49 protein-coding genes, 4 tRNA genes and 4 pseudogenes (2 of these 57 cut by a window edge) are annotated in these 56,337 nt (G+C 59.9%); 41 read left to right on the plus strand and 16 right to left on the minus strand.

What is annotated here, in order from left to right; translation table 11 throughout:
• Positions 1 to 418, plus strand: the 3' end of a protein-coding gene (locus tag PSH57_RS07565; protein ID WP_305388777.1) for a DUF808 domain-containing protein. It extends 497 nt beyond the left edge of the window; only the last 418 of its 915 coding nucleotides appear in the window; its start codon lies off the left edge, out of view; its stop codon occupies positions 416 to 418.
• A 134-nt stretch (positions 419 to 552) separates the two neighbouring features.
• Here the strand turns inward: PSH57_RS07565 and PSH57_RS07570 are convergent, their stop codons facing one another.
• Positions 553 to 1,341 carry an MlaA family lipoprotein gene (locus tag PSH57_RS07570; protein ID WP_076383809.1) on the minus strand — a complete coding sequence of 263 codons (789 nt, stop codon included), beginning with the start codon at positions 1,339 to 1,341 and terminating at the stop codon, positions 553 to 555.
• Positions 1,334 to 2,632, minus strand: coding sequence for an alpha/beta fold hydrolase (locus PSH57_RS07575; protein ID WP_305416463.1), 1,299 nt, complete (start codon positions 2,630 to 2,632; stop codon positions 1,334 to 1,336). Before PSH57_RS07575 ends, PSH57_RS07570 begins: the two co-directional genes overlap by 8 nt.
• A gap of 429 nt (positions 2,633 to 3,061) precedes the next feature.
• Between PSH57_RS07575 and PSH57_RS07580 the strand changes: the two genes are divergently transcribed.
• From PSH57_RS07580 to PSH57_RS07590, 3 genes are all read left to right on the plus strand, one after another.
• Positions 3,062 to 3,916, plus strand: a complete 855-nt coding sequence (locus tag PSH57_RS07580) for a glycine betaine ABC transporter substrate-binding protein (RefSeq protein ID WP_305388780.1) — start codon at positions 3,062 to 3,064, stop codon at positions 3,914 to 3,916.
• Between the two features lie 311 nt (positions 3,917 to 4,227).
• Positions 4,228 to 4,539: a DUF485 domain-containing protein gene (locus PSH57_RS07585; protein WP_256231576.1), complete on the plus strand. Its 312-nt coding sequence runs from the start codon at positions 4,228 to 4,230 to the stop codon at positions 4,537 to 4,539.
• Complete coding sequence (locus tag PSH57_RS07590) at positions 4,536 to 6,194, plus strand: cation acetate symporter (RefSeq protein WP_305388781.1); 1,659 nt, start codon at positions 4,536 to 4,538, stop codon at positions 6,192 to 6,194. The genes PSH57_RS07585 and PSH57_RS07590 overlap by 4 nt, the downstream gene beginning before the upstream one ends.
• Before the next feature lie 291 nt (positions 6,195 to 6,485).
• Here the strand turns inward: PSH57_RS07590 and gltA are convergent, their stop codons facing one another.
• Complete coding sequence (gene gltA, locus PSH57_RS07595; protein ID WP_003204440.1) at positions 6,486 to 7,775, minus strand: citrate synthase; 1,290 nt, start codon at positions 7,773 to 7,775, stop codon at positions 6,486 to 6,488.
• 364 nt (positions 7,776 to 8,139) lie between these two features.
• Here gltA and sdhC point away from each other — a divergent pair, with 364 nt between their 5' ends.
• The 11 genes and pseudogenes from sdhC to PSH57_RS07650 all read left to right on the plus strand — a co-directional run bounded on the left by sdhC (position 8,140) and on the right by PSH57_RS07650 (position 22,203).
• Positions 8,140 to 8,514 carry a succinate dehydrogenase, cytochrome b556 subunit gene (sdhC, locus tag PSH57_RS07600; protein WP_024780620.1) on the plus strand — a complete coding sequence of 125 codons (375 nt, stop codon included), beginning with the start codon at positions 8,140 to 8,142 and terminating at the stop codon, positions 8,512 to 8,514.
• A complete protein-coding gene (sdhD, locus tag PSH57_RS07605; RefSeq protein WP_047230490.1) occupies positions 8,508 to 8,876 on the plus strand; it encodes a succinate dehydrogenase, hydrophobic membrane anchor protein in 369 nt (122 codons plus the stop codon). The genes sdhC and sdhD overlap by 7 nt, the downstream gene beginning before the upstream one ends.
• Positions 8,877 to 8,879: 3 nt before the next feature.
• Positions 8,880 to 10,652, plus strand: coding sequence for a succinate dehydrogenase flavoprotein subunit (sdhA, locus tag PSH57_RS07610; RefSeq protein WP_305388784.1), 1,773 nt, complete (start codon positions 8,880 to 8,882; stop codon positions 10,650 to 10,652).
• 11 nt (positions 10,653 to 10,663) lie between these two features.
• Entirely contained in the window at positions 10,664 to 11,368 is a 705-nt protein-coding gene (locus PSH57_RS07615; RefSeq protein WP_305388785.1) for a succinate dehydrogenase iron-sulfur subunit, read from the plus strand.
• Between the two features lie 262 nt (positions 11,369 to 11,630).
• Positions 11,631 to 14,462, plus strand: a complete 2,832-nt coding sequence (locus tag PSH57_RS07620; RefSeq protein ID WP_305388786.1) for a 2-oxoglutarate dehydrogenase E1 component — start codon at positions 11,631 to 11,633, stop codon at positions 14,460 to 14,462.
• Positions 14,463 to 14,504: 42 nt separating this feature from the next.
• Positions 14,505 to 15,728, plus strand: a complete 1,224-nt coding sequence (gene odhB, locus PSH57_RS07625; protein ID WP_305388787.1) for a 2-oxoglutarate dehydrogenase complex dihydrolipoyllysine-residue succinyltransferase — start codon at positions 14,505 to 14,507, stop codon at positions 15,726 to 15,728.
• 109 nt (positions 15,729 to 15,837) lie between these two features.
• Positions 15,838 to 17,274 carry a dihydrolipoyl dehydrogenase gene (lpdA, locus tag PSH57_RS07630; RefSeq protein WP_305388788.1) on the plus strand — a complete coding sequence of 479 codons (1,437 nt, stop codon included), beginning with the start codon at positions 15,838 to 15,840 and terminating at the stop codon, positions 17,272 to 17,274.
• 196 nt (positions 17,275 to 17,470) lie between these two features.
• Positions 17,471 to 18,638, plus strand: a pseudogene (gene sucC, locus PSH57_RS07635) (ADP-forming succinate--CoA ligase subunit beta).
• Positions 18,638 to 19,522 carry a succinate--CoA ligase subunit alpha gene (gene sucD / locus PSH57_RS07640; RefSeq protein WP_014339581.1) on the plus strand — a complete coding sequence of 295 codons (885 nt, stop codon included), beginning with the start codon at positions 18,638 to 18,640 and terminating at the stop codon, positions 19,520 to 19,522. Before sucC ends, sucD begins: the two are co-directional and overlap by 1 nt.
• A 347-nt stretch (positions 19,523 to 19,869) precedes the next feature.
• Positions 19,870 to 21,178 (plus strand): annotated as a pseudogene (gene brnQ / locus PSH57_RS07645) (branched-chain amino acid transport system II carrier protein); the annotation flags it as partial.
• Between the two features lie 287 nt (positions 21,179 to 21,465).
• Positions 21,466 to 22,203 (plus strand): DUF599 domain-containing protein, encoded by a 738-nt coding sequence (locus PSH57_RS07650; RefSeq protein ID WP_305388790.1) that lies wholly within the window; start codon positions 21,466 to 21,468, stop codon positions 22,201 to 22,203.
• Positions 22,204 to 22,276: 73 nt separating this feature from the next.
• Here PSH57_RS07650 and PSH57_RS07655 read toward each other — a convergent pair whose 3' ends face one another.
• The gene (locus PSH57_RS07655; protein ID WP_305388791.1) at positions 22,277 to 22,540 is read right to left on the minus strand and encodes a hypothetical protein; all 264 of its coding nucleotides are present in this window, start codon (positions 22,538 to 22,540) and stop codon (positions 22,277 to 22,279) included.
• Positions 22,541 to 22,697: 157 nt separating this feature from the next.
• On the opposite strand from PSH57_RS07655, the gene PSH57_RS07660 reads away from it, so the two are divergent.
• The 4 genes from PSH57_RS07660 to PSH57_RS07675 all read left to right on the plus strand — a co-directional run bounded on the left by PSH57_RS07660 (position 22,698) and on the right by PSH57_RS07675 (position 26,423).
• Positions 22,698 to 23,174 (plus strand): PaaI family thioesterase, encoded by a 477-nt coding sequence (locus PSH57_RS07660; RefSeq protein WP_305388792.1) that lies wholly within the window; start codon positions 22,698 to 22,700, stop codon positions 23,172 to 23,174.
• Complete coding sequence (locus tag PSH57_RS07665; RefSeq protein ID WP_305388793.1) at positions 23,171 to 23,632, plus strand: PaaI family thioesterase; 462 nt, start codon at positions 23,171 to 23,173, stop codon at positions 23,630 to 23,632. Before PSH57_RS07660 ends, PSH57_RS07665 begins: the two co-directional genes overlap by 4 nt.
• Positions 23,633 to 23,719: 87 nt before the next feature.
• Positions 23,720 to 25,624 carry a molecular chaperone HtpG gene (gene htpG, locus PSH57_RS07670; protein WP_305388794.1) on the plus strand — a complete coding sequence of 635 codons (1,905 nt, stop codon included), beginning with the start codon at positions 23,720 to 23,722 and terminating at the stop codon, positions 25,622 to 25,624.
• 70 nt (positions 25,625 to 25,694) lie between these two features.
• The gene (locus PSH57_RS07675) at positions 25,695 to 26,423 is read left to right on the plus strand and encodes a dienelactone hydrolase family protein (protein WP_305388795.1); all 729 of its coding nucleotides are present in this window, start codon (positions 25,695 to 25,697) and stop codon (positions 26,421 to 26,423) included.
• A gap of 158 nt (positions 26,424 to 26,581) precedes the next feature.
• Here the strand turns inward: PSH57_RS07675 and PSH57_RS07680 are convergent, their stop codons facing one another.
• The gene (locus PSH57_RS07680; RefSeq protein ID WP_305388797.1) at positions 26,582 to 27,442 is read right to left on the minus strand and encodes a pirin family protein; all 861 of its coding nucleotides are present in this window, start codon (positions 27,440 to 27,442) and stop codon (positions 26,582 to 26,584) included.
• A 127-nt stretch (positions 27,443 to 27,569) separates the two neighbouring features.
• Between PSH57_RS07680 and PSH57_RS07685 the strand changes: the two genes are divergently transcribed.
• Positions 27,570 to 28,586 (plus strand): amidohydrolase family protein, encoded by a 1,017-nt coding sequence (locus PSH57_RS07685; protein ID WP_305388798.1) that lies wholly within the window; start codon positions 27,570 to 27,572, stop codon positions 28,584 to 28,586.
• A 150-nt stretch (positions 28,587 to 28,736) separates the two neighbouring features.
• Positions 28,737 to 29,201 carry a DUF3859 domain-containing protein gene (locus tag PSH57_RS07690; RefSeq protein ID WP_305388799.1) on the plus strand — a complete coding sequence of 155 codons (465 nt, stop codon included), beginning with the start codon at positions 28,737 to 28,739 and terminating at the stop codon, positions 29,199 to 29,201.
• A 192-nt stretch (positions 29,202 to 29,393) separates the two neighbouring features.
• Here PSH57_RS07690 and fabB read toward each other — a convergent pair whose 3' ends face one another.
• The 5 genes from fabB to PSH57_RS07715 form a co-directional block, all read right to left on the minus strand.
• Positions 29,394 to 30,614 carry a beta-ketoacyl-ACP synthase I gene (fabB, locus tag PSH57_RS07695; RefSeq protein ID WP_305388800.1) on the minus strand — a complete coding sequence of 407 codons (1,221 nt, stop codon included), beginning with the start codon at positions 30,612 to 30,614 and terminating at the stop codon, positions 29,394 to 29,396.
• A gap of 11 nt (positions 30,615 to 30,625) precedes the next feature.
• Complete coding sequence (gene fabA, locus PSH57_RS07700; protein ID WP_305388801.1) at positions 30,626 to 31,141, minus strand: 3-hydroxyacyl-[acyl-carrier-protein] dehydratase FabA; 516 nt, start codon at positions 31,139 to 31,141, stop codon at positions 30,626 to 30,628.
• A gap of 248 nt (positions 31,142 to 31,389) precedes the next feature.
• Entirely contained in the window at positions 31,390 to 33,297 is a 1,908-nt protein-coding gene (locus PSH57_RS07705; protein WP_305388802.1) for an ATP-binding protein, read from the minus strand.
• Positions 33,294 to 34,226: an ABC transporter substrate-binding protein gene (locus PSH57_RS07710; RefSeq protein WP_305388803.1), complete on the minus strand. Its 933-nt coding sequence runs from the start codon at positions 34,224 to 34,226 to the stop codon at positions 33,294 to 33,296. Before PSH57_RS07710 ends, PSH57_RS07705 begins: the two co-directional genes overlap by 4 nt.
• Positions 34,227 to 36,350, minus strand: a complete 2,124-nt coding sequence (locus tag PSH57_RS07715) for a TonB-dependent receptor plug domain-containing protein (protein ID WP_305388804.1) — start codon at positions 36,348 to 36,350, stop codon at positions 34,227 to 34,229.
• A 200-nt stretch (positions 36,351 to 36,550) separates the two neighbouring features.
• On the opposite strand from PSH57_RS07715, the gene PSH57_RS07720 reads away from it, so the two are divergent.
• From PSH57_RS07720 to PSH57_RS07755, 8 genes are all read left to right on the plus strand, one after another.
• A complete protein-coding gene (locus PSH57_RS07720; RefSeq protein ID WP_305388805.1) occupies positions 36,551 to 37,576 on the plus strand; it encodes an NAD(P)H-dependent glycerol-3-phosphate dehydrogenase in 1,026 nt (341 codons plus the stop codon).
• 30 nt (positions 37,577 to 37,606) lie between these two features.
• The gene (locus tag PSH57_RS07725) at positions 37,607 to 37,954 is read left to right on the plus strand and encodes a DUF4389 domain-containing protein (protein ID WP_214913404.1); all 348 of its coding nucleotides are present in this window, start codon (positions 37,607 to 37,609) and stop codon (positions 37,952 to 37,954) included.
• Complete coding sequence (sixA, locus tag PSH57_RS07730; protein WP_256231550.1) at positions 37,951 to 38,403, plus strand: phosphohistidine phosphatase SixA; 453 nt, start codon at positions 37,951 to 37,953, stop codon at positions 38,401 to 38,403. Before PSH57_RS07725 ends, sixA begins: the two co-directional genes overlap by 4 nt.
• A gap of 37 nt (positions 38,404 to 38,440) precedes the next feature.
• Entirely contained in the window at positions 38,441 to 38,884 is a 444-nt protein-coding gene (locus PSH57_RS07735; RefSeq protein WP_305388807.1) for a hotdog fold thioesterase, read from the plus strand.
• 280 nt (positions 38,885 to 39,164) lie between these two features.
• Positions 39,165 to 39,959, plus strand: coding sequence for an alpha/beta fold hydrolase (locus tag PSH57_RS07740; protein ID WP_305388808.1), 795 nt, complete (start codon positions 39,165 to 39,167; stop codon positions 39,957 to 39,959).
• Positions 39,956 to 40,807 carry an alpha/beta hydrolase gene (locus tag PSH57_RS07745; RefSeq protein WP_305388809.1) on the plus strand — a complete coding sequence of 284 codons (852 nt, stop codon included), beginning with the start codon at positions 39,956 to 39,958 and terminating at the stop codon, positions 40,805 to 40,807. The genes PSH57_RS07740 and PSH57_RS07745 overlap by 4 nt, the downstream gene beginning before the upstream one ends.
• Before the next feature lie 143 nt (positions 40,808 to 40,950).
• The gene (locus PSH57_RS07750) at positions 40,951 to 41,757 is read left to right on the plus strand and encodes a DUF4892 domain-containing protein (protein ID WP_305390323.1); all 807 of its coding nucleotides are present in this window, start codon (positions 40,951 to 40,953) and stop codon (positions 41,755 to 41,757) included.
• Positions 41,758 to 41,819: 62 nt separating this feature from the next.
• Complete coding sequence (locus PSH57_RS07755) at positions 41,820 to 42,869, plus strand: AI-2E family transporter (protein ID WP_305388810.1); 1,050 nt, start codon at positions 41,820 to 41,822, stop codon at positions 42,867 to 42,869.
• 104 nt (positions 42,870 to 42,973) lie between these two features.
• Here PSH57_RS07755 and xopAW read toward each other — a convergent pair whose 3' ends face one another.
• The 3 genes from xopAW to PSH57_RS07770 form a co-directional block, all read right to left on the minus strand.
• Positions 42,974 to 43,705 (minus strand): XopAW family type III secretion system calcium-binding effector, encoded by a 732-nt coding sequence (xopAW, locus tag PSH57_RS07760; RefSeq protein ID WP_305388812.1) that lies wholly within the window; start codon positions 43,703 to 43,705, stop codon positions 42,974 to 42,976.
• 146 nt (positions 43,706 to 43,851) lie between these two features.
• Positions 43,852 to 44,898 carry a sensor histidine kinase gene (locus PSH57_RS07765; protein WP_305388813.1) on the minus strand — a complete coding sequence of 349 codons (1,047 nt, stop codon included), beginning with the start codon at positions 44,896 to 44,898 and terminating at the stop codon, positions 43,852 to 43,854.
• Entirely contained in the window at positions 44,898 to 45,641 is a 744-nt protein-coding gene (locus PSH57_RS07770; RefSeq protein ID WP_305444858.1) for a response regulator, read from the minus strand. Before PSH57_RS07770 ends, PSH57_RS07765 begins: the two co-directional genes overlap by 1 nt.
• 306 nt (positions 45,642 to 45,947) lie before the next feature.
• Here PSH57_RS07770 and pyrF point away from each other — a divergent pair, with 306 nt between their 5' ends.
• Positions 45,948 to 46,646, plus strand: coding sequence for an orotidine-5'-phosphate decarboxylase (gene pyrF, locus PSH57_RS07775; protein ID WP_305388815.1), 699 nt, complete (start codon positions 45,948 to 45,950; stop codon positions 46,644 to 46,646).
• A gap of 122 nt (positions 46,647 to 46,768) precedes the next feature.
• Here the strand turns inward: pyrF and PSH57_RS07780 are convergent, their stop codons facing one another.
• Complete coding sequence (locus PSH57_RS07780) at positions 46,769 to 47,773, minus strand: NADP-dependent oxidoreductase (protein WP_305388817.1); 1,005 nt, start codon at positions 47,771 to 47,773, stop codon at positions 46,769 to 46,771.
• Positions 47,774 to 47,999: 226 nt separating this feature from the next.
• On the opposite strand from PSH57_RS07780, the gene PSH57_RS07785 reads away from it, so the two are divergent.
• The 4 genes and pseudogenes from PSH57_RS07785 (at position 48,000) to PSH57_RS29250 (ending at position 52,440) form a co-directional block, all read left to right on the plus strand.
• Positions 48,000 to 48,761, plus strand: coding sequence for an SDR family oxidoreductase (locus PSH57_RS07785; RefSeq protein ID WP_256231540.1), 762 nt, complete (start codon positions 48,000 to 48,002; stop codon positions 48,759 to 48,761).
• Positions 48,762 to 48,967: 206 nt separating this feature from the next.
• Positions 48,968 to 50,365 (plus strand): aminotransferase-like domain-containing protein, encoded by a 1,398-nt coding sequence (locus PSH57_RS07790; RefSeq protein WP_305388818.1) that lies wholly within the window; start codon positions 48,968 to 48,970, stop codon positions 50,363 to 50,365.
• 989 nt (positions 50,366 to 51,354) lie between these two features.
• Positions 51,355 to 51,579: pseudogene (locus tag PSH57_RS29245) on the plus strand (HAMP domain-containing protein); the annotation flags it as partial.
• Positions 51,577 to 52,440, plus strand: coding sequence for a methyl-accepting chemotaxis protein (locus tag PSH57_RS29250; protein ID WP_422766091.1), 864 nt, complete (start codon positions 51,577 to 51,579; stop codon positions 52,438 to 52,440). The pseudogene PSH57_RS29245 and the gene PSH57_RS29250, both read left to right, overlap by 3 nt.
• A 78-nt stretch (positions 52,441 to 52,518) precedes the next feature.
• Here the strand turns inward: PSH57_RS29250 and PSH57_RS07800 are convergent, their stop codons facing one another.
• Positions 52,519 to 53,277: a VHS/ENTH/ANTH domain-containing protein gene (locus PSH57_RS07800; RefSeq protein WP_305388820.1), complete on the minus strand. Its 759-nt coding sequence runs from the start codon at positions 53,275 to 53,277 to the stop codon at positions 52,519 to 52,521.
• Positions 53,278 to 53,648: 371 nt separating this feature from the next.
• Here PSH57_RS07800 and PSH57_RS07805 point away from each other — a divergent pair.
• The 4 genes from PSH57_RS07805 (at position 53,649) to PSH57_RS07820 (ending at position 54,062) form a co-directional block, all read left to right on the plus strand.
• Positions 53,649 to 53,724: transfer RNA gene (locus tag PSH57_RS07805), tRNA-Glu, on the plus strand.
• A 2-nt stretch (positions 53,725 to 53,726) separates the two neighbouring features.
• Positions 53,727 to 53,802, plus strand: a tRNA-Gly gene (locus PSH57_RS07810).
• A gap of 105 nt (positions 53,803 to 53,907) precedes the next feature.
• Positions 53,908 to 53,983: transfer RNA gene (locus PSH57_RS07815), tRNA-Glu, on the plus strand.
• 3 nt (positions 53,984 to 53,986) lie between these two features.
• A tRNA-Gly gene (locus PSH57_RS07820) sits at positions 53,987 to 54,062 on the plus strand.
• Positions 54,063 to 54,121: 59 nt separating this feature from the next.
• Here the strand turns inward: PSH57_RS07820 and PSH57_RS07825 are convergent.
• Positions 54,122 to 54,991 carry a response regulator transcription factor gene (locus PSH57_RS07825; protein ID WP_305388822.1) on the minus strand — a complete coding sequence of 290 codons (870 nt, stop codon included), beginning with the start codon at positions 54,989 to 54,991 and terminating at the stop codon, positions 54,122 to 54,124.
• 291 nt (positions 54,992 to 55,282) lie between these two features.
• On the opposite strand from PSH57_RS07825, the pseudogene PSH57_RS07830 reads away from it, so the two are divergent.
• From PSH57_RS07830 to PSH57_RS07840, 3 genes and pseudogenes are all read left to right on the plus strand, one after another.
• A pseudogene (locus PSH57_RS07830) lies at positions 55,283 to 55,478 on the plus strand (Flp family type IVb pilin).
• A gap of 155 nt (positions 55,479 to 55,633) precedes the next feature.
• Positions 55,634 to 55,828 carry a Flp family type IVb pilin gene (locus PSH57_RS07835; RefSeq protein WP_047228300.1) on the plus strand — a complete coding sequence of 65 codons (195 nt, stop codon included), beginning with the start codon at positions 55,634 to 55,636 and terminating at the stop codon, positions 55,826 to 55,828.
• 26 nt (positions 55,829 to 55,854) lie between these two features.
• On the plus strand, positions 55,855 to 56,337 hold the 5' portion of the coding sequence (locus tag PSH57_RS07840) for an A24 family peptidase (protein ID WP_305388823.1). Its footprint extends 48 nt past the window's final position; the window shows 483 of its 531 coding nt (coding positions 1-483); it begins with the start codon at positions 55,855 to 55,857; the stop codon falls past the right edge of the window.

Genomic DNA, 56,337 nt, shown 5'->3' on the forward strand with positions numbered 1-56,337 from the left:
TAATGCACCGCTGACCCAGCAGGTGATCGTGCTGTCGGGCATCGCCATCGTCATGACGGTTGGCGTCTATGGCCTGGTGGCCGGGATCGTCAAGCTCGATGACCTCGGGTTATGGCTGACGCAGAAGCCGGGGCAATGGGCCAAGAGCATCGGTGGTGCCATCCTGCGCGCCGCGCCCTACATGATGAAAGGCCTGTCGGTGATCGGCACGGCGGCGATGTTCCTGGTGGGCGGCGGCATCCTGACCCATGGCGTGCCGGTGGTGCATCACTGGATCGAAGGTGTAGCGGCCAGTGCTGGCGGCGCCGGGTTCATCGTGCCGTTGCTGCTTAATGCGGTGGCCGGGATCGTGGCGGGGGCGCTGGTGTTGGCGGGTGTGATGGTAGTCGGCAAGGTCTGGAAAGCGCTGAAAAGCTGAAGCTGACAACACATGACAACTGTGGGAGCGGGCTTGCTCGCGAAGGCGGTGTATCAGACAACACATTTGTTAGCTGATACACCGCCTTCGCGAGCAAGCCCGCTCCCACAATGGGTATTTGTGTTGGCCGCAGGTTACTCGGCAATCTGCAACTTGCGCGATTCGGTATACACGTAACGCACCTTCTCATATTCGAATGGCGAGTTCAGTTGGCCATAGCGGAAGCTGGTCTGGTGGCGCTTGTCCACGGCGCGCAGAAGCAGCAGTTCCGGGTGGTTGCCGCTGACTTCTGAAACGTTGAGGAAGTTGATCGCCGATTCAGCTGTGTAGTCCACCAGCAATCCCGAGGTGTCGCGCAGGTTCGAAGGCCCGAAGATCGGCAGTACGAAGTACGCGCCGCCGGGCACGCCATAGAACCCCAGGGTCTGGCCGAAGTCTTCGCTCTGGCGCGGCAGGCCCATGGCAGTGGCCGGGTCCCACAGGCCGGCGATGCCGACGGTGGTGTTGAGCAGCAGGCGCGCCGTGGTTTCCATCGAACGCTTGCCCTTGAATTGCAGCAGGCTGTTCATCAGGTTCGGCACGTCCCCCAGGTTATTGAAAAAGTTGCTCACCCCGGTACGCAGGAAACCTGGCGTGATGTAACGGTAGCCGTCGACGACTGGCAGGAACACCCACTGATCGAATCGATAATTGAAGTGGTAGACGCGGCGGTTCCAGGACTCCAGCGGGTCATAGACGTTCAGGGCGTTGAGGGTCGAGCGCTCGAACTCGCGCTGGTCCAACCCGGGGTTGAACTTAAGCTTGCTCAACGGTTCCTTGAAACCGTCGGAATCCACCACCACAGGCGCGTTGGCCTTGCTGTTATCGGCGTGGACCATGCCGGCACTCATTAACGCGGCGATAAGCAGGAGATATTTAGCCACGGAAGAACTCCAGCATGGCGTCGCTGTTGACGCGGTAGTTAAGGTTGCCGCAGTGGCCGCCCAATGGGTAAACCGTCAGGCGGTCGCCAAAGGTCTTGCGCAAGAAACCCAGGTCACCCGGGCCGAGGATGACGTCGTCGGCGTTGTGCATGATGGCAATCTTCGGGCTGTCGTGCAGGTAATCCTTGAGCGCATAAAGGCTGACCTGATCGATCAGTTGCAACAGGCTGCCGCCGTCGGTGCGCGCGCGCCACATCGGAATTACCTGCTCGGTGAGGTAACAGTCGAAATCGCATTGCAACGCGCGCTTGAGGAACGGCGTCAGGCTGGTGCTTTCGGTGATTGGGAATTTGGGTGGGATGATCAGGCCGCGACGGTTGATCAGGTCCGAAGTGAATGCAATGTCGGCCGCCGAGAAGCGGAACGAGGTGCCGATCAGCATCGCCATCTGCTCGTTGGTCAGGTGTTGCTTGGACTGCTGGAAGTCATAGAGCAGGGCATCGTTGAGATCGATGTAGCCTTTTTGCTGGAAGTAGCGGGTCAGCTTGTTGAGCACCAGCTCATAAAAAGTGGTGGTGTTGTTGATGCCCTTGACCTCGGTCTGGACCAGCTTGTCCAGGTTGGTGATCGAGGTGTAGAGGTTTACCGGTGGGTTGAGCAACAGCACTTTCTTGAAATTGAAGCTGCGTCGGGTTTCGTCCAGATGGGCGACGAAGGCCGCGTCCAGGGCGCCGAGGCTATAGCCGGTGAGGTAATACTCGGTCACGGGCAATTTGGGGTTTTGCGCCCGCACGGCCTGCATCACCCGGTACATGTCTTCGGCGTCTTCCTTGGTGATGCCGGGTGTAGCGAAGCGCGAAGCGGCACTCATGAAGTCGAAGCTGGTGGGCGAGGACAACTGCACCACGTGGTAGCCGGCCTTGTAGTAGAGGCGCTTGAGGTATTCGTTGAGGGTACTGTCGTAGCGCGCGCCGGTGCCGGCGATCAGGAAGATCAGCGGCGCGGGCTTGTCCTGGGTCGCCATGCGGTAGGTGAGGCTTTTCACCGGCCAGAAGTTGTCCGGCAGGATGAACTCGCGTTCCGGGCGCAGGGTCAGGCTGTGGTCCGCCTGGTCGATATCTTCGATCGGGGGCAGCTCCGGGCGCAGGTCCGGTGGCGTGGTGGCGATAGTCGCCTCGAACGGGTTGGTCAAAGGGTAGCCATAGCTGGCGGCATCGATGTCCACCGCCAGCGCGGACGCACTCAGAATAAGGCCGCCGGCGAGGGCAGCGAAGCGCAAGGAATGGAGCATGACTGGATCCCTTAGAGGAAGATGCCGATTGAAGTTCGCAGGCTATGACCGCCGAAGTGAAGCCAAGTGCCATGATCGACGCAAAAGAGGCACAAACGGGGCGCGATAGTAGCGCGAAGATACACGTTCACGCGTGGTAGCGGCTAGTTATCTGGCGGTTTGCCGGATTCTGCCATGACCGGCAAGACGGCATTTTTGTTGGCCCAAATGCCTGAGGCAGGTAGCTGGCGTTCTGATGTCGTTTCTCGTTGCCTCAACGTCGCAGGCAGAGCAGGTTCCAGATCGGCGCAGGTTGATGATCAACGAGTCAGTACTCCACTGACGTTCGGACCGGTTTTGCAGGCGAGCGTGATGGGGGCGCTGTGCACCATAACAATACGTTGACGCCGCTCGGCATCCGTCGGGCGCAGCACTTTCGGGGAAGTAACGATGAGAATGCGACGACTCTTGGGCGCAGGTGCCGCACTGGTACTGGCGATCAGTTCCACATTGGCCAGCGCCGAAACCAAAACCCTGAGCATCGGTTATGTCGACGGCTGGTCCGACAGCGTCGCGACCACCCATGTGGCGGCCGAAGTCATCAAGCAGAAACTGGGCTATGACGTGAAGCTGCAAGCGGTCGCGACCGGGATCATGTGGCAGGGCGTGGCCACCGGCAAGCTTGACGCGATGCTCTCGGCCTGGCTGCCGGTGACCCATGGCGACTACTGGACCAAGAACAAGGATCAGGTGGTCGACTACGGTCCGAACTTCAAGGACGCAAAAATCGGCCTGATCGTGCCGGAGTACGTCAAGGCCCAGTCCGTGGCTGACCTCAAGACCGATGACAGCTTCAAGAACCGCATTGTCGGTATCGACGCCGGTTCAGGTGTCATGATCAAGACCGAACAGGCCATCAAGGATTACGACCTGACCGGGTATCAACTCAAGGCCAGTTCCGGCGCCGGCATGATTGCCGAGCTGACCCGTGCCGAGAAGAAAAAAGAATCCATTGCTGTCACCGGTTGGGTGCCGCACTGGATGTTCGCCAAGTGGAAACTGCGCTTCCTGGAAGACCCAAAAGGCGTCTACGGCGCAGCTGAAACCGTAAACAGCATCGGCAGCAAGGAGTTGGCCGCCAAGGCACCGGAAGTGGTCGCGTTCCTGAAGAAGTTCCAGTGGAATTCGAAAGACGAGATCGGTGAGGTCATGCTGGCGATTCAGGAAGGCGCCAAGCCGGACGCCGCTGCCAAGGATTGGGTTGCCAAGCACCCGGATCGTGTGAAGGAGTGGACCGGCAAGTAATTCGCCTGGTTTAACGCTCTCGAAAACCGCATGACTTGGCGTCATGCGGTTTTTTTGTGCCTGCGGATCTTAGCCTTGCGCAAATCCCTGTGGGAGCGGGCTTGCTCGCGAAGGCGATCTGTCTGTTGGCAACTCATAGACTGGCACACCGCATTCGCGAGCAAGCCCGCTCCCACAAGGGAAATATGAAGGTTTGCGGGGGCAATCGATAAACGTCATGTCGTTCTAATACTAAGGTCGTCTGGAACCTGGCCTTCAGCCGCATAGAGTAGCGCTGTTGCAATTAAATCTGTGCTGCGAGGATAAAAACAATGAACGACAGCATTTACCTCTCGATTCAAAACAGCCCGCGTTTCAAGGAGCTGGTGAGAAAAAGAGAAAAGTTCGCCTGGATTCTCTCGGCGATCATGCTTGGGTTGTATTCAGGCTTCATTCTTCTGATTGCCTACGGGCCGCATATTCTCGGGGCCAAGATTTCGCCCGAGTCCACCATTACCTGGGGTATCCCCATAGGTGTCGGTCTGATTGTCTCGGCCTTCATCCTGACCGGTATCTACGTGCGACGCGCCAACGGTGAGTTCGACGATCTGAACAATGCGATTCTCAAGGAGGCTCAGCAATGATCCGGCGTCTAATGGCTCTGTTGAGCATCGCAGCGTTCGCACCGGGCGCCTGGGCGGCTGAAGCCCTGACCGGTGCCGTGCAGAAACAACCGCTTAACGTCGCGGCCATCCTGATGTTCGTGGCCTTCGTCGGCGCGACTTTATATATCACTTACTGGGCGTCCAAGAAAAACAACTCGGCGGCCGACTACTATGCGGCCGGCGGCAAGATCACCGGCTTCCAGAACGGCCTGGCAATCGCGGGCGACTACATGTCGGCGGCGTCCTTCCTGGGGATTTCCGCGCTGGTGTTTTCCTCCGGCTACGACGGCCTGATCTACTCCATCGGCTTCTTGGTCGGCTGGCCGATCATTCTGTTCCTGATCGCCGAGCGCCTGCGTAACCTGGGTAAATATACTTTTGCCGACGTGGCGTCCTACCGCCTGGGGCAAACCCAGATCCGCACCTTATCCGCCAGCGGCTCGCTGGTAGTGGTTGCGTTCTACCTGATCGCGCAGATGGTCGGTGCCGGCAAGCTGATCCAGCTGCTGTTTGGCCTGGACTATCACGTCGCGGTGATTCTGGTCGGTATCCTGATGTGCCTCTACGTACTGTTCGGTGGCATGCTGGCCACTACCTGGGTGCAGATCATCAAGGCGGTGCTGTTGCTGTCGGGTGCGTCCTTCATGGCACTGATGGTCATGAAGCACGTCAACTTCGACTTCAATATGCTGTTCTCCGAGGCGGTCAAGGTTCACGCCAAGGGTGAAGCGATCATGAGCCCTGGTGGCCTGGTCAAGGATCCGGTCTCGGCGTTCTCCCTGGGTCTGGCGCTGATGTTCGGTACCGCTGGCCTGCCACACATTCTGATGCGCTTCTTCACCGTGAGTGACGCCAAGGAAGCTCGCAAGAGCGTGCTGTATGCCACTGGCTTCATCGGTTACTTCTACATCCTGACCTTCATCATCGGCTTCGGCGCGATCCTGCTGGTCAGCACCAACCCGGCCTTCAAGGACGCAGCAGGTGCCTTGCTCGGTGGCAACAACATGGCAGCGGTGCATCTGGCCAACGCCGTGGGCGGTAGCATCTTCCTGGGCTTCATCTCGGCCGTAGCTTTTGCCACCATCCTGGCGGTAGTGGCGGGTCTGACCCTGGCCGGTGCCTCGGCGGTGTCCCATGACCTGTATGCCAGTGTCGTCAAGAAAGGCAAGGCCAACGAGAAGGATGAGATCCGCGTGTCGAAGATCACCACCATCGCCCTGGCGGTGCTGGCGATCGGCCTGGGCATCCTGTTCGAGAAGCAGAACATCGCGTTCATGGTGGGCCTGGCGTTCTCCATCGCGGCAAGCTGCAACTTCCCGGTACTGCTGCTCTCGATGTACTGGAAGAAACTGACCACCCGTGGCGCCATGATCGGCGGTTGGCTGGGCCTGATCAGCGCAGTGGGCCTGATGGTGCTCGGTCCGACCATCTGGGTGCAGATCCTGGGTCACGAGAAGGCGATCTTCCCGTATGAATACCCTGCGCTGTTCTCGATGGCCATTGCCTTCGTCGGCATCTGGTTCTTCTCCGTCACCGACAAGTCGGCTGAAGGCGTGAACGAGCGGGCGCTGTTCTTCCCGCAGTTCGTGCGTTCGCAGACGGGTCTGGGGGCGAGTGGGGCGGTTAGCCACTAACCGCAACTGCAAGGCGAAAGCTTCAAGTTAAAGTGTTGTGTTTGAAGAAGTACCCCGGTCGAGAGGCTGGGGTATTTTTTTGTGTTGGGTTTAAGGGGCGGCAGGCCTGCCGCCCAATCGCGAGCAGGCTCGCTCCCACATTGAAATGCATTCCCCTGTGGGAGCGAGCCTGCTCGCGATGGCGTCGGACCGGGCGAAGACGATGGGGAGACACAAACAAAACGGCCCCCGCTCTCATATAAGAAGCGGGGGCCGTTTCGGTGCAGCTTGGTACCTATCGCAAGGCAGGTCTTACTTGCGGTCTTCCAGCTGGGTGATGTCACGCGACTCGTAGCCGGTGTACAACTGGCGCGGGCGGCCGATCTTGTACGGGCTGGAGAGCATTTCTTTCCAGTGGGAGATCCAGCCCACGGTCCGCGCCAGGGCGAAGATCACGGTGAACATGCTGGTTGGAATGCCGATCGCCTTGAGGATGATCCCCGAGTAGAAGTCGACGTTCGGGTACAGCGAGCGCTCGATGAAGTATGGGTCGGTGAGGGCGATCTCTTCCAGGCGCATGGCCAGTTCGAGTTGCGGATCGTTCTTGATCCCCAGTTCCTTGAGCACTTCGTCGCAGGTCTGCTTCATGACGGTGGCGCGCGGGTCGCGGTTCTTGTAGACCCGGTGACCGAAGCCCATCAGCTTGAACGGATCGTTCTTGTCTTTGGCCTTGGCGATGAACTTGTCGATGTTCGAGACATCGCCGATTTCATCGAGCATGGTCAGTACCGCTTCGTTGGCACCGCCGTGGGCCGGGCCCCAGAGTGCTGCGATACCGGCGGCGATACAGGCGAACGGGTTGGCACCCGAGGAGCCTGCCAGGCGCACGGTGGACGTGGAGGCGTTCTGCTCGTGGTCGGCGTGGAGGATGAAGATCCGGTCCATGGCCTTGGCGAGCACCGGGCTGATCGGTTTGATCTCGCACGGGGTGTTGAACATCATATGCAGGAAGTTTTCTGCATAAGTCAGGTCATTGCGTGGGTACATCATGGGCTGGCCCATGGAGTACTTGTAGACCATGGCTGCCAGGGTCGGCATCTTCGCCACCAGGCGAATCGCGGAGATTTCGCGATGCTGGGGGTTATTGATGTCCAGGGAGTCGTGGTAGAAGGCCGAGAGGGCGCCGACAACGCCGCACATGACGGCCATCGGGTGGGCATCGCGACGGAAGCCGTTGAAGAAGGTCTTCAACTGTTCGTGAACCATGGTGTGGTTCTTCACGGTGCTGACGAACTGGGCCTTTTGCTCTGCGGTTGGCAGCTCGCCGTTGAGCAGCAGGTAGCAGGTTTCCAGGTAGTCCGATTTTTCAGCCAGTTGTTCGATCGGGTAGCCGCGGTGCAGCAGGATGCCGTTGTCGCCGTCGATATAGGTGATCTTCGACTCGCACGAAGCGGTCGACATGAAACCCGGGTCAAAGGTGAAACGGCCCGTGGCCGTCAGGCCCCGTACGTCGATTACATCGGGACCAACGGTGCCGGTTAAAATGGGCAGCTCGACGGGGGCTGCGCCCTCGATGATCAACTGCGCTTTTTTGTCAGCCATGTGGCCTCCTATTAATGCTTGGAATCATCAGACAGACCCCCCACGCAGGGCCCGCACCACTATAGTGAGATAAATTCGAATGTCAATTTGCCTAAAGTCTTGCTCCAGAAGGCTTTAACCGGACTTTTTCCGCGAAATTGCCTGCCGTTTACGCCTTTTGCTTCATATGTGCAATGCGCTATTAGGGGAAGGTGAACGCGTTGTCATTAGTAGCCTAACTGTCTATACTCGGCCACCGACCGCCAGGGGCTTTTGGGCCTGCTTTCTTGGGGGTCGTCACTCCCTGGGTGGTGAGTACCTGACCAGTGCGCGCCCCAACAACTTTGCCCTGATTGTTAGGGGCTCTTCAGTGTGAAAAAAAGCCGTGAAAAGCCAACGACCTGTAAACCTAGACCTAAGGACCATCAAACTCCCAGTCACTGCTTACACGTCCATTCTTCACCGTATCTCCGGTGTCATTCTCTTCGTCAGCCTGGCCATCATGCTTTATGCATTGGACAAGTCGCTCGACTCGGAAGAAGGCTTCGGTCAGGTGAAAGCGTGTCTGACCAGTCCGCTAGCCAAGCTAGTGATTTGGGGCATCCTGTCCGCCTTGCTGTATCACCTGGTTGCCGGTGTGCGCCACTTGATCATGGACATGGGCATCGGTGAGACGCTGGAAGGCGGCAAGCTGGGCTCGAAAATCGTTATCGCCGTTTCCGTGGTGGTAATCGTTCTGGCAGGAGTCTGGATATGGTAACCAACGTCACGAACCTTTCCCGTTCGGGCCTCTATGACTGGATGGCGCAGCGTGTGTCTGCGGTCGTTCTCGCGGCTTACTTCATTTTCCTGATCGGATATGTCGTAGCAAACCCAGGCCTTGGCTATGCCCAATGGCATGAACTGTTCGCAAACAACTGGATGCGTATCTTCAGTCTGCTGTCGCTTGTCGCGCTGGGCGCTCACGCCTGGGTCGGCATGTGGACCATCGCGACCGACTACCTGACGCCGATGGCGTTCGGCAAGTCGGCGACTGCCGTACGTTTCCTCTTCCAGGCAGTATGCGGCGTCGCGATGTTTGCGTACTTCGTCTGGGGTGTGCAGATTCTTTGGGGTATCTGATTCATGGCTAACATTCCTACGATTTCTTTCGACGCCATCATTATTGGTGGCGGCGGTGCCGGCATGCGCGCAGCGCTGCAACTGGCACAGGGCGGTCACAAGACTGCCGTGATCACCAAGGTTTTTCCGACCCGTTCGCACACTGTTTCCGCTCAGGGCGGCATCACCTGCGCCATCGCTTCGGCCGACCCGAACGATGACTGGCGCTGGCACATGTACGATACCGTCAAGGGTTCCGACTACATCGGTGACCAGGACGCTATCGAATACATGTGTCAGGAAGGTCCGGCCGCGGTTTTCGAACTGGACCACATGGGTATGCCATTCTCGCGTACCGAGCAAGGTCGTATCTACCAGCGTCCGTTTGGCGGTCAGTCCAAGGACTACGGCAAGGGCGGCCAGGCTGCGCGTACTTGCGCGGCGTCCGACCGTACCGGTCACGCCCTGCTGCACACCCTTTATCAGGGCAACCTGAAAGCCGGTACCACGTTCCTGAACGAGTACTACGCCGTTGACCTGGTGAAGAACGAAGACGGCGCCTTCGTCGGTGTGATCGCGATCTGCATCGAAACCGGCGAAACCACCTACATTCGCGCCAAGGCCACCGTACTGGCGACCGGCGGTGCCGGCCGTATCTACGCGTCCACCACCAATGCCCTGATCAACACCGGTGACGGTGTCGGCATGGCACTGCGTGCTGGCGTGCCGGTACAAGACATCGAAATGTGGCAATTCCACCCGACCGGCATCGCCGGCGCCGGTGTACTGGTCACCGAAGGTTGCCGTGGTGAAGGCGGTTACCTGATCAACAAGCACGGCGAGCGTTTCATGGAGCGTTATGCTCCGAACGCCAAGGACCTTGCCGGTCGTGACGTGGTTGCCCGGTCGATGGTGAAAGAAATCATCGCCGGCAACGGTTGCGGTCCGAATGGCGACCACGTGATGCTCAAGCTTGACCACCTGGGCGAGGAAGTGCTGCACAGCCGTCTGCCAGGTATCTGCGAACTGTCCAAGACCTTCGCGCACGTCGACCCGGTCGTCGCGCCGGTTCCAGTGGTTCCAACTTGCCACTATATGATGGGCGGCGTTGCCACCAACATTCACGGCCAGGCGATGACCCAGAACGCCGAAGGTGTGGACGAAATCATCCCTGGCCTGTTCGCGGTGGGTGAAGTGGCTTGCGTATCGGTTCACGGTGCCAACCGTCTGGGCGGCAACTCGCTGCTCGACCTGGTGGTATTCGGCCGTGCTGCCGGCCTGCACCTGGAAAAAGCGCTGACCGACGGTATCGAGTATGACGATGCCACCGACGCCAACATCGAAGCCGCCCTGGCGCGTCTGTCCGCTCTGAATGAGCGTACCGAAGGCGAAGACGTGGCGACCCTGCGTCGCGAGCTGCAAAACTGCATGCAGAACTACTTCGGTGTATTCCGTACCGGCGAATACATGCAGAAGGGTATTGATCAGCTGGCGCAATTGCGTGAACGAATCGCCAACGTGAAGATCAACGATAAGTCGCAGGCGTTCAACACTGCACGTATCGAAGCGCTGGAATTGCAGAACCTGCTGGAAGTGGCCGAAGCCACCGCCATCGCGGCAGAAGTGCGCAAAGAGTCCCGTGGTGCCCATGCCCGCGAAGACTTTGAAGACCGTGATGACGAAAACTGGTTGTGCCACACCTTGTTCTTCCCGGGTGAAAAACGTGTCGCCAAGCGTGCGGTGAACTTCTCGCCGAAGACCGTTCCGACGTTTGAACCCAAGATCCGGACTTACTAAGGGTGGCCGCCATGTTGCAAGTCAGTGTTTATCGCTACAACCCTGATCAGGACGCCGCGCCGTTCATGCAGGATTTCCAGGTTGATACCGGTGGTAAAGACCTGATGGTGCTGGACGTGCTGGCCCTGATCAAAGAGCAGGACGAAGGTTTTTCCTACCGTCGTTCTTGCCGCGAGGGCGTTTGCGGCTCCGACGGCATGAACATCAACGGCAAGAACGGCCTGGCGTGCATCACGCCGCTGTCCGCCGTGGTCAAGGGCAACAAGCTGGTTGTCCGTCCGCTGCCAGGTTTGCCGGTCATTCGTGACCTGGTCGTCGATATGAGCATCTTCTACAAGCAATACGAGAAGGTGAAGCCATTCCTGCAGAACGATTCGCCGGCCCCGGCCATCGAACGTCTGCAGTCCCCGGAAGAGCGTGAAAAGCTCGACGGTCTGTACGAGTGCATCCTGTGCGCCTGCTGCTCGACCTCGTGCCCATCCTTCTGGTGGAACCCGGACAAATTCCTGGGCCCGGCCGCTCTGCTGCAAGCGTATCGCTTCCTGGCAGACAGCCGCGACACCAAGACGTCCGAGCGTCTGGCTGCACTGGATGACCCGTTCAGCGTATTCCGCTGCCGCGGGATCATGAACTGCGTCAACGTCTGCCCGAAAGGCCTGAACCCGACTAAGGCCATCGGTCACATACGTAACATGCTGCTGCAAAGCGGCGTGTGATTCAGCTGCTGTACCCGTAGAACCGCTGTACCCGTAAAGGCCGGGGCGTGGGCTTCAACCCGCGTCCTGGCTATAACCAGAACCGCCGCTCACAAAGCGGCAGTTCTTATTTTGAAGAAATGAGACAAGCAGGGGCATCCGGGCTGGTACCCGGACTATCAGCGTGATCCTAAGTGGCTTGTTTTGGTCGCTGCATTCGGACTTCTGCAAGTTTGCTCGGTGTTTTCGCCGATGGTGTTCCCCAAATCGAGGGTGACCAAGCATGCAAGAAAGCGTGATGCAGCGCATGTGGAACAGTGCCCACCTCTCCGGTGGTAACGCTGCCTATGTGGAAGAGCTCTACGAGCTCTACCTGCACGACCCTAACGCTGTGCCAGAAGAGTGGCGCACCTACTTTCAGAAGTTGCCGGCTGACGGTAACTCTGCCACTGATGTTTCGCACTCGACAATTCGCGATCATTTCGTGCTGCTGGCAAAGAACCAGCGCCGCGCTCAACCGGTGTCTGCCGGCAGCGTGAGCAGTGAGCACGAGAAGAAGCAAGTTGAAGTGCTGCGACTGATCCAGGCCTACCGGATGCGTGGCCACCAGGCAGCCCAGCTGGACCCGCTGGGGCTGTGGCAGCGTCCTGCACCAGCAGACCTGTCGATCACTCATTACGGCTTGACCAATGCCGATCTTGATACGACCTTCCGTGCCGGCGACCTGTTCATCGGCAAAGAGGAAGCGAGCCTACGCGAAATTCACGAAGCGTTGCAGCAGACATATTGCCGCACCATCGGTGCCGAATTTACGCATATCGTCGATTCCGAGCAGCGCCAGTGGTTCCAGCAGCGTCTGGAAAGCGTTCGTGGCCGTCCGACCTTCTCCGCTGACGTCAAGAGCCACTTGCTCGAGCGCGTCACGGCCGCCGAAGGCCTGGAAAAGTACCTGGGCACCAAATACCCGGGCACCAAGCGTTTCGGCCTGGAAGGTGGCGAAAGCCTGATCCCGCTGCTGGACGAACTGATCCAGCGTTCCGGTTCCTACGGCACCAAGGAAGTCGTCATCGGCATGGCCCACCGCGGCCGTCTGAACGTGCTGGTCAACACCTTCGGCAAGAACCCGCGCGAGCTGTTCGACGAGTTCGAAGGCAAGAAGAAGGTCGAGCTGGGCTCCGGTGACGTCAAGTATCACCAGGGTTTCTCGTCCAACGTGATGACCACAGGTGGCGAAGTTCACTTGGCGATGGCGTTCAACCCGTCCCACCTGGAAATCGTTTCCCCGGTGGTCGAGGGTTCGGTCCGTGCCCGCCAGGATCGTCGCAACGATCCGACTGGCGAAAAGGTCCTGCCGATTTCCATCCACGGTGACGCTGCATTCGCCGGTCAAGGCGTGGTCATGGAAACCTTCCAGATGTCGCAGACCCGCGGCTTCAAGACCGGCGGTACCGTTCACCTGGTGATCAACAACCAGGTCGGCTTCACCATCAGCAACCCGGAAGACTCGCGTTCCACCGAGTACTGCACCGACGTTGCGAAGATGATCCAGGCACCGATTCTCCATGTGAATGGCGATGACCCGGAAGCCGTGCTGTTCGTGACCCAGTTGGCCATCGACTACCGCATGCAGTACAAGCGTGACGTGGTGATCGACCTGGTCTGCTACCGTCGTCGCGGCCACAACGAGGCCGACGAGCCTAGCGGCACCCAGCCTCTGATGTACCAGCAGATCGCCAAGCAGCGCACCACCCGTGAGCTGTATGCCGAGCGCCTGACCCAGAGCGGTGTGCTGGACGCTGAACGTGTCCAGGAAAAAGTCGATGAATATCGCAATGCCCTGGACAACGGCCTGCATGTTGTAAAAAGCCTGGTCAAAGAGCCGAACAAAGAGCTGTTCGTGGACTGGCGTCCGTACCTGGGTCACGCCTGGACTGCTCGTCACGACACCCGTTTTGATCTCAAGACCTTGCAGGAACTGTCCGCCAAGCTGCTGGAAATTCCGGAAGGCTTCGTGGTCCAGCGCCAGGTCGCGAAAATCTACGAAGACCGGCAGAAGATGCAAGCCGGCGGCCTGCCGATCAACTGGGGTTATGCCGAAACCATGGCATACGCGACCCTGGCGTTCGAAGGTCACCCTGTGCGCATCACCGGCCAGGACGTAGGCCGCGGCACTTTCTCGCACCGCCACGCGGCGTTGCACAACCAGAAAGACGCCAGCACCTACATCCCGCTGCAACACCTGTACAAAGGCCAGCCACGTTTCGACCTGTACGATTCGCTGCTGTCCGAAGAAGCCGTCCTGGCGTTCGAATATGGCTACTCCACCACCGAGCCGAATGCGCTGGTGATCTGGGAAGCCCAGTTCGGCGACTTCGCCAACGGTGCCCAGGTGGTTGTCGACCAGTTCATCACCAGCGGCGAGCACAAGTGGGGCCGTCTCTGCGGTCTGACCATGCTGTTGCCACACGGTTATGAAGGGCAGGGGCCGGAGCACTCTTCGGCACGTCTGGAGCGTTACCTGCAGCTGTGCGCCGAGCACAACATCCAGGTGTGCGTACCGACGACCCCGGCTCAGATCTACCACTTGCTGCGCCGTCAGGTGATTCGCCCGCTGCGCAAGCCGCTTGTAGTGCTGACACCGAAGTCATTGCTGCGTCACAAGCTGGCGATCTCGACTCTGGAAGATCTGGCCGAAGGCTCGTTCCAGACCGTTATCCCGGAAATCGACGCTCAGGATCCGGCCAACGTCGGTCGCGTGGTTCTGTGCAGCGGCAAGGTCTATTACGACTTGCTGGAAAAACGCCGTGCCGAAGGCCGTGACGATATCGCCATCGTGCGTCTCGAGCAGCTGTACCCGTTCCCGGAGGACGACCTGGTCGAAATCCTGGCTCCGTACAAAAACCTGAAGCACATCGTCTGGTGCCAGGAAGAGCCGATGAACCAGGGTGCGTGGTACTGCAGCCAACATCACATGCGCCGCATCATCAGCGGTCACAACAAGTCGCTCGTACTTGAGTACGCCGGCCGTGACGCTTCTGCTGCACCTGCTTGTGGTTATGCATCGATGCACGCCGAGCAGCAGGAAAAACTGCTGCAAGATGCCTTTACCGTTTAATGCCTTCGCGCACCTGAAACCGAATTTAAGGAACCACAGATAATGGCTATCGAGATCAAAGCCCCCACTTTCCCGGAATCGGTTGCCGATGGCACGATTGCCACCTGGCACAAAAAACCGGGCGACGCGGTCAAGCGCGACGAACTGATCGTCGACATCGAAACCGACAAAGTTGTCCTGGAAGTACTGGCCGAGGCTGACGGCGTCCTGGGCGCCATCATCAAGGGCGAAGGCGAAACCGTACTGTCGGCCGAAGTGCTGGGCTCCATCGAAGCGGGCGGCGCTGCTGCCGCTGCTCCGGCGGCCGCTGCCGCACCGGCCGCCGCTCAGGCTGCTGCTCCTGCCGCTGGCGGCGAAGACGATCCAGTCGCCGCTCCAGCTGCTCGCAAGCTGGCTGAAGAGAACGGCATCAACATCGCTTCCGTTGCCGGCACCGGCAAGGGTGGTCGTGTGACCAAGGAAGACGTGGTTGCAGCGGTTGCCGCCAAGAAAGCCGCTCCGGCCGCTGCGCCAGCCAAGGCTGCCGCGCCTGCCGCTGCCGCTCCGGTGTTCGCTGCCGGTGATCGCGTTGAAAAACGCGTTCCGATGACCCGCCTGCGCGCCAAGGTTGCCGAGCGTCTGGTTGAAGCCCAGTCGAACATGGCGATGCTGACCACTTTCAACGAAGTCGACATGACCGAAGTCATGGCCCTGCGTTCGAAGTACAAGGACCTGTTCGAGAAGAGCCACAACGGCGTACGCCTGGGCTTCATGTCGTTCTTCGTCAAGGCTGCCACTGAAGCGCTGAAACGCTACCCGGCCGTCAACGCGTCGATCGACGGTTCCGACATCGTTTACCACGGCTATGCCGATATCGGTGTCGCGGTTTCCAGCGACCGTGGCCTGGTGGTTCCGGTACTGCGCAACGCCGAACTGATGAGCCTGGCTGAAATCGAAGGCGGCATCGCCACCTTCGGCAAGAAGGCCCGTGATGGCAAGCTGTCCATCGAAGAGATGACCGGCGGTACGTTCACCATCACCAACGGTGGTACATTCGGTTCGATGATGTCGACCCCGATCGTCAACCCGCCACAAGCGGCGATCCTGGGCATGCACAACATCCTGCAACGCCCTATGGCGATCAATGGTCAGGTCGTGATTCGTCCGATGATGTATCTGGCGCTGTCCTACGATCACCGCCTGATCGACGGTAAAGAAGCCGTGACTTTCCTGGTAACCATCAAGAACCTGCTTGAAGATCCGGCTCGTCTGCTGCTGGATATCTGATTCGCCGCGAGGGCCGGTCGGTTGACCGGCCTCTTGCTGAAATAACCGGTTTCGTCCCACGACGGTCTCCACAAGTGACCGTCCGGTTTGATTCGAGAAGGAATGACTCATGACTCAGAAATTCGACGTGGTAGTGATTGGTGCGGGCCCTGGCGGCTACGTAGCGGCCATCAAGGCTGCGCAACTGGGCCTCACCACTGCCTGCATCGAGAAATACACCGACAAGGAGGGCAAACTGGCCCTCGGCGGTACTTGCCTGAACGTCGGTTGCATTCCGTCCAAGGCGCTGCTGGACAGCTCCTGGAAGTTCCATGAAGCGCAGGATGGCTTCAAGATCCACGGTATCAACCACGCTGGCGTGACCATGGACGTGCCAGCGATGGTTGGCCGTAAGGCCAACATCGTCAAGGGCCTGACCTCTGGCGTTGCCACCCTGTTCAAGGCCAACGGCGTGACCTCGATCCAGGGCCACGGCAAGTTGCTGATGGGCAAGAAGGTCGAAGTGACCAAGCCAGACGGTTCGGTTGAAGTAATCGAAGCCGAGAGCGTCATCCTGGCACCGGGCTCGCGTCCGATCGACATTCCGCCGGCTCCGGTGGACCAGAACGTGATCGTCGATTCGACCGGCGCTCTGGAGTTCCAATCCGTACCAAAACGCCTGGGCGTGATCGGCGCTGGTGTGATCGGTCTGGAACTGGGTTCGGTCTGGTCGCGCCTGGGCGCGCAAGTGACTGTTCTTGAAGCTTTGGACACCTTCCTAATGGCCGCCGACACCGCGGTTTCCAAGGAAGCGCTGAAAACCCTGACCAAGCAAGGCCTGGACATCAAACTGGGCGCTCGCGTGACCGGTTCCAAGGTCAATGGCGAAGAAGTTGTGGTCACCTACACCGACGCCAATGGCGAACAGACCATCACCTTCGACAAACTGATCGTTGCGGTTGGCCGTCGTCCAGTGACCACTGACCTGCTGGCTTCCGATAGCGGCGTGGAAATCGACGAGCGCGGCTTCATTCAGGTTGACGATCAATGCGCCACCACCGTACCGGGCGTCTTCGCCATCGGTGACGTGGTACGCGGCATGATGCTGGCGCACAAGGCGTCCGAAGAAGGCATCATGGTGGTTGAGCGCATCAAGGGCCACAAAGCCCAGATCAACTACGATTTGATTCCATCGGTTATCTACACCCACCCGGAAATCGCATGGGTCGGTAAAACCGAGCAGGCCTTGAAAGCCGAGGGCGTTGAAGTTAACGTCGGCACCTTCCCGTTTGCCGCCAGTGGCCGTGCCATGGCAGCCAACGATACCGGTGGTTTCGTGAAAGTCATCGCCGACGCCAAGACGGATCGCGTATTGGGCGTTCACGTCATTGGCCCAAGCGCTGCCGAGCTGGTACAGCAAGGCGCGATCGGTATGGAATTCGGCACCAGCGCTGAAGATCTGGGCATGATGGTCTTCTCCCATCCGACCCTGTCCGAAGCCTTGCACGAAGCGGCCCTGGCCGTAAATGGCGGCGCCATCCACGTGGCCAACCGCAAAAAGCGTTAATAGACAATAAGAAACCACGGCGGTATGGCCCGTCGTGAGCCTTGCGAGCAAGACTCACCGCGGAATATCCGCTGGACGCAGCCTTGCGTAGCGGCACCGGTCAACTGGAACGCTACGCAAGCAGCAGTCACAGGTGGTGCGGCACCATAACGGTGCAGCACCGAATGCGCAGTACCTAACGAAGACGGTAATAAGCATGAATCTTCACGAGTATCAGGGTAAGCAGCTGTTCGCTGAGTACGGCCTGCCAGTATCCACCGGCTACGCGGTAGACACCCCGGAAGCGGCAGCAGAAGCTTGCGACAAAATCGGCGGCAGCGAATGGGTTGTCAAAGCCCAGGTTCACGCCGGTGGTCGCGGTAAAGCGGGCGGCGTCAAGCTGGTTCGCAGCAAAGAAGACGCCAAAGCCTTCGCACAGCAGTGGCTGGGCAAGCGTCTGGTGACCTACCAGACTGACGCCAACGGTCAGCCAGTCACCAAGATCCTGGTTGAATCGTGCACTGATATCGCTAAAGAGCTGTACCTGGGCGCTGTCGTTGACCGTTCGAGCCGCCGTATCGTGTTCATGGCTTCCACCGAAGGTGGCGTGGACATCGAGAAAATCGCTCACGATACCCCTGAGAAAATCCTCAAGGCCACCATCGATCCACTGGTTGGCGCCCAGCCATTCCAGGGTCGCGAGCTGGCATTCCAGCTGGGCCTGGAAGGCAAGCAGGTCACTCAGTTCGCCAAGATCTTCGTAGGCCTGGCCAAGCTGTTCCAGGACCACGACCTGGCGCTGCTGGAAGTGAACCCGCTGGTGATCAAGGCCGACGGCGATCTGCACTGCCTCGATGCCAAGATCAACATCGACGCCAACGCCATGTACCGTCAGCCTAAGCTGAAGACCTTCCACGATCCGTCGCAAGACGATCCGCGCGAAGCGCACGCTGCCAAGTTCGAACTGAACTACGTGGCCCTGGAAGGCAACATCGGCTGCATGGTCAACGGTGCCGGTCTGGCCATGGGTACCATGGACATCGTCAACCTGCATGGCGGCAAGCCAGCCAACTTCCTCGACGTGGGCGGTGGTGCTACCAAGGAACGCGTAACCGAAGCGTTCAAGATCATTCTGTCCGACACCAACGTCGCTGCGGTACTGGTCAACATCTTCGGCGGCATCGTTCGTTGCGACATGATTGCCGAAGGCATCATTGGCGCCGTGAAAGAAGTCGGCGTGAAAATCCCGGTTGTTGTTCGCCTCGAAGGCAACAACGCTGAGCTGGGGCGCTAAAGTACTGGCAGAAAGCGGTTTGAACATCATCGCTGCTACCAGCCTGACCGACGCTGCTCAACAAGTCGTTAAAGCTGCGGAGGGCAAATAATGAGCGTCCTGATCAATAAAGACACCAAGGTTATCTGCCAGGGTATTACCGGTTCGCAAGGTAGTTTCCACACCCAGCAAGCTCTGGAATACGGCACCAAGATGGTGGGTGGCGTAACGCCGGGCAAAGGCGGCACCGAACACCTGGGCCTGCCTGTCTTCAACACTGTCAAAGACGCTGTTGCTGCCACTGGCGCTACCGCCAGCGTGATCTACGTTCCAGCTCCTTTCTGCAAGGATTCCATCCTTGAAGCAGCGTTCGGCGGCATCAAGCTGATCGTCTGCATCACCGAAGGCATCCCGACCATCGACATGCTGGAAGCCAAGGTCAAGTGCGACGAGCTGGGTATCACCCTGATCGGCCCTAACTGCCCAGGCGTGATCACTCCAGGCGAATGCAAGATCGGCATCATGCCAGGTCACATTCACTTGCCAGGCAAGGTTGGTATCGTTTCCCGTTCCGGCACCCTGACATACGAAGCCGTCAAGCAGACCACTGACGCCGGTTTCGGTCAGTCGACTTGCGTCGGCATCGGCGGTGACCCGATCCCAGGTTCCAACTTCATCGACATCCTGAAGCTGTTCCAGGAAGACCCGAAGACCGAAGCGATCGTCATGATCGGTGAGATCGGCGGTTCGGCTGAAGAAGAAGCGGCTGCCTACATCAAGGCTAACGTGACCAAGCCAGTTGTTTCCTACATCGCGGGTGTGACTGCTCCTCCGGGCAAGCGCATGGGCCATGCTGGCGCAATCATCTCTGGCGGCAAAGGCACTGCGGACGAGAAATTCGCCGCTCTGCAAGACGCAGGCGTGAAAACCGTGCGTTCGCTGGCAGACATCGGCAAGGCCCTGGCCGAGCTGACTGGCTGGGAAATGAAGAAGTAAGCTTCGGCTGACTTTTTTGTTCCAGCAACAAAGGCCACCTTCGGGTGGCCTTTGTCGGTTTCGGATGTATGTGGCGCCAAATTGGGGCCTGCTCGCGATGACAGAATTACAGTCACCAACCATTTAGATGCAAAAACGCGACACGGAAATGTCGCGCATCGGATAGTTCGCCCCGTAACAGTGCGTTATTCGCACTAATTCGTTAGGCTACTCGCCATTTTTGCGCCCGCTACCCACAAGGAAGCGGCGCGCATAACGGGTTGGTCTTATACGGATCGGCAGCATTTCCCTCCATCCTCAAGGGAAGTCCCTCTCTAAATTCCGATTCAGCAGTGTGGTTTCCTTAAATGAAAGTGTTGAAAGGCCAGGACATCCTGGCGCTTGGTTTCATGACATTTGCCCTGTTCGTCGGGGCTGGCAACATCATCTTCCCGCCTATCGTCGGTTTGCAGTCCGGGCCCCATGTCTGGATGGCGGCGCTGGGCTTTCTGGTCACGGCGGTCGGGCTACCGGTCATCACGGTCGTTGCGCTGGCCAAGGTCGGCGGGGCGATGGATGCCTTGAGCAGTCCAATCGGCAAGGTTGCCGGTGGCCTGCTGGCGGCTGTGTGCTACCTGGCCGTCGGGCCGCTGTTTGCCACCCCGCGCACCGCCACCGTCTCGTTCGAAGTCGGGCTGGCGCCGTTGACCGGTGAAAGCCCGCTGGCGCTGTTTCTCTACAGTGCGGTGTATTTCCTGCTGGTGTTCTTCATCTCGCTCTATCCGGGTCGCTTGCTGGACACTGTCGGGCGATTCCTTGCCCCGCTGAAAATCATTGCCCTGGCCGTGCTGGGCATTGCCGCGTTTGCCTTGCCCGCCGGCGATATCGGCGTGGCGACCCCTCAATACGAGGCCGCGCCGTTCTCCCAAGGGTTCATCAATGGTTACCTGACCATGGATACCCTGGGCGCATTGGTGTTTGGCATCGTCATCGTCAACGCGATCCGTTCTCGCGGTGTCGAGTCGCCGGCCTTGATCACCCGCTACGCCATCATTGCCGGACTGATCGCCGGGGTCGGCCTGGCGCTGGTCTATGTCAGTCTGTTCCGTCTGGGGTCAGGCAGCCATGAAGTGGCCGCGGGCGCGAGCAACGGCGCGGCGGTGCTGCATGCCTATGTGCAACACACGTTCGGCAGCCTGGGCAGCGGTTTCCTGGCGGTGCTGATTTCCCTGGCGTGCCTGGTCACCGCAGTGGGCCTGACGTGCGCTTGTGCCGAGTACTTCAGTCGTGTCTTGCCGCTGTCGTACAAAACGTTGGTGGTCATCCTGGCGACGTTTTCGCTGCTGGTGTCGAACCTCGGACTGACTAAGCTGAATCGCTTTCTCGATCCCGGTCCTGACCGCGATTTACCCACCGTGCATTGCCTTGGTGGCCTTGAGCTTCTGCAAGGACTTCTGGCATGAGCAGGGGCGCATTGTCGGCCCGGTCATGCTGGTGTCATTCCTGTTTGGCCTGATCGATGCGCTTAAAGGCGCCGGACTGGCGGATTGGATGCCGACGCAAATGGCCCACCTGCCATTGAGTGAGCAGGGCCTGGCCTGGCTCGTGCCGTCGGTGATGACCCTGGCGGTGGCGCTGGTGTGTGATCGTCTGCTGGGGCAAGCGCAGCGAAGCGCTGGCCTGAGTTGCCGCGGCCTGCCACGAGCGGGCCCGCCGGTTAAAAAGAAATGCCCCGTATCAATCGATACGGGGCATTTTTTTATGGCGCCGGTGCCGTGCCTTTTTCCTTGGACTAACGTCGAAGCATTGTCTTGAAAGGCTTACGCCGAACCTGTGGGAGCGAGCCTACTCGCGATAGCGGTATATCTGCCACCTCGAGACTGACCTGACGCCATCGCGAGCAGGCTCGCTCCCACAGGGTCAATCGCAAGCTGCTCCATGTTCTTCGTCAGATAAGGAATTACATGTCATTCATCCAAGCCAATCTGATCCATCTTCTCGCCGCTGTCTGGTTCGTCGTCTGCTGGGGCGGCTACACCCGTTATGCGTTGTTGAAAGCCCGCGATACGGCCTGTCTGGCCAGCGTCATGCACTTATATCGCGAAGACTGGATGCGCCGCATGCTGCTGCGTGAAAACCGTATCGCCGATGCCAGCGTGATCGGCAATCTGGAGCGCAACGCCTCATTCTTCGCCTCCAGCACGCTGATCATCCTGGCGGGCATCCTGACGGTGCTCGGGGCGTCCGATCGTGCGGTGTCGTTGCTGGCCGACCTGCCGCTGGTGCAGCAGGCGTCCCAGGGCATGTCGGAGGCCAAGTTGCTGTGCCTGGCGCTGGTGTTCGTGTATGCCTTCTTCACCTTCAGCTGGTGCATGCGCCAATACAACTTCGCGGCGGTTCTGGTGGGGTCGGCGCCGATGATCGGCGAGCGACATGTATCGGCGCAGGAGCGCAAGGCCTTCGCGCTCAGGGCGGCGCGGGTGATCTCCATGGCCGCCAACCAGTTCAATTTTGGCCTGCGCGCTTATTATTTCGGCATGACCATGTTGGCGTGGTTCGTCAGCCCCTGGTTATTCATGTTGATGAGTACCGGAGTGGTGTTGGTGCTGTACCGCCGGGAGTTTCACTCCGACGTACTGCAGGTCATGGTTTACACCCCCACCGAGGCACCATTGCCTGATGTAGGCAAGGACCCGGCCTGACCGAACAGTCACTATCAAATTGCAGACAAAAGAAAACCCGCACCAGGCGGGTTTCTTTTAAGCTCAAACAGTATTAGTTGGTTGCCGGCGCGGTGGCGGGCGCTGTTGCAGGTGCTTGTTCCTGTGTAGCGGCTTCGTTCGATTCGGCCTGATCTTTGGCGGCTTCGGCGTTTTCTTTCGCCGCGTCGTTCACTTTATCCTGTGCTTCGCTCATTTTTTCCTGAGCTTGCTCAGCGTGTTCGGTGGCATCTTGAGCTTTGTCCTCGGATTTTTTATCGCAGGCAGCGAGACCGAGAGAGGCGGCCAACATCAAGGCAATAGCTAAAGTCTTACGCATGGGGTGTTTCTCCTTATGGAAATAACTACTGGCCTTTTGAACGCCCTCCCTTGGATTAAGTTCCTCTTTTGCTACAGATATATAACTTTGCATGGGAACGGAACTTTACAGGGCGTACCCGTTACCGCGTCTGCTCACTAATAAAGGCGTTAATCCAATGGCGCAAGACCCCGTTTTTGAGCGTGCGACACGCTTTTTGTCCGCGCTGCGACATTGCCAGATGTTGGGCTTGAAGTTGCACAGCGCCAGTCGTGAGGGGCTGACCGTGATCCTGCCTTACAGCCCCCAGATCGTCGGCAACCCCCTTACAGGCATCATCCATGGTGGCGCGTTGACCTCATTGATGGACACGGCGTGTGGCATGTCGACATTGTGCGTGTTGCCGCAGTTCGAGGTCTGTCCGACCCTGGACCTGCGCATCGACTACATGCACGCCGCTGAGCCGAACAAGGATGTCTATGGCTTTGCCCAATGCTATCGGGTCACTCAGGACGTGATCTTCAGCCGTGGTTTTGCCTATCAGGACGACCCCGAACAACCCATCGCCCATGTGGTGGGCACCTTCATGCGCCTGGGCCAGCACGCCAGGGGAATCAACAGGGGTGGCCCGCTGGCTGCCGTAGGCAAGCCATGACCGATATCACTGAGGAACAACTGCGCCATGCATGCGAGCGAGGCGACTACGCGTTGCTGCTGGCCTCGATTCCCTATGCACGGCTGATCGGTGTCGAATGCTCGCGTCAGGGCGAGGAGCTGCTGTTTCGCCTGCCGGCCAACAAGGACAACATTGGTAACCCTTTATTGCCGGCCATCCACGGCGGCGTCATCGCCGGTTTCATGGAGTTGTCGGCCGCGGTGTATCTGCTGATTGCCACCCGTGCGACGGGCGTGCCGAAAATCATCGATTTTTCCCTGGATTACCTGCGCGCCGGGCAGTTTCGTGACACTTATGCCAGATGCCAGGTCTGGCGCCAGGGGCGACGGGTGGCCAATGTCGCGATCACCGCCTGGCAGGATGTCGAGGCCCAGCCCATTGCCACTGCCCGGGCGCATTTCAAGATTCAGGAGTCTTCAAAAACGCATTGCCCTTGAAATCATCACCGTTGCCCCCACCTTGAGGACATCCCGCCGCCAATCTCAGCGAGGCGGACACCACCATCCACTTGGAGTTTGATGACCATGAGCGTGGAAACTCAAAAGGAAACCCTGGGCTTCCAGACCGAGGTGAAGCAACTGCTGCACCTGATGATTCACTCGCTGTATTCGAATAAGGAAATTTTCCTTCGCGAGCTGATTTCGAACGCCTCTGACGCTGTCGACAAATTACGTTTCGAAGCCCTGTCCAAGCCAGAGTTGCTGGAAGGTGGCGCCGAACTGAAAATCCGCGTGAGCTTCGACAAGGACGCCCAAACCGTCACCCTCGAAGATAACGGCATCGGCATGAGCCGCGAAGAGGTGATCACTCACCTGGGCACCATCGCCAAGTCCGGCACCGCCGATTTCATGAAGAACCTCTCCGGCGACCAGAAAAAAGACTCTCACCTCATTGGCCAGTTCGGTGTCGGTTTCTATTCCGCGTTCATCGTCGCTGACCAGGTCGAAGTGTTCAGCCGCCGTGCCGGCCTCGCTGCAAGCGAAGGCGTGCATTGGTCGTCCAAGGGCGAAGGCGAGTTTGAAGTCGCCACCGTCGATAAGGCTGATCGCGGCACCCGTATCGTGTTGCACCTCAAGTCTGGCGAAGACGAATTCGCCGATGGCTGGCGCCTGCGCAACATCATCAAGAAGTACTCCGACCATATCGCGTTGCCGATCGAGCTGCCGAAGGAAGTCACCGCTGCCGAAGGCGAAGAAAAACCGGAAGTGGAATGGGAAACCGTCAACCGCGCCAGTGCCCTGTGGACACGTCCACGCACCGAAGTTAAGGACGAGGAATACCAGGAGTTCTACAAACACGTCGCCCATGATTTCGAGAACCCGCTGAGCTGGAGCCACAACAAGGTCGAAGGCAAGCTGGAGTACAACTCGCTGCTCTACGTGCCGGCCCGTGCACCTTTTGACCTGTACCAGCGCGAAGCACCACGCGGCCTGAAGCTTTACGTGCAGCGCGTATTCGTGATGGATCAGGCCGAATCGTTCCTGCCGCTGTATCTGCGCTTCATCAAGGGCGTGGTCGATTCCAATGACCTGTCCCTGAACGTCTCGCGGGAAATCCTGCAGAAAGACCCGATCATCGACTCCATGAAGTCGGCGCTGACCAAGCGTGTCCTGGACATGCTGGAAAAACTGGCGAAGAACGAGCCAGAGCAGTACAAGGGCTTCTGGAAGAACTTTGGCCAGGTGATGAAGGAAGGCCCTGCCGAGGACTTCGCCAACAAAGAAAAAATCGCTGGTCTGCTGCGCTTTGCTTCCACCCAGGGTGACGATGGCGAGCAGATCGTTGGCCTGGCCGACTACCTGGCCCGCGCCAAGGAAGGTCAGGACAAGATCTACTACCTGACCGGTGAAACTTATGCACAGGTCAAGAACAGCCCGCATCTGGAAGTCTTCCGCAAGAAAGGCATCGAAGTGCTGCTGCTGACCGACCGCATCGACGAATGGCTGATGAGCTACCTCAGCGAGTTCGATGGCAAGAGCTTCGTTGACGTGGCCCGTGGCGACCTGGACCTGGGTAACCTGGATTCGGAAGAAGACAAGAAAGCCGCCGAAGAAGTCGCCAAGAGCAAGGAAGGCCTGGTTGAGCGGATCAAGACTGCCCTAGGCGATGCCGTCAGCGAAGTGCGGGTTTCTCACCGCCTGACCGACTCCCCGGCGATCCTGGCCATTGGTGAACAGGACCTTGGCCTGCAGATGCGGCAGATCCTTGAAGCCAGCGGCCAGAAGGTCCCGGATTCCAAGCCGATCTTTGAATTCAACCCGGCTCACCCGCTGGTGGATAAGCTCGACAACGAGCAGAGCGAAGAGCGTTTCGGCGATCTGTCGCACATCCTGTTCGATCAGGCCGCCCTGGCGGCAGGTGACAGCCTGAAGGACCCGGCGGCGTACGTGCGCCGCCTGAACAAGCTGTTGGTTGAACTGTCAGCTTAATCAAGTGCAGGAAAAACCCGCTTCGGCGGGTTTTTTCATTTCTGGTGTTCCGTTTCAAGAGGAGTCCGTCATGAGTCAGGTTACGGTTCGTTCGCTGGTGTATCAGATCGATGGTCAAACCTATGAGGGCCGCCTGGCCTTCGACGTAAGCCAGCAGGGCTCGCGCCCGGGTTTGTTGATGGCGCCCAATTGGATGGGCGTAGGGGCGGGGGCCGAGGAAATCGCCAAGTCGGTGGCGGCCAACGGCTATGTTGTGCTGATCGCCGATCTCTATGGCCAGGAGGTGCGCCCGACCAATGCCGATGAAGCCGCCGCGGCGATGATGCCGCTCAAGAATGACCGTGCCTTGTTGCGCAAGCGCATGCAGGCGGCGTTCGAGCAGCTGCAAAGTCAGGGTGAGGCGCAGGTCGATGCGTCCAGACTTGCCACGTTCGGCTTCTGCTTCGGTGGTTGCTGCTCCCTGGAGCTAGCGCGCACAGGCGCAGCGTTGAAGGCCGCCATCTCGTTCCATGGCACCCTGGACACACCCGATCCGGCGGATGCGCAGAACATCAAGGGGGCGGTGCTGGTCATGCATGGCGCCTCGGACCCGTTGGTGCCTAAAGAGCAACTGCCGGCCTTTGAAGACGAAATGAACGCCGCCGGGGTGGATTGGCAACTGCTGAGCTACGGTGGCGCGGTGCATTCGTTCACCGATCCAGAGGCTAATGTCCCGGGCAAGATGATGTACGACGCCAAGGTTGCCGCACGGGCGTTCAGGTCGATGCATAATTTGCTGGATGAAGTGCTCAGGGGCTGAGTCGGATTAAGTCTGGTTTTTCTGTTGTCTGGGCCGGCCCCTTCGCGAGCAAGCCCGCTCCCACAGTGGATCGCGACGTTTACAGATGCTGTGTTCGCCAGAGATCAAATGTGGGAGCGGGCTTGCTCGCGAAGGGGGCAGCCCAGACATTCTTGGATTCAGGGCAACTCAATCCGCTCACTTTCCCCCGGCACGGTCGGCCAGTCCCCGGCCGCCCAACGCCGGCGGGCTTCGTCTATTCGCGCCGGATCGCTGGAGACGAAATTCCAGTTCATCCGTCGTGGCCCGTCCAGTGGCGCACCGCCGAACAGCACGGCATGGCAGTCGCTGTCGGCGAACAGCGTCATTTCCTCCCCGGCCGGGAGCACCACTAACGAGTGGGGTTCCAGTGGTTCACCGTCTAGCTGTGCCTCACCGCTGAGCAGATACAGTGCCCGCTCTTCATGCTCAGTGGGAATCAGCAGGGTTGTTGCGGTTTGCAGGTTCAGCTCGGCGTACAGGGTAGGGGACAGCGTCGGGACTGGCGATTGCAGGCAAAAACCCGACCCGGCGATCATCCGGATTTTTATCCCCAGGTTATCGCTGACCGGCAGGGTGTGTGCCGGATGATGGCTGTAGTGTCCAGGTCCCTGTTCATGGGATTGGGGCGAGGCCAGCCAGACTTGCAAGCCATGCATGATGAAATCGCTGCCCAGCAGTGTCTCGGGCGTGCGCTCGACATGGGCAATGGCGCTGCCCGCGGTCATCCAGCTGACGTCCCCTGCATCGACTATTTGATCGGAGCCAAGGCTGTCCTTGTGCTGGAGTTTCCCTTCGAACAGGTAGGTGAGGGTCGACAACCCGATGTGGGGATGCTGACGAATGTTCATGCCTTGACCGGCCTTGTAGGAGGTTTGCAGCATGTGGTCGAAAAACACGAACGGTCCGACGCTGCGACACTTGGCGGACGGCAGTGGGCGAAGAATCGGCTGGCCTTCCACATCTTCTGCGCGTGGGCGAATGGTCAGGGGCATGATCATGATGTCTTCCAGGTTGAACAACGGATGGGTAAAGCATAACCCGCTGTGACACCTTGCGGCACATGGGCCTTGAACCCGGACGGGACGGTCGGGGTCTATCCTGTTCATAGCCTTCTGGAGTCCGCCCGTGCCCTTGACCCGTCTGATCTTCGCCTGGCTGCTGGCCGTTTCGAGCAGCGGCGTCATGGCCCGCGAATATACCTACAGCGATGCGCACCTGCATTACGTCGATTTCTTTCAGGAGACTGCCGGCATGCCCGAGTTACTGAAGGCGATGGCCGACAATCGCATCGAGCATGTGATGATTTCCGGCATACCGGTGGCCAAGAAATGGCATGAGGACGAGCCAAAACGCCCGCGTTACTACGCCGGTGACGATGCGGACGCCTATTGGTACAGCGCCACCGATGTGATTGTCGCGGCGGCGGTGAGCAAGTTGACCGCTGAACAACGTCAGCACTTTCATCCTTTTTTGTCCGGCTTCAACCCCAACGACAAGAACTCCGCCATGCATATCCAGCGCATGCTCGATCTCTATCCGGGGTTGTGGCAAGGCATTGGTGAGGTGTTCACCCGCCATGACGACCTGACGGCGCTGACTTCGGGCGATACCCCGCGGGCCAACAACGAGGCCATGACGCGGATCTATCATCTGGCGGCAGAGAACGATCTGCCGGTGCTGCTGCACTCCAACATCACCTCCAAGCGTGAGAAAAATGCGCTGTATTTGCCGGAAATTGAAGAGCCGCTGCGTAATCATCCCCACACGCGGTTCATTTGGGCGCATGCCGGCACCAGCATGGAGATCCATCGTCACCAGACGCGGCTGGATTTTCTGTTGCCGACACTGACCCGGATGCTGGAGAGCTATCCGAACCTGTACATAGACCTGTCCTGGAGCGTGCTCACGCCGTACTTGCTGGACGAGGCGGGCAAGCCCCGCGAGGCGTGGATCAAGCTGGTGGAGCGCTTCCCGGAACGCTTCATGTTGGGGTCAGATGTAGTGGGACGTTTCGACAACGTCGGTAAGGAATTACGCAGCTTTGATTCGTTCCTGGATGCGCTACCGGAAGGTGTGGCGAGGAAAGTGGCTCGGGATAATTTCCTGGCGGTGTTATGTGGGAGCAAGGTTTGCCCGCGATGAAGGTCTTACAATTTCGCAATGGGGGAGGGTGCATCGCGAGCAAGCTTTGCTCCCACAGAAGCTATCAGTGCACAAGGTGACCATCGCTTTGTCATCAGCCTGTCACCCCCGCGTCATACCCTCGCGCTCATCTCAATCAAGGAGCGCACTATGCACCTCACCCGTTCAAGCGCACTGGTCGCGCTGTTGTCGGTCTGCGGCCTGGCCCAGGCAGAAGTTCGTGTCGAAGGCCCGGTGGAGTACGGTATCTTCGAAGGACCTCAAGCTGAACTGCAATCGGGGGAGCGGGTTCTGCGCCGCAGCAACGAGCAGATCCGCGAGACTGAAAGTGTGCCGGCCAAGCTGGGCACCAAGTTCGGCCTGCGCTACCGCTTGGTGGGCAAGGTGGCTGACGACCAGCCATTGACCCTGTTGTACTTCACGCCAGGCATTCGCACCCCTGATGGCGTGCGCCACGATAAATTCGAAGTCACCCAGAAACTGGTGCCCGGTGCGCCTCAGGATGTGATGGCCTACGAATTCACCGAAAGCCACGAAGTGGTGCCGGGGGAATGGCGGTTCATGGTGTTCCAGGGTGATCGATTGCTGGCGCAGCAGCGGTTTGTGGTGCGCTGAATTCCATCCACTGTAGGCCTCATGTGGGAGCGGGCTTGCTCGCGAATGCGGTGTGTCAGGCACCATATTTGTCAGCTGAAACATTGCATTCGCGAGCAAGCCCGCTCCCACATAGAACTCAGGCATATTTGCCAGGCAAAAAAACGCCCCGAACCAGTCGGGGCGTTTTTGTGTGTGGCGTTGCGGCGGGGCTTACTTGCCCTGCCAGCGCTTCAGTACCAAGGTGGCGTTGGTGCCGCCGAAGCCAAAGCTGTTGCTCATTACGGTGTCGATTTTGGCGTCTTCGCGAGTTTTGGTCAGAATCGGCAGGTCGGCCACTTCCGGGTCCAGTTCCTCGATGTTGGCCGAACCGGCGATGAAGTTGCCTTCCATCATCAACATGCAGTAGATCGCTTCGTGAACGCCAGCGGCGCCCAGGGAGTGACCCGACAGGCTCTTGGTGGAGCTGATGGCCGGGGCGTTGGCGCCGAATACTTCGCGCACGCCTTTCATCTCCGCCACGTCACCGACCGGGGTCGAAGTGCCGTGGGTGTTCAGGTAGTCGATGGGCGTGTCAACGGTGGACATGGCCATCTGCATGCAGCGGATGGCGCCTTCGCCGCTTGGAGCGACCATGTCGTAGCCGTCGGAAGTGGCGCCGTAGCCGACGATTTCCGCGTAGATTTTTGCGCCACGGGCCAGAGCGTGTTCCAGCTCCTCTACCACCACCATGCCGCCGCCGCCAGCAATGACGAAGCCGTCACGGTCGGCATCGTAGGCGCGGGAAGCTTTTTCCGGGGTGTCGTTGCGCTTGCTGGACAGGGCGCCCATGGCGTCGAACAGGAACGACTGGCTCCAATGTTCTTCTTCACCGCCGCCAGCGAACACGACGTCCTGCTTGCCCATCTGGATCTGCTCCATGGCGTTGCCGATGCAATGGGCGCTGGTGGCGCAGGCAGAGGCGATGGAGTAGTTCAGGCCCTTGATCTTGAATGGCGTGGCCAGACAGGCGGAAACGGTGCTGCTCATGGTCCGCGTGACACGGTACGGGCCGACACGCTTGACGCCTTTTTCGCGCAGGATGTCCAACGCTTCCATCTGGTTCAAGGTGGAGGCTCCACCGGAACCGGCGATCAGACCGGTGCGCGGGTTGGACACCTGCTCTTCGGTCAGGCCGGAGTCAGCGATGGCGTCCTTCATGGCCAGGTAGGCGTAAGCCGCCGCATGGCCGACGAAACGGTAGATCTTGCGATCGATCAGCTCTTCGAGGGGAAGGTCAATGGAGCCGGAAACCTGGCTACGCAGACCCATTTCGGCATATTCCGGATTGAACCGGATGCCAGGGCGACTTGCACGCAGGTTAGCGGAGACGGTCTCTTTGTCATTGCCTAGGCACGAAACGATGCCCAGACCAGTGATAACGACGCGGCGCATGCGGATAACCCTTAGAAGTTGTCAGTGGAGGTGAAAACGCCGACCCGAAGGCCTTCGGCGGTGTAGATCTCGCGACCATCCACAGCTACCGAACCATCGGCAATGGCCATGTTCAGCTTGCCCTTGAGGACGCGTTTGATATGAATGTTATAGGTAATCTTCTTGGCGGTCGGCAGAACCTGACCGAAGAACTTCACTTCGCCCGAACCCAGGGCGCGACCGCGGCCCGGCAGGCCTTGCCAGCCGAGGAAGAAGCCGACCAATTGCCACATGGCATCCAGGCCCAGGCAGCCCGGCATCACCGGATCACCTTCGAAGTGGCAGGCGAAAAACCACAGGTCAGGAGTGATGTCCAGCTCGGCGACCAATTCACCTTTGCCGTACTTGCCACCCTCTTCGCTGATATGGGTGATGCGATCCACCATCAGCATGTTCGGGGCGGGCAGTTGCGCGTTACCTGGGCCGAACAGCTCACCGCGACTGCAGCGCAGCAGGTCTTCCCGAGTAAAGGCGTCTTGTTTGGTCATGCGAGCTCCTCAATAGTCCCATGCGGCAGGGTGGGGCAAATCTTCCCGGCCGATCGAAGCGTTCATGCCTCGAATCGACAGCCTACTCATAGACTATTGCGTTGTAGTGAAAGTCACAGCACACAGGAAATGAATGTACACCTGTGCACTGAAATTTTTATTCAAGCCCCAATCGGGACTTGTTCGGGTGCTTAAGACTGCCGCACTTTCGCCTTTCACGCCAGTCGCAGATGGTTTAAACGCCTGCACTAACGCACCCAGCGCTGCAGAATTTGCTGCAGATCAGCTCTTTTGAACGGTTTGGCCAGGTAATCGTTCATGCCCGCCGCGAGACAGGCTTCGCGATCGCCCTGCAGCGCATTGGCTGTCAGGGCAATGATCGGCACCTCGCCGCAGCCGGGTAACTGGCGGATCTGTCGCGTGGCTTCGTAGCCATCGATGATAGGCAGCCGGCAATCCATCAGGATGGCCTCGAACATCAGGCTTTCGGCGCTACGGATAGCCTGGGCGCCGTCAGCGGCGATGCTGACGGTGAACCCCAGACTGCGCAACATGGCTTCGATCACGGTCTGGTTCACGGGATTGTCTTCCACCAGCAGCACATTGCGACCCTCGCCATGACCGCTGCCGCTACCGTCGGGCAGCCTTGGCGCCAGGGTCATCGGTGCCTTTTGCGACAGGGCCAGAGGGATCTCAAGGGTAAACACCGAACCCCGGCCCTCTTCGCTCTGGGCGCGCAATGTGCCCCCCATGCGCTCAGCCAGGGTGCGGGCAATCGGCAGCCCCAGACCGGTGCCACCGTAGCGCCGGGAAATCGAACTGTCGGCTTGCTGGAAGGCATCGAACATGCGCTCCAGGCTTTCGGTCGCAATCCCGATGCCACTGTCGCGCACCGTGCAGGTAAACCACAGGAGTTCGTGATCCAGCGCCTGCCACTGGCATTGCACGGTGACGCTGCCTTGCTCGGTGAATTTCAGGGCATTGCCGATCAGGTTGACCAGGATCTGCCGGATCCGCGTCGGATCGCCTTGCACCTGTAAAGCCTGCATGTCGTCAGGGATCAGCAGGTCCAGGCCCAGCTTGCGTTGCGCGGCGCTGTGCTGGAACGCCTGGGCGCAACTGGCAACCAGCTCCGCCAGATTGAACGGGATGTGCTCCAGCTCCAGGGCCGAGCGCTCAATGCGCGAGAAGTCGAGGATGTCGTTGATGACCTTCAACAGGTGCTCGGTGGATTCGCTGGCCAGCGCCGTGTACTCGAACTGCTCCTCCGTCATTTCGGTGGTTTCCAGCAGTTGCAGCATGCCCAGTACACCGTTCATGGGGGTGCGCAGTTCATGGCTCATCATTGCCAGGAATTCGGATTTGGCGCTGTTGGCCTTTTCCGCCTCTTCCCGGGTTTTGATCAACTGCGCCATGGCCTGGTGCTGTTCACGGCTGGCTTGCTCGAGACCGTCGGCCAGATTGTTGATATGCCGCGACAAGGCCCCCAGTTCGGCATCGTCGACGATGGGCAGCGGCGTGCTGTAGTCGCCTTGCTGGATCGCCATGACTGCGTTGCCGATGTCGCGTATTGGCCGGGACAGGTTGGATGCCAGGCGACGTGCCACCAGAAAGGTGAACAGCAGGGCGAACAGCGCCAGGATTGCGGCCTTGAGCAGGATTTCCTGCTGCCGCTGGCTGAAAGCGTCACTGGACATGCCGACGATCACCCGGCCCAGGTAATCCTCACCGGGCGCCTCGATGGTCGTGCTGTTGCCTTGCAGAAAATCATTGTTCAAGGCAATGCGCTGCAGGCGAACCGGCGCCTGGAAAACCTCGATCTGCTGGGAATGATTGCGGCTTTGCGCGGGTTGCTCGACATACACCACAACCCGATCCGTGCTGTCTTGCACCTCGAGAAAACGCACATGAGGCGTGGCCAGCGTGGCGGTGAGCAGGCTTTCCAGCACCTCGTTGTTGCCCGAGATCACCCCATATTCCGTGGCAGGGGCCAGTTGGTTGGCGATCAACTGCCCGGTGTGGTTGAGTTCCTGGCGCAGGTCCTGGATTCGCACGAAGGTAAAGAAGCTGATCAACAGCACCGTCAGCAGCAATGCCGGGCCGAGGGCGATAAGCTGGGTGCGGGTATTGATGTCCCAACGGCGACGCAAGGTCATGGGCGTTGTTCTCCTTCGGCCAACTGTGCAGCGACGGATTCGGCGTTAATCGGTTCGATTCCCAGTGAACGGGCGACCTGTTGGTTGCTCAGGACTTTGAAGCGGGCCGGATACAGGGTGCGGGGCCAGGTGGTGGCGGGGCGGTCAAGCAAGTCGTCGAGAATTGCCAGCCAGTCTTCCTGGTCGCTGTAGGTGCTGGCCAGGCTGCCGGCCTTGACGAAAGCAGCATTGGGCCCGATCAGCGCACGTTGCCGGGCGTAGCTGCTGAGCAACAGGTTTTTTACCGTCTTGGGGTTGTACAGATCGGGGTCGTCGAGCCCCAGCAGCACATCGCTGTTGCGCAGCAGTTTTTGCAGAGGGCGGCTGTCACTGGTGTCGTCCCAGCGTTCACTCACGATCTCCAGGCCCAACGGCGTCGCTGCCTGGCGGATTTCTTTGAGCAGGAATTCGCTGTGCTCGTCGAACAGCACGCCGACCCTGCGCATTTGCGGAAGGATCGCGCGAATCAGGCGCAATTGCCGCGCCTGCGGTGGATCGCTCCACAACAGGCTCAGGTGATCGGGCGTTGTCTCGCCCAGGCGGTCCCGGGCTTGTTGGCGGCTGATTCGCAATACCAGGGTGGCCGGCCCGTGAGTTTCCTGCAGGCGCCAGTCGAGACTGGGCAGGTCAAGCAAGATCAGGCGGACATTGCGTGGCAGTTTGCCGGGCGCCGGCAGGCTGGCCAGAGGCGTAAACCTGACTTTGTCCTCGGGGCGCAGGGCCTTCAGGGCCTGGGTGAAAGACTGCACACCAGGGCTGTTATGCACGCCGGTCAGTACAATCTCGGCAGCCCGGGCCTCGATCGTTGCCAGCCAGCCTGCAAGCACCAGGCACAGCGCCAGCGGCAGGCGGCCACGAAAGGGCGTCTTGCGCGATCGAGCCCGGAACATCTAGAACGACAACTCCGCGGTGAAATACAGGACGTGGCGGGAGTCGTAGCGGTTGTCGACAAACGTGGTGGGCTGGTTGTCGAGGCGCTGTTGCAGGACGCCCGCCAGTTCCAGGTTGGCCTTGCCCAAAGGAATGCGTTTGGAGAGACGGGTGTCGATTCGTTCAAAGCGATAGCCGTTCAGGTCGTCGGCGCCATAATAGAACACTGCACTGTTCCAGCCTCGGCCCCAGTCCCGCAGCCAGCCGGCCGAACCGCTGTTGCGGGCGGTCGGCTGTTCGTCGAGGGCGTTACTGGCCAGGGCATCGACGTAGGCATAGGTCAGGCGCAGGCGGTCGGCGCTGGTGATGCGCCAGTCGAGTTGGGTTTCGGCCCCGGAAAACTGTGATTCATTGGCGTTGCTGGCTATGTACTGATTGTTGCGCAGGGGTTCGCTGATCATGCCGGTGATTTCGTCATGGAACAGCTTCACATCGACCGCCAGCCCCAGGTTCATGAAATAACCGTTGTAGCCCAGTTCCCGGGAGCGCATGTGTTCCTGGTCCAGGTTCCCTGGGCCTCGGGTCTGGACAAAGTAACGGGCGCTGCTCTGGCCGAAGGCGGTGGGCTTGAGGTTGGTGACCTGATAACTCCAATTGACATTGTTCTCGAACATGTCCGGCGAGCGCACCGCCTCGGAGTACACCGCCCGCAGGCCATGACGCGGGGTGATCAGGTAGTTGACCGCCACCCGCGGCGTCAGCGAGCTGCCGGTCAGGTGGGTGTCTTCGAACATCGCACCGCCCTGTACCAGCCAGTGCTCGCTGGCCCGCCACTCCAGCTGACCGAACAAGCGCCAGGTGGTGTCGTCCAGCGTGCCGTTGAAGTACGTCTCGGAGTTGGCCCGGTCGTAGCGATAGTTTGCCCCGGTGACCAGTCGCAGGCTGTCGGACAGGCTCAGGGTGTCCTGGATTTCCAGGTCGTAGCGCGACTCACGGGCGCTCTGGTCGATATCGCCGCACAGGGTTTGCGAGGCGCCGTTGCGCCATTGATCGAGCACCTGATTGGCCAGCGCCTGTTCCTGTGGGGTGCCGGGTGGCGCACCGGTGCCGGTGAAGCTGGGAATATTACGCGCCAGCTTCTCGGCGTAGTTAGGGTTGAGCAACCACAGATCGGTCAACTGCGGGCTGAAGGATACCTCGGCATCGCACGCACGCCAGGTCTGCTGGCGATCCCAGTGCTGAATCGAGCCTTGTACATAAAGGCTGTGGTTGGGATTCAGGTCCAGGTTCCAGCGCAGCGAACCGGCGTAGTCCTTGGCGACAACATCGGAATTATCCCCGGCGGCTGTAATCCCGGCGAACACTGGACGGTAGGTATAAGGCCGCTGATTGGTCCCGTCCTTGGCGTTCAGTTGCCAGTCGATGCTCTGCTGTTCGTTCAGGGTCTGGCTGACGGACAGGTTGAAACGGTTCAAGCGTCGACTGTCGCGGTAATCGGTGCCGTTGCGGTTACTGTCAAAGCCGTCGTCTTCCTGGCCGGACAATGAGAGCCGCAGGTCACCGCCCTCCCAACCGCTGCCCTGGCTGGCATACCAGTCGCTGATGCCACGCTCGCCACGGGTGATTTTCAGGCGCGTGCCATGGCTGTCGGCCGGAGCGCGGGTGATGATATTGACCACCGCCATCAGGGCATTGGCGCCGTAGCTGACGGTGTTGGGGCCGCGGAAGACTTCGATCCGCTCGATGTCCTCCATGGCCACCGGAATATCGCTCCAGTCCACCGTGGCCAGGCCGGCGCGATACACCGAGCGGCCATCGATCAGCACCTGCATGCGCCGGGCTTCGGTGGCGTTGGTGCCGTGGTAGTTCACGGCAGCCTGGTTGCCGCTGATATTGCCGACCATCATGCCTGGCACCAGGCGCAGCAGTTCGCTGATGTCCCGGGCGCCGCTGGCCTTGATCAATTCGCTGTCCAGCACGGTCATGCTGCCGGGGACCGCCGCCGGCGATTGCTTCAGGCGCGTGGCCGTCAACACTTGGGGCAGGGGCTGGCTGTCGACGAACAAGTCGTCGGCCAGCACTGGCGGGCTGATGAACAGCGCCAATAGTAGCGACGAGCCTGAACGGGAAGGGCCAACGAACACGACACAGCCTTTGATTCGGGAAAGGATGGCGGGCATGTTAACCGAGGTGAGCGACTTTTCCATTCACGTTGACAGCATTTTCCTAGGAATTGATGGTCAGCTTCCTACAACTGCCGGTAATTGTAGTCGGGGCTGGTCGCGATCCGGCTGCTCCGTATAATGCCCGGCATTGCCACTTGGTATGGATGAACGGATTGCATATGACTGAACAGCGCCCGATTGCGGTCCTGGGGGGCGGGAGTTTCGGTACCGCCGTGGCCAATCTGCTGGCCGAGAACGGCCACCCGGTACGCCAATGGATGCGTGACCCGGAGCAGGCCGAGGCCATCCGGATCAATCGCGAGAACCCGCGTTACCTCAAGGGCATCAAGATCCGCCCTGAAGTTGAGCCGGTGACTGACTTGCAGGCGACTTTGCAAGACTGCGACCTGTTTTTTGTCGCCTTGCCGTCCAGCGCCTTGCGTTCGGTCCTGGCGCCCCATGCCGAACGCTTGAGCGGCAAATTGCTGGTGAGCCTGACCAAGGGGATCGAAGCCCAGACCTTCAAGCTGATGAGCGAGATTCTCGAAGAGATCGCCCCGAAGGCTCGAATCGGCGTGATTTCCGGGCCGAACCTGGCGCGCGAGATCGCCGAGCACGCCCTGACCGCCACCGTGGTCGCCAGTGAAGACGAAGAGCTGTGTCAGCGGGTCCAGGCCGCGCTGCATGGCCGCACCTTTCGGGTCTACGCCAGCGCCGACCGTTTCGGTGTGGAACTGGGCGGGGCGCTGAAGAACGTCTATGCAATCATCGCCGGCATGGCGGTGGCGCTGGGCATGGGGGAAAACACCAAGAGCATGCTGATTACTCGGGCCCTGGCGGAAATGACCCGCTTTGCCGTCAGCCAGGGCGCCAATCCCATGACCTTCCTGGGGCTGGCCGGGGTCGGCGATTTGATCGTCACCTGTTCCTCCCCCAAGAGCCGCAACTACCAGGTCGGCTTCGCCCTCGGTCAGGGGTTGAGCCTGGAAGAGGCCGTGTCGCGTCTGGGCGAAGTGGCCGAAGGGGTGAATACGCTCAAGGTACTCAAGGCCAAGTCTCAGGAGTCTGGGGTCTACATGCCACTGGTCGCGGGGTTGCATGCGATTCTGTTCGAAGGGCGCACGCTGGAACAGGTGATCGAACTGTTGATGCGTGGCGAACCCAAGACCGACGTCGATTTCATTTCCACCAGTGGCTTCAACTGAGCCTCAATTGATCAGAAGCAGGAGCAAACCATGAACGATCCAAAAGGGCAGGCCCGATACGAGTCCATCCTGCTGCGTGTGTTGTGGATGGTGATTTACCTGCTGGTCTGGCAGGTGGCGCAATTCATCCTGGGCGCCGTGGTACTGGTGCAACTGATCTACCGGCTGATCTATGGCGCGCCGAGTGCCAGCCTGATGAACTTTGGTGACAGCCTGAGCCAGTTCCTGGCGCAGATCGGCCGTTTCGGCACCTTCCACAGCGACCAGAAGCCCTGGCCATTCGCGGACTGGCCAACCCCGCGCACGCCGGAAGGTGAAGCGCCTCACGCCGTGGCTCCGGCCCCGCATCCGGTTCGGGACGAGGAGCCGAAACTATGAAACTTTGGGTATTGCGTCATGGTGAGGCCGAGCCTCATGGTGCCCGTCCCGATCCCGAGCGGACCCTGACCCTGCATGGTCGTGAAGAGGTGCTGCGCAGCGCTGGCCGGTTGATGGGCGAGCCGTTGCGGGCCATCTACGCCAGCCCTTATGTGCGCGCCCAGCAGACCGCGCAACTGGTGCGTGAAGCGCTGGGTTTCGAACCGGCGCTGATCACCGTGGACTGGCTCACCCCGGAGACCCGGCCGCAAACCGTCCTGGAACACCTCAAGGATCAGGATGATGTACTGCTGGTCAGTCATAACCCGCTGGTGGGCAGCTTGCTGGGTTTTCTCCAGCATGGGCACTTGCAGCAACCGGAGCAGGTGCAAACAGCCGGGCTGGCGGAGCTTGCGGGCGATCTGCCCTTGGCTGGGGCTATGGCGCTCAAGAGCATCAAGCACCCATAAGATTGAGCACCCTGAAAATCATAAAGGAAGGGCAACGATGAGTCTGTGGCGCACCACCCCCAACATTGAGCAACTGAACCTCAAAAGTAAAAACACCATCAGCGAAGTGCTGGACATTCGTTTCGAATCTTTCGACGACGAATCCCTGACCGCCAGCATGGTGGTCGATCACCGCACCCATCAGCCATTCGGCCTGTTGCATGGCGGTGCGTCGGTGGTGCTCGCTGAAACGGTCGGGTCCATGGCCGCCTATCTGTGCGTGGACACCAGCAAGTTCTATTGCGTGGGTCTGGAGATCAATGCCAATCACTTGCGCGGTGTGCGCAGCGGTCGGGTGACGGCCACTGCCCGGATGATCCATCTGGGCCGCACCACCCAGGTCTGGGACATCCGCCTGACCAACGACGAGGGCAAGGTCAACTGCGTGTCGCGCCTGACCATGGCCGTGGTGCCGCTGGGCGAGCAGCCGCCGGCACGTTGACGCTCTAGCTGGACGCAATCCTGCGGTGAGGGGATCTTCTGTGGGAGTAAGGCTTGCCCACGATGGTGTCGACGCGCAACACCTGATCCACCCCAGCGTCTGCATCGCGGGCAAGCCTTGCTCCACAAGTCTCCTCGCCACATGGGCAGTGCTGACAGCTTGATAGCCCCATAGCCCCATAGCCCAAGCCCGACTGTCATCATTCCTGTCAGTTACGGTCATTGCCGCGCCACCGGGTTGTGCGGACAATCGTTGGCAGTTTCCCCATGGATCCACTGTCATGTCGCAACAGGTGTTTTTCGCCCACGCCAATGGTTTTCCCTCGGCCACCTACGGCAAGCTGTTCGCCGCGCTGGCGCCGCAGTACGAGGTCGCGCACCTGGAATTGCACGGCCATGACCCGCGTTTTCCGGCGGACGATAACTGGCACAACCTGGTGGACGAACTCATCCATCATCTGGAACAACAACCTGAACCGGTGTGGGGCGTCGGCCATTCCCTGGGTGGCGTTCTGCATCTGCACGCCGCATTGCGCTGTCCCCAGTTATATCGTGGTGTGGTGATGCTCGATTCGCCGGTGCTGACCCGTGCCGATCAGTGGGTGATCCTGGCCGCCAAGCGCCTGGGGTTCATCGATCGCCTGACTCCGGCGGGACGGACGTTGGGTCGGCGTGAAGAGTTCACTGACCTGGAATCGGCCCGGCAGTATTTTTCCGCCAAGACGCTGTTTCGTGGGTTCGACCCGGAATGCTTTGACGCCTACCTGCAACATGGTTTGCAGCAAGTCGGCGACCGCTTGCGGCTGCGCTTCGATCCGGCCACGGAGATCAGCATTTACCGCGGCGTGCCGCACACCAGTCCCGGGCGGGCCCGTATGCTCAAAGTGCCGCTGGCGGTGGTGCGCGGCCGGCAGAGTCGCGTGGTGATGCGTCATCACACTCGTTCGGTGGGGCGAATGCCCCATGGCGAATCCCTGAGCATGCCCGGCGGCCACATGTTTCCTCTGGAACGTCCTCAGGATACGGCCAGGCTGCTCAAGGAGCTTTTTCAGCGTTGGGAAGGGCGCAGCTTATGAGTGTGGTCGAAGAAGTCCGCCTGAGCCTGCCCCACATTGAACTGGCAGCCCACCTGTTCGGACCGGAGGATGGCCGGCCGGTGATCGCCTTGCACGGCTGGCTGGACAACGCCAACAGCTTCGCCCGGCTGGCCCCCCGGCTTGAGGGCCTGCGGGTCATTGCCTTGGACATGGCCGGTCACGGTCACTCCGGGCATCGTCCGCCCGGTGCCGGCTATGCCCTGTGGGACTATGCCCATGATGTGCTGCAAGTCGCCGAACAACTGGGCCTGGCGCGTTTCGCCCTGCTGGGGCATTCCATGGGCGCCATCGTCTCGCTGGTGCTCGCCGCCGCGTTGCCCGAACGGGTCACGCACCTGGGGCTGATCGACGGGGTGATCCCTCCCACGGACAAAGGCGAAAATGCCGCTGAACGCATGGGCATGGCCCTGCAGGCGCAGCTGGATTTGCAACAAAAACGAAAACCGGTCTACAAAACCCTCGACCGGGCCATTGAGGCCCGCATGAAAGGGCTGGTGGCGGTCAGCCGCGAAGCCGCCGAGTTGCTGGCCCAGCGCGGCCTGATGCCGGTGCCGGGAGGCTACACCTGGCGCACCGACAATCGCCTGACCTTGCCATCGCCGCTACGCCTGACCGATGAGCAGGCCATGGCCTTCGTGGCGCGGGTCGCTTGTCCGGCGCATCTGGTGGTGGCTGCCGACGGCATGCTTGCCCGACACCCTGAGTTGCTGGAGCGTCTACCCTTCAGTCATGAACGGTTGCCCGGCGGTCATCATTTGCACCTGAACGACGAGGCTGGCGCCGCGCTTGTAGCAGACTGTTTCAATCGGTTCTTCACCGTTTCTTGACTTGCGCCCGGCAACTGTCGAGGCTGGGCGGGTTGAAAAAGGGAGACAACCATGACAGATCTCTGTTTAGCGGCCTCGCAGCGCATTGATGACACCGGCCTCACCCCAGAGACCCAGGCCATGCCGATCCGATGAAATTATCCATTCATTCACTCGCCTTGCTTACGCTGGCCTGCTTCAGCCCGGCATCGTTTGCCGCCGATGTTCCCGGCAGTCGGGACCTGGAGCGGGTGCCCCGCATGCCCGACGCGCAAATTGTCGATTACCGGCAAACCACTGACCTGGAGCGGATTTATCCCCTGGGTTCGATCCGCAAGATCAGCGGCCAGTTGCGTTTCGACGGCCAGGTCGATGCCCGTGGCAACACCACGTCGGTGACCTACGAACTGCCGCCGGAACACTCCGCCACCCAGGCCTTTACCGCCGCCCGCGAAGCCTTGCAGAAGCAGGACGCGCAACTGTTGTTCTGGTGCCAGGCCCGTGATTGCGGCGAAAGCAGCCTTTGGGCCAACGAAGTGTTTGGCAATGCCAAGCTCTACGGCGCCGATAACGGTCAGGCTTACCTGCTGCTGCGCCTGGCGCCGCCCGCGGACAACACGCTGATTGCGCTGTATGGCATTACTCGTGGCAATCGCAAGGCCTACCTGCACGTCGAACAGTTCGAGGCAAACGCCTCGCTGGGAAGCCTGCTGCCCACATCGGCCACGCTGTTGCGCCAGCTCAAGGACACCGGCGTGCTGGACTTGCCGCGCCTGGTCGGTGAGCCGGACGAAACCTGGTTGCGCCTGCTGTCCCGGGCGCTGAACCTGGACACGGGCCTTCGGGTGACTGTCGGCGGTCCCCAGGCCGAGGCCTGGCGGCAGGCACTGATTGCCCAGGGTGTCCGGGCGGCGCGAATGGAGGCCGCCAGGGGCGATGCGGCGGGCCTGCATCTTGAGCTGCTGCGTTAAGCTGTTTCGGGCGACGTGCTTCGCGCCGTCAGCCCGGCCCTGTTTCTATTTCGAGACCTGACATGCTCAATAACGATCGGCTGTTGGTGCAGATCCTGCTCCTGGTGTTGTTCGGTGCAAGCTTCTGGGTGATGGCTCCGTTCTGGTCGGCGCTGTTCTGGGGCGCGGTGCTGGCGTTTGCCAGTTGGCCGCTGATGCGCCTGCTGACCCGCTGGGTCAATGGTCGCGAGTCGCTGGCTGCGGCTTTGCTGACCGTGGGCTGGATGGTGCTGGTGGCGGTGCCACTGGTGTGGCTGGGCTTCAACCTGGCCGATCATGTGCGCGATGCCACGGCATTTATCAAGAATGTGCAGGTCGAAGGCCTGCCCGATCCGCCAGTATGGCTGGCGGGCCTGCCGCTGGTGGGCGGACGGTTGGTGGGTATCTGGAACAGCATCGATCAGCAAGGTGCAGCCATGATGGTCTCCGTCAGGCCGTATCTGGGTCAGGTCGGCAACTGGCTGTTGGCCCGCAGTGCCCAAATCGGCGGTGGCATTCTCGAACTGGCCCTGAGCATTGTGTTCGTGTTCTTTTTCTACCGTGACGGTCCGCGCCTGGCGGTGTTCGTGCACGGGTTGCTGGAGCGTCTGATCGGCGACCGTGCCGGTTACTACATCGAACTGGTGGCCGGTACGGTGCAGCGTGTGGTCAACGGCGTGATCGGCACTGCGGCGGCCCAGGCGGTGCTGGCGCTGATTGGTTTCCTGATCGCTGGCGTACCGGGGGCATTGGTGCTGGGCATCGTCACCTTCCTGTTCAGCCTGATTCCCATGGGGCCGCCCCTGGTCTGGATCCCCGCCACGGCATGGCTGGCGTGGAAGGGCGAATACGGGATGGCGGTGTTCCTGGGGATCTGGGGCACCTTCATCATCAGCGGCGTGGACAACGTACTCAAACCCTACCTGATCAGCCGTGGCGGAAACCTGCCGTTGGTGATCGTGTTGCTGGGGGTGTTCGGTGGCTTGATTGCCTTCGGTTTCATTGGGCTGTTCATTGGTCCGACCCTGCTGGCGGTGGCCTACAGCTTGCTGACGGACTGGAACAAGAGTCAGGCGCGATCACCCCACTCCTGAGGCCAGCACAAACCTTTGTGGCGAGGGGATAGATCCCCTCGCCACAAGTGGGCTTCGATCCGGCAGGCAAGCCTGGCTCTGAAAAAGCCAGGGTTGCCGGTCAATCAAGTCGCCACATTCAGGTATTTCCCCACGGGGGCGACATCATCCAGCGAGTATTGTCGGCTGAGGTTGGCGATCATCCTGTTCAGCGCTTCACTGACGTTGGTCTGGTCGGTGGAGCTGTCGCCGGTGCGGTTGGCCTGTACAGCGCTGGTCAGTTCGCTGGTGTCGATGCTGCTCTGAGCATCGGCGTCGAGCTGGCTGAGCAACGCCTCACTGGAGGCCTGTTGTGGCGGAGGCGGTGGCGGGGCGAGGCTGGCGGCGAGTTCGTCGAGGCTGACGGTACCGTCCTCATTCTCGTCCAGGGCCGAGAATATTTCCTGGCTGTCGGCAGTGCTGCCGGCGCTCGCCAGACCATTGCTCAGCTCCTCGCTACTCACCTCGCCATCACCGTCGGCGTCCAGGGTGCTGAGCAGCGCATCGGCCAGTTCGGTCGTCGGCGCCTGGTCTCGTGGTGGCGGAGGCGGTGGCGCCATCGCGGCTATCTCATCACTGCTCAGGTCACCGCTGCCGTCGCTGTCCAGGTCGCTGAAATTGTCGCTCAGGCTGACCAGGATGCCGTCGTCACTCTTGTGCGACAGGGCCGTGCTCAATTCATCCTGATCGACCGAGCCGTCGGCGTTGCTGTCGAGCTTGCTGAGCAGTTCCTTTTGAAACTGCTGGCTGCGGGCACTGCTGCTCGCGGTACTGCTGGTACTGGTATAGGTTGAGTAACTGCTGACGCTACCGATCATGAGCGCTCTCCTTGGACTGGGATAACCGGTGGGTGTACCGGCTTATACAGCCTCGATGGCGCAGTTGTCGTGGGTGTGTGGGGTTTGTACCGGCGGGTGTACAAATTCAGCCCCCGGCGCTGCTCCCACATGGGATTGAGGTTGTTTCAGGTGCGCGGCAAGCGGATCACCGCCGTTAACCCACCCCCCGGCGTTTCTTCCAGACTCAACTGCCCGCCCAAGCGTTCGGCGGCTTCCCGGGCGATGGTCATGCCCAGGCCGACGCCGCCGGAGTTGCGGTTGCGTGAGCCTTCCAGGCGATAGAAGGGCTCGAACACCGCTTCGCGTTTATCCGCTGCAATCCCGGGGCCGTGGTCAATCACCCGAATCACTACCTGGTCGCGCTTGTCTTCCAGCGCAATCAACGCATGGCCGGCGTAACGCAAGGCATTGTCCATGAGGTTGTTGATACACGAGCGCAATGCCATCGGCTGCACCTGTAGCGGCGCGCAGCCACCGCTGGCTTGCACGTCGGCACCCTGGTCCTGGGCGTTTTCGCTCAGCGATTCCACCAAGGCCTGCACGTCCATCCATTGCAGCGCTTCGCTGGTGCGTTGCTCGTGCAGGTAGGTGAGGGTGGCGTCGAGCATGCCAATCATATCGTTCAGGTCCTGACGCATCTGGCCCTGCAGCTTGATGTCATCGATCTGTTCCAGGCGCAGCTTGAGCCGCGAAAGCGGAGTGCGCAGGTCGTGGGACACCGCACCGAGCATGCGCGAACGCTGCTGCACCTGCTCGCGAATTCGCTGTTGCATGAGGTTGAAGGTATGGGCAGCCTGGCGGGCCTCCCGGGGGCCAGTTTCCTCCAACGGTGGGCTGTCGAGGTTTTCGCTCAGGCGTTCGGCGGCATCGCTCAGGCGCTGGATGGGCCGGGTCAGCAGTTTGGCGCCGTACCAGGCGGCGACGATCAGGCACACGAACTGAAAGGTCAGCGGTACCACCGGGCCTCCGAACCAGGGACGTGGAGTGTGTTGGGGGGGCGGGTTAAAGCGCGGTGGACCTTCGCCTTGCCGGGAGAATTCCGGCGGTGGCCCGGGGGGCGGTGGTGGGCCGTAATAAAAAAACCAGGCAAAGGCCAACAGATGCGCCAGGACGATCGCCAATAACAGCACGCCAAACAGGCGGCCGAACAAGGTGTCGAGGCGCAAGCGCATCAGCCGATGTCTCGGGCGTCGAACAGATAGCCCTCGCCGCGGACGGTCTTGATCAGTTGCGGCGCCTTGGGGTCGTCACCCAGCTTTTGGCGCAGGCGTGAGACCAGCAGATCGATGCTGCGGTCGAACGCCTCGATGGAGCGTCCACGGGCGGCGTCGAGCAACTGTTCGCGGCTCAGTACCCGGCGCGGTCGTTCGATGAACACCCACAACAGCCGGAACTCGGCGTTGGACAGCGGCACCACCAGCCCGTCGGCGGAGATCAGCTGGCGCAGTACGCTGTTGAGTCGCCAGTTATCGAAGCGAATATTGGCCCGTTGCTCGGTGCGGTCGTCGCGCACCCTGCGCAGGATCGTCTGGATCCGCGCCACCAGTTCCCTGGGTTCGAAAGGCTTGGCCATGTAATCGTCGGCGCCCAGCTCCAGGCCGATGATGCGGTCGGTAGGCTCGCACCGGGCGGTGAGCATCAGGATCGGAATGTCTGATTCGGCGCGCAACCAGCGACACAGCTGCAAGCCGTCTTCGCCTGGCAGCATCAGGTCGAGCACGACCACGTCGAAATGCTCAGCCTGCATCGCCAGGCGCATGGCCGCGCCATCGGTCACGCCGCTGGCGCGTATGCTGAAACGGGCCAGATAATCGATCAGCAGCTCACGGATCGGCACATCGTCATCGACGATCAACGCCCGGGTGCTCCAGCGTTTATCATCGTCGGGCGCTTTTTTGATCGCCAGAATTTGCAACAGGGGTGTTCTGCATGGGTGCATCATCTGCCAGGTAAGCTGCCAACCACAAAGAAGGCGGCGAGGTAGTGGCTCCAGCATAGGCTCCGGGCCGCGAGGCGGGAAGCGCTGAAAGGACGGGGTGCGGCGCCAGACGGTAGCGTGCGGGCGTGTTGCGCGCGTGTCATGAGTGTATCGACTTCGACACAAAGGCCGGCATCGTCCATGCTGTCCGGGCACGATGATGATTTACCGATCATCGGGTCCCGCACGGGCGCTGGTTCCGCTACAATGCGCGCCGATTTCGACTTGCCTGAGAGCCCGCTCATGTCCGCCTGCCAGACGCCCATCATCGTTGCCTTGGATTTCCCTGCCCGTGACGCCGCCCTGAAGCTGGCCGACCAGTTGGACCCCAAGCTGTGCCGGGTCAAAGTCGGCAAGGAGCTGTTCACCAGTTGCGCTTCGGAAATCGTCGGGACCCTGCGTGACAAGGGTTTTGAAGTATTCCTGGATTTGAAATTCCACGATATTCCCAATACCACCGCCATGGCCGTCAAGGCAGCCGCCGAAATGGGCGTGTGGATGGTCAACGTACATTGCTCCGGCGGCCTGCGCATGATGGCGGCCTGCCGTGAAGTGCTGGATCAGCGCAGCGGTCCGAAACCGTTGCTGATCGGCGTGACCGTGCTGACCAGCATGGAGCGCGAGGACCTGGCTGGCATCGGCCTGGATATCGAGCCTCAGGAACAGGTACTGCGCCTGGCGGCGCTGGCCGAAAAAGCCGGCATGGACGGCCTGGTCTGTTCGGCCCTGGAAGCCCAGGCCCTGAAAACCGCGCATCCGTCGCTACAGTTGGTGACTCCGGGGATTCGTCCGGCGGGCAGTGCTCAGGATGATCAGCGCCGCATCCTGACCCCGCGTCAGGCACTGGACGCCGGCTCCGATTACCTGGTGATCGGCCGACCGATCAGCCAGGCAGCGGATCCAGCCAAGGCACTGGCGGCGGTTGTGGCCGAACTGGCCTGACTAAACGCCGGGGTTTCCCCTTGTGGGGGCGGGCTTGCTCGCGAATACGCAGTGTCAGGCGCCCTTTATGCCAGCTGACACACCGCATTCGCGAGCAAGCCCGCTCCCACAGTTGATGTGTATCAGACCTTAAGCACAAGCTTCCCGAAATTCTCCCCGCTGAACAATTTGGTCAGTGTCTCGGGAAATGTCTCCAGTCCTTCAACGATGTCTTCCTTGCTCTTGAGCTGCCCCTTGGCCATCCAGCCGGCCATTTCCTGTCCTGCGGCGGCGAACTGAGAGGCATAGTCCATGACCACGAAACCTTCCATGCGCGCCCGGTTGACCAGCAGCGACAGGTAGTTGGCCGGGCCTTTCACCGCTTCCTTGTTGTTGTACTGGCTGATGGCACCGCAAATCACCACGCGAGCCTTGAGGTTCAAGCGACTGAGCACCGCATCGAGGATGTCGCCGCCGACGTTGTCGAAGTACACATCCACGCCTTTGGGGCATTCGCGCTTGAGGCCGGCATGGACGTCTTCGTTCTTGTAGTCGATGGCGCCATCGAAGCCCAGCTCATCGATCAGGAATTTGCATTTGTCGGCCCCGCCGGCGATGCCCACCACACGGCAACCTTTGATCTTGGCGATCTGCCCGGCGATGCTGCCCACCGCACCGGCGGCGCCCGAGAGCACTACCGTCTCGCCGGCCTTGGGCGCGCCAACGTCCAGCAGGGCGAAATAGGCGGTCATGCCGGTCATGCCCAGTGCTGACAAGTAGCGCGGCAATGGCGCCAGTTTCGGATCGACCTTGTAGAAGCCTCGCGGCTCGCCAAGGAAATAATCCTGCACACCCAGCGCACCGTTGACGTAGTCACCGACCGCAAAACCCGGGTTGTTCGAGGCAACCACCTGGCCTACGCCCAAGGCGCGCATCACTTCACCGATGCCTACCGGCGGGATGTAAGACTTGCCTTCGTTCATCCAGCCGCGCATGGCCGGATCCAGGGACAGATATTCGTTCTTCACCAGAATCTGACCGGCTTCCGGTTCGCCGACCGGTACTTGCTGATAGGTGAAAGTCTCACGGGTCGCAGCGCCCACCGGGCGTTTGGCGAGCAGGAACTGGCGATTGGTCTGGGCAGTCATGGCTGGCACTCAAGATGAATGAAGCCTTGTTGATAGACCTTCGAAGCGTTTGTCGCAAGGTTTGCTGATGCAGCGAATGCAGTTCGATCGAACCCAGTGATAATGACGCCGGGGCTGTTATCACTGGCGCCCATGAACGCCCAAACGGCAATTGGATAGTGCTGCCGCATCGTCCGGACCTGTGACTAGACTGGCGTCATCTCCCGCACTCTTCGAGGATTTGACAATGAGCATGACGTTTTCCGGACAGGTCGCCGTGGTCACGGGCGCAGCCGCGGGCATTGGCCGTGCGACGGCCCAGGCATTCGCGGCTGAAGGCCTGAAAGTGGTGGCGGCCGACCTGGACGTGGCGGGTGGCGAGGGCACGGTGCAGTCGATTCGCGAGGCGGGCGGTGAAGCGGTGTTTGTGCGCTGCGACGTGACGCTGGAAAGCGACGTGCAGAACCTGATGAACGAAGTGATCAATGCCTATGGCCGCCTTGACTACGCCTTCAATAACGCCGGGATCGAAATTGAAAAGGGTAAGCTGGCTGACGGCACCCTCGACGAGTTCGACGCCATCATGGGCGTCAATGTGAAGGGCGTCTGGCTGTGCATGAAATATCAATTGCCGTTGCTGCTGGCTCAAGGTGGTGGCGCTATCGTCAATACTGCCTCGGTGGCGGGCCTGGGGGCGGCGCCGAAGATGAGCATTTATGCGGCGTCCAAGCACGCGGTGATCGGCCTGACCAAATCGGCGGCCATCGAATACGCCAAGAAGAAAATCCGCGTGAACGCGGTTTGCCCGGCGGTGATCGACACCGACATGTTCCGTCGTGCCTATGAAGCGGATCCGAAAAAAGCTGAGTTCGCCAACGCCATGCATCCGGTAGGACGCATCGGCAAGGTCGAGGAAATCGCCAGCGCGGTGCTGTATTTGTGCAGCGATGGCGCTGCATTCACCACCGGTCATTCGTTGGCGGTGGACGGCGGCGTCACGGCTTTCTGAAGAGCGTTTTGTTTAGCTTGTAGGATTAGGCCCGCACTTGTTGTGGGCTTTTTCTTTGGGGTTTAAAAATCCCCCGTGTCAGCCCCTGAATGTGTTTCAAATGGTGAGAATCGGCGGTTTTGGTGATGTTGTCGTACATCGTCTGGAGGCGGCCTGTGCTTAACTGTTTCCGGAGATAAAACAGTTGCTTAGGAGCTTGGTTACTCATGGAGTTGAGAATCGACCGGCAGGCCCTGGTGCCTGTCGTACAGCAAATTGTCGATGCGCTGGCCGGCTGGATTCGACAGGATGCGGTACAACCGGGGACTCGCCTGCCATCCATCCGCCAACTGGCGCGGGAAAATCTGCTCAGCCAGTCCAGTGTCAGTGAAGCGTGTGAACGCCTGGTGGCCCAAGGGGTGTTGGCGTCGCGCCATGGTTCGGGTTTTTTCGTCGCGCCGCCCCCGTCGTCCAGCGACGAGCCCTCTGACAAAGACTGGCTGGAAGACACGCAGATCACCCAGGACAGCGTGCCTCAGAGCTCGCAGTGGGAACTGACGCTGGGCTGTGGCGGGCTGCCTGAAAGTTGGCGTGAAAGCGATGATTTGGGCTACGCGATCCGTCAGGTCACCCGCACCGATATGGCAGGGTTGTTCAATTACAGTACGCCAATGGGGCTCCCCGCTCTGCGGGAGCAACTGTCCAGACGCCTGAAACAATTCAATATCCAAGCCGATAAAAACCTGATCCTGACCACCACGGGCGCGACCCACGGCCTGGACCTGATTGTGCGCACACTGCTTGAGCCTGGATGCTGCGTCGTGGTGGAAAGTCCGGGGTATTCAAAGCTGTTCGACCTGCTCAGGTTGCATAAAATCGACATGATCGAACTGCCCAGGACACCGCGCGGCCCGGACATCGATGCACTCCAATGCCTGTTGGCGACGCACCGGCCCAAGGCCCTGTTCGTCAACAGCGCTTGCCACAATCCGACCGGCAGCAGCCTGGCCCCGGTCGTGGCCCAGCAACTGCTGCAACTGGCAAAAAAATACGCCATGTTGGTGGTTGAAGACGATGTCTATGCCGACTTCCAGAGCTCAACCCGAACCCGGCTGGCAGCGCTGGATACCGACGTGGTGTACGTGGGCAGCTTCTCGAAAACCCTGAGCAGCTCATTGCGAGTCGGCTTCGTAGTGGCCGGATCGTCTGTCATCACACGCCTGAGGGATGTCAAGGGCATTACCAGCATGGGCGGCTCACGGTTCTGTGAGTCAGTGCTGGCCAATCTTCTGGCCAGCGGCGCCTATCGCAAACTGGTCCAGCGTCAGCGACAGCGTTTGAATGGCGACATGGCAGCGGTGTTGCAGGTGCTGGAGGATGCGGATTGGGAAGTCTTTGGCAAGCCGGCTGGCGGGCTGTTCATTTGGGCGCGTCCACCGTTATGCAACTACGCTACGTTGCAGCGCCTGGCCAAGCGGTTCGGTGTGGTGCTTTCCTCTCGTACAGCGTTCAGCCCTTCGGGCGCTGAGAGTGACTGGCTACGGATAAACGTGGCCCACGCCAGCGATTCGAGGGCCCTGGCATTCTTCCGGGCCGCGGCTCTGGATCGACCTCAAGTGTCCTGAAAACGACGGCGCTGTAGCTTTTTGCCATTATTCCGACGCCAGCATCTTGTGCTACAGGGCGTCTCGTTGCGAATCTGCAATCAACACACACTGGCAGAGGACTGGGCGCAATGATTTCGGCCGTGCAAAGACGTTTTGCCAACCTGGGTATGGCAAAAAAACTGGGTCTGGGGTTTGTCCTGGTGCTGCTGCTTACCGCAGTGGTGGCGGCCATCGGTGTCTGGTCCCTGCAAACCATCAGCCATCGCTTCAATGGTTTGAAGCAGATGTCGTCCCTCAACAGCGGGTTGCTCAAGGTCCGGCTGCTTGAGCAGGAGTATGCCTTGCGCTCCGACCCCAAAACGGTCGATGCCTTGCGGCTGGGGGTGGACGGATTGATTGCCCAGGCCAACGAGCTCAAGGCGCAATCGGCGGCCAACGTGCCAGTGATGAACGACGTGGAGCAAGCCCTGGCGGCTTATCGCAAGGCGTTCGACGAGTTCGTCGAGCTGAGCCAGAGCAAAGACCTGGCACTGGAAATGGCCAGTTGGTCGGTCTCCAGCGTTGCCAATAACCTGGATGTGCTGCAAGCGGGGCTGGCGGATGATGGCGCTTATACCTTGAAAGAGTCCGAAGGCAAGGAGGGCGCCGAGTTCATCGAGCAGGCCAATCAGATCAGCGAAGTGTCACGGTTGATGTTGCAGGCCATGAACGAAGCGCGGGTACGCCTGGATCAAAGCCGCAAAGGCTCTGACGAGGGCGGGCAGGGCACTATCGAACAGGCCGAGCAGGCCATGAAGCAGGCCGAGGTGCTCAAGACCACCGTCAAGGACTCGGGATACCAGACCGTGCTTAACGAAGTGGCCGGGCACATCGCCGGTTTCAACGAAAAACTCGCCGAATACACCGGCCTGCTGGCCCAGGAGAAAATCGTCTACCAGCAACTGCACCAGCGTGCCTCCCAGGTAGTGGAGCGGGTTGACCAGGCTTATACCGCCGAGGACGGTGCCATGCAGGCGGAACTGAAGAAAAATTCGCTGCTGATCATCGGCTCGTCGGCCCTGGCGCTGCTGGTGGGACTGATTGCGGCCTGGGTGATCACCCGACTGATCGTAGGGCCGTTGCGTAGCGTCATCCGCGTTGCACAGCAGATTGCCTCGGGCGACTTGAGCGCAACGGTGCAGGTGACGCGCCAGGATGAGATCGGTCAACTGATGCTCGCCATGCAACAGATGGGGGCGGGCCTGAGCGGTATCGTCAGCGGTTTGCAGGCCGGTATCGAACAGTTGGCCAACTCTGCCCAATCGCTGTCGGCCGTGACCGAGCAGACCAATCTGGAGGTCAGCAGCCAGAAGGAGGAGACCGAGCAGGTCGCCACGGCCATGAACCAGATGACCGCCACCGTGCACGATGTGGCGCGTAATGCCGAGGAAGCGGCCCAGGCGGCCCAGACCGCCGACGATAAGGTTGAAAGCGGTCAGCAGGTGGTGCGCCAGAGCATGGTGCGCATTGAGCAATTGGCCGATTCGGCCACGTCAGCCAGCAGCAGTATTGAAAGCCTCAGCGCTGAGATCCAGAACATTGGCACGGTGTTGAGCGTGATCAAGAGCGTGGCTGAACAGACCAACTTGCTGGCGCTCAATGCTGCCATCGAAGCCGCCAGGGCCGGTGAGCAGGGCAGGGGCTTTGCTGTGGTGGCCGATGAAGTGCGGGCCCTGGCCAAGCGCACGCAGCAGTCCACCGAGGAAATCGAACGACTGGTGAGCGCTTTGCGCTCGGCAGCCCAGACTTCCGTGCAGCAGATCCAGAGCAGTGGCGAGCTGGTGAAGATGGCGGTCAGTGACGCACTGCAAACCGAAAGCGCCCTGGGGAGCATTGCGGCGGCGGTGTCACTGATTCAGCAGATGAACCAGCAGATCGCGGCGGCGGCCGAGCAACAGAGTTCGGTGGCTGAAGAGATCAACCGCAGTGTCACCAGCATCCGCGCCAGTGCCGATCAATCTTCCCTGGCGATGCAGGGCAATGCTGCGTCGAGCATTGAGCTGGCGCAGTTGGGGGTTGAACTCAAGGGAATGGTGGGGCATTTCAGGTTGTGAGCTGACGACGTAGCACTTGTGGCGAGGGGATAATCCCCTCGCCACAGATGAGTCAGGCTTGAGAGCCCAACCCGAATATCAGTCGTAAACCCTCTTCTTCTTCCAGTCCGCGTCCGCTTCGACTTCCTTCAATCCTTCGGTCAACTGGTTGACTTCGCCTTCGACGGGTTGGGTGCTGGCCAGGACCATGGCGTTGGCGCGGGCCAGGAGTTTTTCCAGGTAGGCCAGTTGCTCGGCGTAGACCTGTGGTTCCTGTTGCTTGCGCAGGTACTGCACGCCACGTTCGAACGCCAGGCGGGCCTGTCCCGGTTGTTCCTGTTGCAAGGCTTGCTGGCCGAGGTTGTTGAAAAACTCGATGTGCAACAGCACCAGAATGTGCCGCACTTCGCGGATCCAGCGCTTGGCTTCGTTGGTCGGCAGGAAACCGTCCTGAGCAGCGCGGGTGACCTGACCGTGCAGGGCTTCGAGCAGAAACCGTACATCCTTGGCCTTGGCTTCAGTCTGGATCGGTGCCGGTGGATTGTTCACCGGGATTGATTCACCCTGGGCGGCCAGCGCATTCAGTTCGTCCAGGCGCGCCTTGACCGCTGTATTGGTTTTCTCCAGGTTCAGCAGGCGCTGGCAGACGTTGATCTCAAGACGCGTGATCAACAGCTTCAGAGCCGGGGTCATCAATTGTCCGGGGAAGGTCTCGGTGAGCTCGCCACAACGACGCAAGCGGTCGTTGAGTTCAACCTTGGTACGGGCCTTTTCCAGCTTGTTGTTTTCCACCACATGGTTCATGTAGCCAATGGCGATCAACAGTGCGATCCCGGCTACGACGAGCAGGGTGATCATGAGTGGTGTCACCGGTAAGACCTCTTTATTGGGGTTCGCATATCAAGAGTGTAGTGGCTTGGCTTTTAAGCGCATAGGCCCGCGCGATGCGATTAGACGGGCGTTGCGCTGTGTATGAAAGTGCGGCGAATGTGGGTGCACATTGCCACTATTTGTCGGGCACGACTATAACGTCTTGGCGGACGACAGAATATAGGCGCCAGAGACCAGACAGGCAAAATGTGCGAACAGGCCTCAAACCGGGCGAAGTCATTGATTTAAATAAATTTATATCTGGGGGTTGACGACCCAGCAATCCATCCATAGAATGCGCGCCACTTACAGCGTAAAGCACTTAGCCAAACGCAATAAGTAGTGAATGTTGTACGTGTGTCCCCTTCGTCTAGTGGCCTAGGACACCGCCCTTTCACGGCGGTAACAGGGGTTCGAGTCCCCTAGGGGACGCCAATGCGGGAATAGCTCAGTTGGTAGAGCACGACCTTGCCAAGGTCGGGGTCGCGAGTTCGAGTCTCGTTTCCCGCTCCAATTTTAAACAGCGTTGCCTTCGGGCAGGGCTGAGTGAAACCAGAATCGATATCTTCGGGTACGGATCTGGGCACTGGAACACACACCATGTGTTCCGGGCAGCGTGTCCCCTTCGTCTAGTGGCCTAGGACACCGCCCTTTCACGGCGGTAACAGGGGTTCGAGTCCCCTAGGGGACGCCATTTGCGGGAATAGCTCAGTTGGTAGAGCACGACCTTGCCAAGGTCGGGGTCGCGAGTTCGAGTCTCGTTTCCCGCTCCAAATTCAAAAAAACGCCGCTCATTGAGCGGCGTTTTTTTTCGTCCGTGAAAAAGCGATCCTCAACCTTCGAGACTATCCACCAGGCTCTCCAGTGCGTCTGCACTCTCGTCTTCCGGCGGCTCGGGAGCGGGAGTCATTGTCCGCCTCTGCTGCGCCAGGCGGTATTCGCTGGGTGTGCAGTTGGCGTACTGCTTGAAGGCGCGGGCGAAGTAGGAGGGATCCTTGAAACCGGCCTCATAGCCGATACTGGTAATAGGCATCTGGCTATTGTCGAGCAGTTCCTTGGCAAAGCTCATGCGTTTGTTCAGCACGTAATCGGTGAAGCCAAGCCCGTTGGCTTCCTTGAACACACGGCTGAAGCGGAACGTTGTCATGCCGCATCGCTTGGCCAGGTCCCGTTGATCGATGCTGTCGCGAAAATGCTGGTCGATGTACAGCATGATGTGGCTCAGGGCCTGGTGTTTCTGGTGTCCGGAGGTCAGACGAATGCTGTCCGGCAGGGTTGGAGCGTGGTCGATCAGCGAAGTCTTGCGCGGGCCACAGGTGTGGCGGCGTAGCTCGCATAATTGCACCAGGGCCGTCAGGTAGCGCTTCCTCTCCGTGGCCGACAGGGGCAACACCATGTATTCCCAAACGCTGGAGCGCATGGCCCATACAGCCAGTTCCTCAGAATGCTGCACGGTGAACATGGTAATGGGAGTGGCGGGAACGGTGCGCTTGATCTCCAGTAACCGCCTCAGGCCCGGCGTATCTGGGCGATCGAAATGGATGCAGATCATGTCTGCCTGTTCCCCGCCGGGCAGCAGGGCGTTTTTTGCCTGGGTGCAGTCGCAAGTGTCCTCGAACTGGCTGACAAGTTCCGGGGTGGACCGATCGTGAGTCAGATCGAACCACAACAGCTTTGGCTTTCTGGTCAGATTCGGCGTCATGTGCCTACCACTCAGCGGTACTACTGCTCTTAAGCTAGCAGTATTGCCAATGTGCCATCACTTCGCCGAATAATTTTTTATAAAAAGCTTTTTTTAAAGCGCCGCAAGCTCAAAAGCGGCAGAGCGCAAATCATTGCGAGTTGCAATAGCAATACATGTCTGGCCCCCGCGCAAAATAATCCTAGCGATGCGCAAAATCCTCCTAACGGCTATCCCCACCCCCTGACTAGGGTTGCATCAGGCAGTTGCAAAAGTACTGCCCCTGAAAACAACCCTGATGAGGTGCGCAAAATGACTCTTCAAACAATCAAGGCTTCGGTATTGAAGTTCGCCAAAGATGAAGACGGCCTGACCATTGTGGAATACGCCGTGGCGGGTGGTTTGATCACCGTGCTGGTGGCCGCCGCCTTCGTTCTCGCTGGGCGGTGCCGTGAATACCAAAATCCGCGCGCTGTGCCAGGCCGTCAACGGCAACGTCGCCTGCTGATAGCAACAACTGCGCGGGGACACGGCAATGTTTACGGAACCGTCGCTTGCGACTCTTTTGCTGTGAGTACAACGAATAACTCAAATGGACTTGGCGTTGTCCCCGACAACTAGGTTCATGGTGCTACACCCTTTCTCAACGTTGAGGTGAAGAAAATGACTCTGCACACAATAAGAACTTCGATCAGCCGGTTCGCCAAAGATGAAGACGGCCTGACCATTGTTGAATACGCCGTAGCGGGTGGTTTGATCACCGTGTTGGTGGCAGCAGCCTTCGTCCTTCTCGGCGGCGCGGTGGACACCAAGATCCGTGCGCTGTGCCAGGCCGTCAACGGCAACGTGGCCTGCTAACGATAACTGCAACAGGGAGACGCGCCATGTCCATGGAATTGCTGGTGTCGACGGTACTGCTGCTTGGACTGCTAGGCGTGGCGGTGGTGAGCGATTTGCTTCGCCACCGCATCCCCAACACGCTGGTCCTGTTGGGCCTGGCCTTGGGCATGGCCGGTCAGACTTATACGGGCGGAATCAGCGGAACGGGTGACAGCCTGCTGGGGATGCTGATCTGTTTCGCGCTGTTTTTGCCCATGTATGCGGTGGGTGGCATGGCGGCCGGTGACGTTAAGTTGATGGCCATGGTGGGCAGTTTCCTGCCGGTTCATTACGCCTTGTGGGCTGCGCTGTTCAGCCTGATTGCCGGTGGCGTGTGCGGTTTTCTGATCGTGCTGGCCCGCGGTCAGTTGCTCCAGACCCTCCAGCGTTACTGGTTGATTGTGCGAGCCCAGGCTTACCTGGCGCCTACGGCGGATGAAGTGGCCGGCAAACCTTTTCCTTATTCGATCGCGATCCTGATCGGCACC

This window comes from Pseudomonas hefeiensis, assembly GCF_030687835.1.
Lineage (GTDB): Bacteria > Pseudomonadota > Gammaproteobacteria > Pseudomonadales > Pseudomonadaceae > Aquipseudomonas > Aquipseudomonas hefeiensis.

Excerpts from the sequence above, each read along its gene's own strand:
- PSH57_RS07720 (WP_305388805.1), top strand. The coding sequence starts at position 36,551 with ATGACTGAACAGCGCCCGATTGCGGTCCTGGGGGGCGGGAGTTTCGGT.
- PSH57_RS07710 (WP_305388803.1), bottom strand. The coding sequence starts at position 34,226 with ATGTTCCGGGCTCGATCGCGCAAGACGCCCTTTCGTGGCCGCCTGCCG.
- sucD (WP_014339581.1), top strand. The coding sequence starts at position 18,638 with ATGAGCGTCCTGATCAATAAAGACACCAAGGTTATCTGCCAGGGTATT.
- PSH57_RS07675 (WP_305388795.1), top strand. The coding sequence starts at position 25,695 with ATGAGTCAGGTTACGGTTCGTTCGCTGGTGTATCAGATCGATGGTCAA.
- sixA (WP_256231550.1), top strand. The coding sequence starts at position 37,951 with ATGAAACTTTGGGTATTGCGTCATGGTGAGGCCGAGCCTCATGGTGCC.
- PSH57_RS07580 (WP_305388780.1), top strand. The coding sequence starts at position 3,062 with ATGAGAATGCGACGACTCTTGGGCGCAGGTGCCGCACTGGTACTGGCG.
- fabB (WP_305388800.1), bottom strand. The coding sequence starts at position 30,614 with ATGCGCCGCGTCGTTATCACTGGTCTGGGCATCGTTTCGTGCCTAGGC.
- PSH57_RS07765 (WP_305388813.1), bottom strand. The coding sequence starts at position 44,898 with ATGCGCTTGCGCCTCGACACCTTGTTCGGCCGCCTGTTTGGCGTGCTG.
- PSH57_RS07780 (WP_305388817.1), bottom strand. The coding sequence starts at position 47,773 with ATGACTGCCCAGACCAATCGCCAGTTCCTGCTCGCCAAACGCCCGGTG.
- gltA (WP_003204440.1), bottom strand. The coding sequence starts at position 7,775 with ATGGCTGACAAAAAAGCGCAGTTGATCATCGAGGGCGCAGCCCCCGTC.
- PSH57_RS07835 (WP_047228300.1), top strand. The coding sequence starts at position 55,634 with ATGACTCTGCACACAATAAGAACTTCGATCAGCCGGTTCGCCAAAGAT.
- PSH57_RS07740 (WP_305388808.1), top strand. The coding sequence starts at position 39,165 with ATGTCGCAACAGGTGTTTTTCGCCCACGCCAATGGTTTTCCCTCGGCC.
- fabA (WP_305388801.1), bottom strand. The coding sequence starts at position 31,141 with ATGACCAAACAAGACGCCTTTACTCGGGAAGACCTGCTGCGCTGCAGT.
- PSH57_RS07615 (WP_305388785.1), top strand. The coding sequence starts at position 10,664 with ATGTTGCAAGTCAGTGTTTATCGCTACAACCCTGATCAGGACGCCGCG.
- PSH57_RS07725 (WP_214913404.1), top strand. The coding sequence starts at position 37,607 with ATGAACGATCCAAAAGGGCAGGCCCGATACGAGTCCATCCTGCTGCGT.
- PSH57_RS07585 (WP_256231576.1), top strand. The coding sequence starts at position 4,228 with ATGAACGACAGCATTTACCTCTCGATTCAAAACAGCCCGCGTTTCAAG.
- PSH57_RS07655 (WP_305388791.1), bottom strand. The coding sequence starts at position 22,540 with ATGCGTAAGACTTTAGCTATTGCCTTGATGTTGGCCGCCTCTCTCGGT.
- PSH57_RS07755 (WP_305388810.1), top strand. The coding sequence starts at position 41,820 with ATGCTCAATAACGATCGGCTGTTGGTGCAGATCCTGCTCCTGGTGTTG.
- PSH57_RS07620 (WP_305388786.1), top strand. The coding sequence starts at position 11,631 with ATGCAAGAAAGCGTGATGCAGCGCATGTGGAACAGTGCCCACCTCTCC.
- sdhA (WP_305388784.1), top strand. The coding sequence starts at position 8,880 with ATGGCTAACATTCCTACGATTTCTTTCGACGCCATCATTATTGGTGGC.
- PSH57_RS07825 (WP_305388822.1), bottom strand. The coding sequence starts at position 54,991 with ATGACGCCGAATCTGACCAGAAAGCCAAAGCTGTTGTGGTTCGATCTG.
- PSH57_RS07800 (WP_305388820.1), bottom strand. The coding sequence starts at position 53,277 with ATGATCACCCTGCTCGTCGTAGCCGGGATCGCACTGTTGATCGCCATT.
- PSH57_RS07660 (WP_305388792.1), top strand. The coding sequence starts at position 22,698 with ATGGCGCAAGACCCCGTTTTTGAGCGTGCGACACGCTTTTTGTCCGCG.
- odhB (WP_305388787.1), top strand. The coding sequence starts at position 14,505 with ATGGCTATCGAGATCAAAGCCCCCACTTTCCCGGAATCGGTTGCCGAT.
- PSH57_RS07650 (WP_305388790.1), top strand. The coding sequence starts at position 21,466 with ATGTCATTCATCCAAGCCAATCTGATCCATCTTCTCGCCGCTGTCTGG.
- PSH57_RS07745 (WP_305388809.1), top strand. The coding sequence starts at position 39,956 with ATGAGTGTGGTCGAAGAAGTCCGCCTGAGCCTGCCCCACATTGAACTG.
- PSH57_RS07785 (WP_256231540.1), top strand. The coding sequence starts at position 48,000 with ATGAGCATGACGTTTTCCGGACAGGTCGCCGTGGTCACGGGCGCAGCC.
- PSH57_RS07735 (WP_305388807.1), top strand. The coding sequence starts at position 38,441 with ATGAGTCTGTGGCGCACCACCCCCAACATTGAGCAACTGAACCTCAAA.
- PSH57_RS07790 (WP_305388818.1), top strand. The coding sequence starts at position 48,968 with ATGGAGTTGAGAATCGACCGGCAGGCCCTGGTGCCTGTCGTACAGCAA.
- htpG (WP_305388794.1), top strand. The coding sequence starts at position 23,720 with ATGAGCGTGGAAACTCAAAAGGAAACCCTGGGCTTCCAGACCGAGGTG.
- PSH57_RS07575 (WP_305416463.1), bottom strand. The coding sequence starts at position 2,632 with ATGCTCCATTCCTTGCGCTTCGCTGCCCTCGCCGGCGGCCTTATTCTG.
- PSH57_RS29250 (WP_422766091.1), top strand. The coding sequence starts at position 51,577 with ATGGGGGCGGGCCTGAGCGGTATCGTCAGCGGTTTGCAGGCCGGTATC.
- PSH57_RS07665 (WP_305388793.1), top strand. The coding sequence starts at position 23,171 with ATGACCGATATCACTGAGGAACAACTGCGCCATGCATGCGAGCGAGGC.
- PSH57_RS07705 (WP_305388802.1), bottom strand. The coding sequence starts at position 33,297 with ATGACCTTGCGTCGCCGTTGGGACATCAATACCCGCACCCAGCTTATC.
- sdhD (WP_047230490.1), top strand. The coding sequence starts at position 8,508 with ATGGTAACCAACGTCACGAACCTTTCCCGTTCGGGCCTCTATGACTGG.
- xopAW (WP_305388812.1), bottom strand. The coding sequence starts at position 43,705 with ATGATCGGTAGCGTCAGCAGTTACTCAACCTATACCAGTACCAGCAGT.
- PSH57_RS07690 (WP_305388799.1), top strand. The coding sequence starts at position 28,737 with ATGCACCTCACCCGTTCAAGCGCACTGGTCGCGCTGTTGTCGGTCTGC.
- PSH57_RS07590 (WP_305388781.1), top strand. The coding sequence starts at position 4,536 with ATGATCCGGCGTCTAATGGCTCTGTTGAGCATCGCAGCGTTCGCACCG.
- lpdA (WP_305388788.1), top strand. The coding sequence starts at position 15,838 with ATGACTCAGAAATTCGACGTGGTAGTGATTGGTGCGGGCCCTGGCGGC.
- pyrF (WP_305388815.1), top strand. The coding sequence starts at position 45,948 with ATGTCCGCCTGCCAGACGCCCATCATCGTTGCCTTGGATTTCCCTGCC.
- PSH57_RS07680 (WP_305388797.1), bottom strand. The coding sequence starts at position 27,442 with ATGATCATGCCCCTGACCATTCGCCCACGCGCAGAAGATGTGGAAGGC.